Here is a 57,671-nt window from a genome sequence, read left to right as displayed (position 1 = left end):
ACGCCATCAACTTGATGATGCTGAAAATTATATTATAAAAGCGATACAATTAGATGACAAGAACGCACATGCTCATTTTGTGTTTGCCGATATTGCTGCTAAGCAAGCGGACGCCGCGAGTGTTTTCAGTATAATGGGTTACCTTGAAAAGGTTAAACAAGGATTAACACTGGCGGTAGAATTTTCTCCTAATAATGTAGAATATCGAGAGTCGTTGATCCAATATCATATGCATGTGCCGACCATATTAGGAGGAGATTTAAAGGTAGGGTTAAAACATGCCCACGCACTGAAAAAAGTGAGTCCTTTGCTGGGCGCAACGGCATTAATCCAGGTGTATGGTAAAATGGGAGATGAAGAAAAGCTCAGTCAAATATCAAAATTAGGTATGCGAGATTTTGGTGATGAACCTCAGTTTCATTATCAACTGGGAATATACCATCAAACCCAAGGACGTTATGCAGACGCGTTAGTACGCTTTCGCAAGGCGACAGAATTAGATACTAACACACCCGAACAATCTCGAGCGAAATACAGAGCATTATTTCAAATTGGTCGAACAAGTGTACTCAGTGAACGCGATTTAGATGAGGGAGAAAAAGCATTGAAACAGTATCTAAATGAAGCGGTAATTTCTAATAAAATGCCAACAAAGGAATGGACAAAATTTAGGCTAGCAAATATTTTAGAGGCAAAAGGTCTAAAACTCAAAGCGAAGCGTTTGTATCAGGACTTAGCGAATTATGTTGTAGACGACGAGTTGAAAAAACAGCTAACGAACAGAATAAAAAAGTTAAAATCACTTTAGTAACTCAGCGGATGGTATTGGGAAGATATTTTACTTCAATAGGAAAGAGGAGCTAATGTTTAGCTCCTTATTTTTATCTAAAAACGACGAGTAATCGATTGATATTGCAATCCGGTGTACTCGAGTCAAAGTTAATCGTCACTTTTTGATTTGCTGTGGTAGCGGTCAAGGCCACACTGTAAATATTCTGTAAGCCAGAAGCTGTTACGCCATTTTTTTGGCAGATAAGTAGTAGTATTTGGGTATAGAATCATTTGTGCATTTAGCATGATCTTGTGTGAAAGTAAGTACAACATCTCCATTAGACTGAGGGTAAACTTTGTTGATTGTAGATGCATGCCATGTCGGTTCTGCACTTGCGAAACCAGATATGCTGTGCAGGGCTGTGATAGCACATACGTTGCTTATTTTATTCATATTGACTCTCGTTTAAATTCAACTTCATTTTAGAGATGTCTGGGATGAGAATAAAACTTGCAAAAGCTATATATACGTATCGATCTTCAGGTATGACGTAGCGCTGTAAAGGTTATCAGAATTCCTATTTGCAGGTCTCATGCTCAAGGGGATTTTACATTTCCACCCTTAATTATATTGTATACAATTTACATTATACCTTTATTTGTGTTACAAATACGAACGTTGTGTTTAAAACGAGTCACGGCTTTGGCTAGGGAACATCTGCATGGCCCAGAATAATTGACATCGTGTTTATTAAAAAGACTGGGCTTATATTTGTTAATTTACCCTGTATTACAGCTTTTAAATTTTATGTAATACATTGTATTTAATAGCAATTAATGGAAATAAATGATGTGTGTAATCAAATAAAGCATAAATATAAAACACGCTCAGTTTAAAGTGTTCATGCTAGAGAGGTTAGGTGCTGTTACTTGATTTTTACCGAGTCCCCCTAGGCTTTTAATATCAAGTGACGACTTAGCCTCTCTTAGACCGAAACATCAGCCCCTCTGAGCTATCGAAGATATTGAGTATTAAAATAACAATTAGAAGGAAAACCAAATGCTTTTTAGAACATTGACCTTATCAAGCGCAGTGCTGCTTGCATTATCCGGCTGTGGTGGGAGTAGTTCATCAACTGAAACAGTGATAGCCCCAGTAGCTGAAACACCCGTAGTAGAGCCTCCGGTAGAAGATCCCCCGACTACACCAGAAGTTGATTTCTCTAGCGCGGATGAGCCTGCACTGAAACTGGATGTGGTGAAACTAAATATTAGTACTACAGAAGGACAAGGTCGATCGTATTATGTAGACGTGCCTGAAGATAGTGAAACGTTAGTGGTGAGTTTATTTTCGGGCACTGCTAATAACGGTTTAGGTGATCCTGATTTGTATGTGAAATATGAAGAAGAAGCAAGTGCAGGTGCAGAAGGTGTGTTTGACTGTGTTTCATATTTTGGTACTAACGAAAATGAAGGGTGTATTATTGACAAGCCAAAAGCGGGTAGATACCACATATTCATTGATGCGTATGAAGGTGGGGACGCCGTTGATGCCTCCATGTTTGCAACAACAGAGCTGTTCAGCGGCAATGTAATGTGTGATGAACCTGTACGGATCCGCGCACAGTCAATGTCTGAAGCGGAACTCCATGATGCATGTGATATTGTTAAACGCACTAAAAGGGTGTTTGATGAAGTGTTACATTCAGGAATTACTCCCGAATTCCAACAGGCTGTTGCAAATGATTTAAATGAAATCACCAATATTCATATTTTCGAAAGCTTATCAAATCATGCTGCTTGGGCTGAGCATTTGAGAAACACTAGCAATACCAGTGGTATTTATTTTGAAACATCGCCTACAAAGTGGTGGCATAGTTCTGATATTTGGACTTTTGATGCTCTTGAGTGGAGTGGCGGACGATCGGTACTTCGATCATTTGCGCACGAATATATTCACGCATTAGATGGGCGATACAACAAAGAAGGCGGCTATAAAGGCAGTTTAGGTTGGTGGAGTGAAGGCCTCGCTGAATATTTGAGTACTTTCTATAATAGGTACTATTCACGTGTCTCAACTGCGAATAGTGAGGAGTCTTATACGTTAGCTGAAATCTTCGCTGGTGATGCAAATATATACACTTGGGGACAGCTTGCGGTTGCTTTTTTAATTGAACAACGTTCTGACCTTGTGTCTCAAATGCTTGTTCATATGCGTGCTGGGCAGTGGGAAGAGTTTGACACCCTAATGGCAAGTATTGCTGCTGATAATCAACCAGCGTTCGAAAACTGGTTAAAGATGACACTGACCGAGCAATATAAAGCAAGTGTCGAAGTTGTTGCACTTGGCGATTACCAACAGATTAATGGTCGTGGTGGTTGGTTATTTTCTGTGGATGTACCAGCTGGCTTACCTTCTGTAACATTTGCTACCTCAGGCGGCTCGGGGAATGTTGATTTTTGGGTTAAGAAAGGCGTTGAAGTTCATCCTTCTATCGATACTGAATTTACTTGTAAGTCAGTTACAGACAACACAAATGAGGAAAAGTGTGTACTGGCTACGCCTGAGTCAGGCAAGTATTACATTGCAATTTCTTCAGACTTTATAGGGTCAGATATTATCGACCTTAATTTCACAGCATGTGCAGGTGATGAGTGTAGTGTTACGACTCCAGAGCCAATCCCACTTGTTTCAGCCACAGAACCTTACTTACCACATTGGCCAGAAAAAGGGACTATTGGTACCTGTAGCTTAGCAGAAACCTACTATGATTCTGACAAAACAGCGCAAGATTTAACGATCACTAACCCAACTGAAAAGTTGGTGAAAGTGTATTGGTTAAATAGAAAAACAGGTGATAAGTCCGGTGACTCTTATGCCACTTTAGCTAAAGGCGAAAGTTATACCGCGGATGATTGGGACGTGGGCCATAGGATCATGCTTACCGATGGTGCTGACAACTGTTTAGGTGTCGCACTATTGAATGAGGAAAATAATGCATTTGAAGTAACACAAGAGATGGTTAAAAATGCCTTAGATGTTGCACCTCCACCGGTGATCCCAGATGCAACAGCCGAGATGGGGAGCTGCGATTTAGCAGTACCTTATTCAAGAACGTCAGACGCAGCGCCTGACTTACAAGTTGTGAACACCATGACTTCAGCAGTTAAACTATATTGGATCAACAACAACACAGGAGAGCCGTTATTGACAACGACTTATGCAACATTAGCGCAAGGTGAAATCTATACAGAAACATTTTGGTCTGCGGGTGATCGCATGATGGTTGCAGATGAAAGTAATAACTGTATTGGTGTATTGGATCTCAATAATACCAGTAATATTTTTGTACTTAAATGAGTTTCAGCCTAAATTGATGTTGCTTTAGTATTTATCAGTAAGTGAATCAGATGGGCTTGGAGTCTTACGGCATGGCGCTATAAATTTAGCGCCATGTTTTATATGAATTGTCGTGTATTAGAAATGCCTGTTTAGCACACTGCTGAATATGAACGGCTATTTATTCATCTCTCTATGGTTTTATAGGAAGGGTGTTTTTACAAAATAGGGAGTTTAATTATAAACATGGCGCCACCAGAGGAAGATCTGGCTACACTAACTTCTCCGCCCAATTGATTAATAGCACCTTTTACAATAGCTAACCCCATGCCGAGCCCCCCGGTTTTTCTAGTACGACTGCTGTCTAATCGAGCATAGGGAACAAAAATAGTGTCATGGTCATGCTTTGATATGCCTTTGCCATCATCTTCAATCGTTATTTTGAGCACACCTTTTGTACTTATGACTGTTATATCAACTTGTTGTTTAGCATGTTGCGCCGCATTTTTTAGCAGGTTATCAATAATTAACCGCAAGTGCGTTGAATTACAGTAAACGGTGATATTTTTGCAACAAAGGGTGTTAATACTTATCACTGAGCGCAGTGTAAGTTGTTCGACTCGGTATGCGATAAAACGGTTTAAATTAAACGTTTTGTTACAGTCTTCTTTTACTTGCATGTTGAGTTTGGAGAATTGAATTACTTGTGTACAAAGCTCATCAATGTCGCAGATATATTGATCAATATTGTCAATTAAGGCGAGTTGTTCAGAGGTGAGACTGTGTTTTCTGAGGATACCTGAGGCCAATTGTATTCTACTAAGCGGTGTTCTGAGCTCATGTGGAACGGCTTGTGCAAAAATTTGGCTTTCATTCATTTTATTAGATAATGCAGTCGCCATACTATTGAAACTTGTTGCGAGAACAGTTAGAGGCTCCGAAAGGGGCTTAACCCGAGCGGCTAAATCGCCTTTACCAAATTGATAGCTCATTTGGTTTAAGTGATTGATTTCTTTTTGAAGCTTTCTTATCGGCAGGTATAAAACAACACCGATCACTACGACAATAACAATCAAGACAATAAAAGGGGCATATACTTCTATATCGAAAGAGGAAGTAGGCAGAGCGTATTCTTGAAGCGAAAATTCTTGTTGTTTGTCTTTGATAATGAGTTTATCTGAGCTGCCCTCGACTGAATGAATAGATAATAAAGCTTCGTCTTTTAATTGATATACATCGGCGTTGTTATAACGTGCTATAAAAGTGCAATGTGGACACGATAGACTGATATTGTCAGAACCTAACCAGATAAAATCAAAAGGGTACAGTGAGTTATCAATATATAGATAGAAAATATCCGCAGGTGTTTTGGTCATTTTCCTTTGGTTTTCCAATACATGCTTTACAAATAAAGTATCTGTTACAAAGTCAGCTATTTCATCCCGTTCATTCCACTTATCTAAAATAAAAATCGTCACTAAAACACTGCAAAAAATAGCCAAAAATAGTAAGCCATATAAGCGGGTAAAAAACGGCATGATCAGCTTATTCATTGATGAGTAGATACCCTTTATTTCGAATTGTTTTGATCCGTTTATACGGTTGTTGGTCATCATTGAGCTTTTTTCTAAGTCCAGAGATACGCATGTCTATGGAGCGGTCTGAGATCTCATAATGAATGCCTCTGAGTGCGTGAATACAATCCTCTCGTGATACTGTATGGCCTGCATTTTTGTGCAGCAGTGCGAGCAAATCAAACTCAGAGGTCGTTAAATTAACTAATGTGTTGTTTAATGTTACTGAGAATGTATCATAATTGATTTGAAGTGTATGAGATGGCTCACTATCGGTCTCTATGACGTCAACGTATGTTCTTCTCAGTAGTGCTTCTATTCTGGCGGACATGATATGTGGTTTTACTGGTTTTCTTAGGTAATCATCTGCGCCGCATTTTAATAAGCTGACTTCACTAATATCATCCTCTCGGGCGGTTAATACGATTATCGGTCCAGTATAAAATGCCCGAGCCTGTTTACACACCTCAAATCCATCGACACTTGGCAACATTAAATCAAGCAAAATTAGGTCGGGAGATAAATGACGAATTGTGGTTATGGCTGTGTTGCCATCCGCAACCACGGTGGTTTGGTAGCCATCACTTTGCAAATACATCTCGGTTAATCGAGCAATTTCATGGTCATCTTCAATTATGAGTATGTGCACTGCGGCTCCGTATGTTGTGACAAATCGTGCATTATAGTGTATTGATTTTAGCAAAAGTTTCGATGCTTCTTACAAACGCTTACAAAGCAATTTATGGCTTACATAGGCTTACGCATTCATGAGCTCTTTTCTTATATGATTTTTGCTAAGTAACCTCAGGTTTGGATAAGGGTTTTGGAATAGGAAATGTTTTGAAAACAAACTTACGTACAATCCAATGATGATATTTTGTTCAATATCAAGGCGCTTTTATGCAGTAACAGCGGGCTATTATAAATGAAAGCAACGCCGAGAGTGAGAAAAATAGCTGTATTGGGCAAATTCGCTTATCCAGAGCTGGGGTTAAGTATTAATCAAGAGGAATACCCATGAAGATAACCTATCTAAATTGCTTTTTAATACCATTTGCTGCGTCACTGTTATTCGGTTGCAATTCCAAATCAACGCCTAAAGGGACTGTGGTCTCGATTGAGCCAACGCCACCGATAAACCAAGCGGGCAATACTGCAGGCCTTTCAATACAAACATTGGCACTTGGGATCAGTGAGATCCCGAGCTCGCTTGCAAGTACTTACACTAAAACGCTGAAATTTAATCGTTATACTCAGGTATCAACGCCCAATAGCAAAGCAATTCATATTGTTGCTCAAGATCAGATCACTGATAATCAAATAGTACGAGCACGTTCTATTTTAGAGCACTTTTTAGCACCGCTGCCTGATTCAGAGTATGGCTCAGATAAAACGGCGGTGGCGAATAAAATGTCTGAAAATGGGGCAATATTATTGCTATTAAATGGGGTTGATGACGGTACAAATAAAGCGGCAGAACTTGATGGACAACCACTTTATTTTGGTGAGATGCAAGTAGAAGGGCATCAGTGGTACATCACACAAGATTATGCTCATCGAGACGCTTCATATGAAGAAATACTTCATTTGGTACACGATTATGGTATTGGTGTTGATCAAAATACGGCATTTAATGGCGCATTACCGAGCTTTCAAGCCGAAATTCGCTCGGCGCAAATAGAAGCGCAGTCACAGAACCTCTGGGGGATGGGAGCTGTGGATTGGATAACTGAATTAACCGCAGAGAATAGCTTATCGCAAGAATATTTAGCCGCCGTTGTAGATGTATATTACGGTTTATGGGGAGCAAATATGGAATTTCCTACAACTGGAATGCATGATTTATATGTTGCTAAGACACGCGAAGATATTGTGACAAAAGATCCACTGGGTGCAACATTAATGGATAATAAGTTTTTCGCTTCTTATTTAACGTATAACGCCAGAATAGATGAAAGTTTTACCGGAGACTTCAGCTTACTGTTTAACGCGAATTTGCCTTATACCCATCATGCACAATATTTAAAAGATGTGACGCTCACTGGCACCAACAAAAGCAATGTAATAGTGAATCAACTCGACAATCACATCACGGGAAACATAGCTGAGAACACGGTGATATTTTCAGGATCGTCAGTCGAATATCAAATTACCCATGCTAATACTTATGTAACGGTGGAAGATATGCGAGATAACCGAGATGGGAGCAATACACTCATAGCGGTCGAAAAAATCCGATTTTCAGATATAACATTGGATGTGTTGAGTAATTAACCTCAGCTCTGGATAAGCGAATTTGCCCAATAAAGGTCTTTTTCTCACTCTCGGCGTTGCTTTCATTTGTAATAGCCCGCTATTACTGCATAAAAGCGCCTTGATATTAAAAAGTATCATCATTGGATTGGACGTAAGTTTGTTTTCAAAACATTTTCTATTCCAAAACCCTTATCCAAACCTGCGGTTAATTAACCATGCGGTTTGAATGAGCACAATACGTGAAGGTTTTTGTTGAGAATAAGTCAAGGTGAACGCACTAATACGGCATAAATACCGAGAAATTAAAGCAGTAAAAAAGGCGCATAAGCGCCTTTTTCAAATTATGTATTAGCTATCTATGTGATCTTCAACACCGACGATTAACCAAGGTGCATCTCCTGCCGTTTTGCGTTCCAAGTGCCATACTTCATGAATTGGCTCTTCTTGCATATCGCCTAAATCACGGTATTTACCTTTGAACATGATACTGATTTCCCATACGTCAGGTTGTGTATCTGCACGAACCATTTCGGCATCGATAAACATCACTTCTGTTGCTACATCACCTTGCTGTTCGCGTTCTTGTTTGAACTGAGTTACTAATTCAGCGCTTAAATACTCAGCCATTGTGGTGTAGTCTTTGCTATTCCATGCGTTTTGTAATGTATGGTAATGTTGACGTGCACCTTGCAAGAAGCCATTTACATCAAAATCACGGGGCAGATTGAACGGCACATCCTGTTGTTGAGCAAAACCACCGGACGTTGATTGTTGTGCTTGAAACTGTTGAGGTTGGTTAAACGCTTGTTGCTGGTTAAATTGCGGTGCACCAGCCATTTGTGGCTGTTGACGCTTTGCCATAAAGCTTTTGATGAGCTTGAAAATCACAAATGCCGCAATAGCAAGCATAAGCATTTCCATAAACTGAAAGCCTTCGAAGTCGTCACCTAGCATTGATGCAATCAAACCGCCGGCAAGTAAACCACCAAGTACGCCCGCCATGATGCCTTTTTTACTTGATTTTGGCTTCGCTGTTTTATTTGCAGCCAAAGATTTAGTATCCACTTGCTTTTTTTGTGCGGTGGTACTGGTTTGGTGGGTTTTACCTGATTTCTTACTACCAAATTTTTTGCGGGCTTCAACCTCAAAGCTCGTGGCAAATAATAGTGAGATTAGCGAAAACAATACTATAAAGTTTCTCATAACAATCCTATAAATCTTAAGTCGTTAGGATTTTAAAGAAACTTGTCCAGAAGATAAATATAAAGCGATGAAATTAGGTCGAAAAGAAAAGGCGCAAAGCGCCTTTTTGTAAACCTTTATAACCAGCGCAACGCGCCACTGACTTCATTGTGATAGTCTTCAATAGGTGTACCGATATCAGCCACTAATATGGTGTCGGCCTTCTGGCCATTGCCTATCATGCCAGCAAATCTTTCATCGTTGAAATGGCTGTCATTATGTTTATATTCATTACTCTGGGCTGGCACTATAAACACTGTCATCGGGCCATGTTCAGATTGAAAAACTAAATGAAGGCTTTTCTGACCTTTAAAATTACAGAAAGTGGCATAGGTTACCTTGCCTGGTAAGCTATCAAATTGACCACCCAGCATAGCCAATTTTTCATTGACAACTTGCAAAGCCACTTCTTGACTACGCTCTAGCGCATTGACTTCATAATAAACATGTTCTAGTGCGTGCTCACCAGCTTGCAAAGGGGCGCTCGTAGCACTCATAAAGTAAATGCCTACCGCTAAAACCATACTTGCAGCCGTAGCGAATGGTTTGTCATATTTTCGATACCATGCAAGTGGGATCACATTGCTTGCTTGGTCTTCTTGTTGCTGTACCAATATACGATCAGCAAGACCAGCAGGTACTTCTACTTGTAATGCACTTTTTAACTGTGCATCAAAGTCTTGCAACTCATCCACCAAGCTTTGTTGCTCTGGATTATCAATCGCATGATCAATGACTTCCGTGTCATTGGGATCTGCAAAAAGTCGACGACGAAATTCTAATTCATCCATCAGTTTGACGCCCCTTTAATAGGTTCATGATTTTCAGTTAAAGCCTCTTTCAGCTGGTTACGAGCTCGGTACAACCGTGTCATCACCGTATTTTTGTTTAACTCTAATATTTCAGCTATCTCTTCACCTGAGCACCCCATCACAACTTGCAATAACAGTGGCTCTCGATATTCAGCAGATAACTTACCAATTTGCCTTTGTATGACGGTTTGTTCCATCTCTTCGTCAAGTGTGACACTTCTATTATCCACTAAGGTGTCATTTTCTACATCAGCGTAATCAAATTGCTTTCGTTCAAAACGCCGAGCATTCTCGCGTCTTAAAATCGTTAATAACCAAGGCTTTGCGGCATTGTCATCTTGTAATGATTCTAATGACCGCCATGCCCGTAAAAATGTTTCTTGTACTAAGTCTTCAGCGACAGTGGGATCATGGCACAACCAATAGGCGAAGCGGTATAGCTCGCTGTGATATACCTGAACCAAAGATTCGTAACGTTTTTGTTTTGTGGTCATGCTAATAAGACCTTGTAGTTGTCAATTTTATTGCAACATTTTTCAATTATTTTCACTTAACTCAGTATAGCTGAGTTAAGTGATTGTCTGCTTTCGCAGTTTTCTTTTTTATGGCTTGATTTAGCATCTGAAAGAGCGCAGATAAATCTACCGAATGTTCACCCGCACTATAAAGTGAAGCTTGTAATTTTGCAATTTCGATATTTAAGTCAGGGTTTGCTAACTGATTAATCCAAGCATCTAAGGTGAGATTATTGGCTTGTGCACTGGCATAATGCCTCAGAGCATTATAAAAAGCCGCATTATCTTTGTGCCGAGCTGCATTTTGCAATGTTTTCAGCGTTGGAATTGAGGTGTTATCTTCACTTGGAACAGGCGATTTAACCTGCTTAGGTTTACGAATGATCCAAACAATGATCGTTAATAGCCATATTATGTAACCAGAGAGCATTATTAGCCAGTTGTAGTCATTTCTCGGCTGGGCAATTTGCTCAGCAGTCAGCGTAGACACTGCATCTTGTGTTTTAGCCGGTGTAGTGAGTACAGGGGCAGTCACTGTTGGAGTCGCGATTTGATTTACATCAGCAATGACGGAAATAGTTCTGGCAGGCAAAGTAGCATATTCAACACGTTTAATAACGGTATTGAACCAAGGAACTTTCATCTCAGGTAACGTATACGTGCCTGGAGTCTGCGGCACGAGAGCAAAGGACGTAATGAGTTGTGAAATAACCCTTCCATCACGAGCCAGTTGATTTCGATCGCTTTCATCTGGGTAACTACGAATCCCTGATATTTGCGCCATACTAATATCGGGCAATTGCTCTTTAGTGATGCCAACAGCGGTCAGGGTTAATGTTCTCGTTATGGGCGTACCGACGGTTACTTCATTGCTACTAGGTTGCCACTCTTCACTTAAATTGACAAGTTCGCTTGGCAACCAAGCACCTTGATAATTTTCAGGAACAGGTTTTACTTCAATTGTGAGTGGTTTAGCAACTGCAGACACAGCCATACGTCGATAATTTTCGCGTATCTGGCCATTGAACATAGGCGGTTCTAACGTGTAATCACCGCTTTTTTGCGGTTGAATGAGATATTCTCGTGTTATCACCATATAGCGACGGCCATCAAGTACTTCGTAATCTTCACTTTGCTTACCCATTAAGGTAATTTGCGCATCGTTCATTACAGGAGCCGTTAATTGGCCATCCAATAAATCTTTTCCGATATAAAGTTTTACGGTGTATAAGCCAGCTTGCTGCACATATAGGGTTTCTGGACTCAATGTAGTTTTAATGAAAATGTCTTCTTGTGCTGTGCCATCTTGACTACGCGCAATCACTTTTAGACTAATGGGCTGAGAGCTTTTCCCATTGACAGTAAAGCTTGGAATGGTAAACGTGCCTGCTGTGCGGGCTAATAACTGCATTTGCCATGTAGTTTGACTGCTCATACTCCCGTTTATAATGTTTGTACGTGAACCTACGCTCATAGGACTAACGACAAACTTTTGTGCTAGCGCACTGGCGTCAGGCTGGCTGCCAGAGACTTTGCCATCCGCTTCGATAGTGAGGGTGAAATACTCGCCAACGAGTACGGGGTTCTTATCAACACTGGCACTGAGCCTTTCAAAAGCGGCTACACTGTAGCTACTCATTATTAGAAATAGGGGGATCAGTAAACGCATTACCATGATTTTTCAACTCCTCTACGGCGCTGCTGCTGAGCACGCTGTTGTGCTTCTAACTGCATTTTGTTACGTAATAAAATAGCGGGATCATCAGGCACTTTTCTCAGTAACTGACTCAGCTGCTGCGCTTTTTCTTTTTCTTCAGGGGTAAGTGGTTTTGCACTCACGTCTCCTATTGGAGAGCTTTCTTGTTGCTCCGGTGCTTGGCCTTCCTGTTGGGACTCGGTAGGTTGTGTATTTTCTTCAGGTGCTTGATTGTCTTCAGGTTGCTCTGTATCACCTTGCTGAGCAGCTTCGGAGTTATCTTGAGCGTCTTGTTTTTCGCTGTCACTTTGCATTTGCGGGTCGTTATTTTGTTCGCCATTTTGCTCAGATTCGCTACTTTGCTCTTGTTGATCAGATTCATTTTGGTCAGCGCTTTGCTGTTCTTCAGAATTACTCTCATCGGAACCTTCGCCTGATTGATCTTGAGATTGCTGTTCTTGATCTTGATCTTGATCTTTATTTTTAGATTCGTCTTCAGATTTATCTTGTTGTTCTTGTTGCTGCTGCAACAATTGCTCTACGAGTTTTTTATTATCAAGTGCTTGCTGTAATTGTGGGTCGTAACTCAGTGCACGCTCATAGGCAGTAATTGCTTCTTCAAGCTTTCCTGATTTAGCGAGTGCATTACCATAGTTATACTGCCCAAACGCAGTTTTTGTGGGCTCTAATACACGTGCAGCGTCTGCAAATTGCTCTTGCTTGTACAATGCAGCGCCTTTTAATTCAAGGTTATCAGCGGAACTAGCGTCAGAAAAGTTATCTTGGTTATAAGCCGCTAGGGCATTTTGGTCGGTGTTTTTGAACCAAGATTGCCACTCTGCCGCGTAGACCGTATCATATGGCAGTAACGTAACCATTATAATTGCCAATGTTATTCCCGCTTGTCTGATAAGTAATAATGCCAAAGGTAATAAAATGAGTAATCCATATTGCCCAGCATCTATTCGCCATAGCATTTCGGTTTGTTGTGTTTCATCCAATTGTGTATGGCTGTTTTGTGGCTTGAATAAGCTAAGGTCTTGCACCCCAGGGCTATATGCTGCAAATTGACCTCGTTGTGATTGTGCTAAATTAGATAATCGAGATACATTTAGCTTCGGTACGACGATTTGTCCGGAATTGTCTTTTAAAAAACCACCTTCAGGTAAAGCAATTGGGGCACCTTGCTCAGTACCGACAGCATAAATATGTAATCTGTATGCATGATTTCTTAGTTCAGCATGAATATCATCAACATCTTCTTGGTCTAGGCCGTCTGTGATTAGTACTATTTCACCTTGTACATAGCCTGCTTGTTGAAGTAGTTCTATTGCTTTATCAACCCCAGCAAGGACATTTGAACCCTTACTTGGCATAATCGCAGGACTTAAGCTAGGAATTAAATTACTCAGTGTTTGTGCATCGCTTGTTAAAGGTGAAACGGTAAAAGCATCCCCTGCATAGGCGACTAATGCAGTATCACCTTCTTTAAATAACTCAACCATATCGAGGGTTTTAAAACGCGCTTGGGTTAAACGATTCGGTGCTATATCAGTTGAATACATAGAATATGACATATCCATCAACACCACACGCGCTTGCTTTGTTTGAAATACGGGTACTTGTTGTTTCGAAAAACTAGGTCCTGCAACACATATAATTGCCGCGAACATGAATACACTGATCAGTATGGGGCTATGAGTTTTTCGTTGTTGCGTACTATCACTGAGCATAACGCTTGCTAAATGCGGTGCAATAAGCGGGCTATGTTTATGCTTTGCACGTTTAACAAAGGCAATGGTGGTCAGCAACGCCCATGGAATGAGTAACCACAGCAATTCAGGTCTAATAAATATAAACTCCATACTAGGCCTCCTGTTTTAAGCCGCGTAAGGCTTTGATGAGAATTGAGAGCATTAATAATGTTAAGACAGCCAATAACGGCCAGTAGAATAAAGCGACTTGCGGTCTAAACGTTTGCGCTTCATCACTAATCGGTTCAAGTTGGTCAAGCTCTTGATAAATTTGTTGCAATCCACTGACATCTTTGGCTCTAAAATAGCTACCGCCAGTTTCTGTCGCAATATGCTTGAGGGTTGCCTCATCAATGCTACTTCCCGCAGAGCCACCCATGCCAAATAGGCTAAATCCACCACGGCCATCTGAGCCAACGCCAACGGTATACACTTTGATACCTTCTTCTCTGGCTAAAATAAGCGCTTCTTCTGGTTTCAAATTCCCAGCGGTGTTTTGCCCATCGGTTAGCAGTATTAAAATGCGGTTGCTGTCTTGTTTTTGACTGAATCGTTTTACAGCGAGTCCCAAAGCATCACCAATCGCGGTCGCACGCCCAACTAAGCCGATTTGTGCTTCTGTTAGCATTTGGCTTACTGTGCTTAAATCTCTCGTAAGTGGGGTTTGTAAGAAGGCTGTGTCGCCAAATAGAATTAATCCTAATCGATCTCCCTGACGTTGCTTGATAAAATCACTTAATACCGCTTTTACGACCGAAAGCCTGTCTACGTAACGGCCTTGATATTCCATGTCTTGTTCATTCATCGAGCCAGATAAGTCGACAGCAAGCATAATATCTCGTCCTTCATTGGGTAAGGCGACAGGGTCATCTAACCATTGCGGATTTGCCGCTGAAACCACTAAAAGTAACCATATAAGTGCTTCTAGCCATGAGACTTTACGTTGATGCTGAGTGATTTTTGGAGCCAATGAAGACAAGCTAGCAAAACTTGGCATTCTTAAACGTTGTGGGGTGGCTTGTTGTGTAGGCTTGAATTTTACCATTATCCAAGGGAGCGGTAATAGTAAAAAAAACCAGGGCCAACTAAACTCAAACATTCACTTTCTCCTTGAGTTTAAATGTACGAATGGCAACACTCAGCTTTTTGGCGAGGTGTTCATTTGGTACTGGAGCATATAGGCTATTAAGCTCCTGCTCATTGAAGGTTTGCCCTGATAATTGGCTCAAGATAGAGGCCCATTTATTTTGTGATTGCGTAGTGGCCAACGTACCATAATAGTGTTTAGCCAACCGCTTTAGCAGAATATGCAATGCCTGCGGATCATTTTGATGTAATTGACTTTGGTTAATCGCCTGCTTTTTCGCTTGTTTATGACAATGGGCGGTGTACAGTAGTCGGCATATTAACCCTATCAATAATAGTGTACTGATAAGAGCGGCCCAAGCGACTGGCGATAAGGGCCACCAAGAAACTTCACTCGGGGGCAGTACGTCGTGTAAGGCGTCAAGTGGTGATGCTTGCATTTAAATTAATACCTCAAAATTTGCGATTCAAGCGCGGTTGCTGCACTAAACCCTTGCATGGTCATGCCTGCACGTTTTAATTGTGCGAGGCGAGCGGAAAATGCATGTTGAGCTTGTTCGGCAAATTTTTCTCTAAACCCTTTGTCCATCAATGGTAATGTCCAACTTTGTTCTCCCGCAGATACAGTCAGTGCCTCTTGATGCGCTGGAAGCTGGAGCTCGAAAGGGTCAGTGATATGGCAACCGATTAGTTCACAATGACGAGCTAAACGCTCTAATTGTTTAAAACTGGCATCATCAAGATGAGTGAAATCAGAGATCAAATAAATTAAACTTCCCGGCTTCGCTAAATGAGCCATGCGCTTTAAATTAGCTTCAAAACTGCTCTGGGCGCTTAATTCTCTATTTTCAAGAGATTGCTTATGTATGTCGACCAATTGATGACAAAGCGCTAACACGCCTCTATCACGGGCTGTTGGTTTTAGCTCATGATGTCCATATTCGCTAAATACAATCCCGCCTAATCGGTCACCGCGTTGGCATGCGGACCATGCCACAAGCGCACTTAAATGTGCAGCTTGGACTGACTTTAATAAGAGTTGTGAGCCGAAAAGCATATTGTTAGAAAGATCGGTGAAGACAAATACCGGTCGTTCTTTTTCTTCTTGGTATAGCTTAGTGTGTACTTCGCCGGTGCGTGCGGTAACGCGCCAGTCAATCGCTCTTATATCATCGCCGTATTGATATTGTCTTACTTCGGCAAACTCCATGCCTCGACCTTTATGTGGAGCCAGATATTGTCCAGCTTGCGCACTTTTCACTCTGCTTTTTGGGCGCAACGAGAGCAAGTTGGCTTTGGGCTTATAATAAAGCAGTTCTTTGAGGCCTAATTCAGCACCATTGCTATGGCACTGGTTTAAAAAAGCCTGCGGAGATAGTTGAGATTGGCCCATGATTACGGTACTGGAACCAATTCTAAGATCCGACGAATAACTTGATCTTTGGTGATACCGTCAGCTTGTGCTTCGTAGCTTAAAATAATGCGATGGCGTAACACATTGTATAAAACACCTTGAATATCTTCAGGGGTTACGAAGTCACGGTTTTGTAACCAAGCGTTGGCACGCGCGCATTTGTCTAGCGCAATTGTAGCACGAGGGCTTGCCCCAAATTCAATCCATGAACCCAGTTGCGGATCAAGTTCCCCCGCTTCGCGAGTGGCAACAATCAATTGAACTAAATACTGTTCCAATGGCTCAGCTAAATGCATAGATAACACATTTTTTCTTGCCGCAAAAAGAGTGTCTTGGCTAATAGGAGAAAACGTCACCGGTTGCTCCGACAGCGCTTCGCCTCGGGTTAGTCGTAGTATTGCCAATTCATTTTCTGCACCTGGGTAGTCAATATTCAGATGGAGTAAAAAACGGTCTAATTGGGCTTCAGGTAATGGATATGTCCCTTCTTGCTCTAATGGGTTTTGGGTCGCCATTACCATAAACAAATCAGAAAGAGGGTAGGTGTTTTTGCCAACCGTTATCTGTCGCTCCGCCATGGCTTCTAGCAAAGCAGATTGTACTTTAGCGGGCGCACGGTTAATTTCATCAGCTAAAATTAGGTTATGAAATAGTGGGCCCTTCTCAAAAACAAACTCATTGGTTTGTTGGCGATAAATATCTGTACCTGTGACATCCGCAGGTAATAAATCAGGGGTAAATTGAACGCGTTGAAAGCTGCCTTCTATGCCTTGTGCTAGCGCGTTTACAGCGCGTGTTTTTGCTAGCCCTGGAGGTCCTTCAACAAGTAGATGACCATCAGCTAATACAGCAATTAACAGCGCTTGGGTCAATTCTGGTTGACCTATAATTTGGGTATCAAGATAGTTTTTTAGTTCAGAAAATTCATTTACAGCCATTGCTTTGTCCTTGTACTGACAAATTTTTCCTAAGTTATAAGGATTTCACTCCAAGAACTCAAGTCTTTCAAATTAATTTTTTTGGTTATTTTGCGTTTACTTAGACCGTGTGTTTCTATTTAGTTCCCTTGTTTTTTCAATAACTTTTGCAGCTGTATAAAAAACAAACTAGGGTAGAGGGAGTTTGCTTCTTTTGTCATCAATATTGAATTTTCTATTGGCATTATGAAAGGGGTTGTTTAGAATCAGGATAAATAAAACAGGTCAGACCTGTCAGCGGGAGAGCAAAATCAATGTCTGAACAAAATATTCTAAAAACAACAAAAGGCGATAGAATCGCGATTGTGAGTGGTTTACGTACGCCATTTGCGAAACAAGCGACGGCGTTTCATCATGTGCCCGCATTAGATTTGGGTAAATTGGTCGTCAATGAAATGCTTGAGCGTCTGAACTTTGATAAGAGTGAAATTGACCAGCTGGTTTTTGGACAGGTAGTGCAAATGCCAGAAGCTCCAAATATTGCGCGTGAAATCGTATTAGGGACGGGTATGCCAGTATCGGTTGATGCCTACTCAGTATCTCGAGCATGTGCAACGAGCTTTCAAGCGATTGCTAATGTTGCAGAGTCAATCATTGCAGGTTCAGCGACAGTGGGTATAGCGGGCGGAGCGGATTCATCTTCTGTGTTACCGATTGGTGTCAGTAAAAAGCTTGCAGGCAGCTTAGTCGATTTAACCAAAGCGCGTACATTAGGTCAGAGATTACAAATATTTTCTAAACTACGTTTGAAAGATTTAATGCCCGTTCCGCCAGCCGTGGCTGAGTATTCTACGGGTCTTTCTATGGGCCAAACCGCAGAACAAATGGCAAAAACACATGGGATCAGCCGTGCAGATCAAGATGCAATGGCGCATCGTTCACATTCATTGGCAGCTAAAGCATGGGCGGACGGTTTGCTTAATGAAGAGGTGATGACAGCACATGTTCCTCCTTATAAGTCGTTTATAGAGCAAGATAACAATATTCGTGGTAATTCAACACTTGAAGGTTACGCAAAACTTAAACCTGTGTTTGATAGACAGCATGGTTCAGTGACCGCGGCGAATGCAACACCGTTAACGGATGGCGCAGCTGCGGTCCTAATGATGAGTGAAAGCAAAGCTAAAGCACTGGGTTATGACATACTAGGTTATGTACGCAGTTTTGCATTTTCAGCGATTGGTGTACAAGAAGATATGTTGATGGGGCCGGCTCACTCGACGCCAATAGCGCTTGATAGAGCGGGGATCAGCTTACAAGATTTAGATCTTATTGAAATGCATGAAGCATTTGCTGCACAGGCATTGGCAAATATGAAAATGTTTGGATGTGATAAGTTTGCAAAAGAAAAGCTCGGGCGCGCAAAAGCACTGGGTGAAATTGATATGGATAAATTTAACGTCAATGGTGGTTCACTTGCTTATGGACATCCGTTTGCTGCAACGGGTGCTCGTTTAATTACGCAAAGCTTACATGAACTAAAACGCCGTGGCGGCGGTTTGGCATTAACCACAGCATGTGCGGCTGGTGGATTAGGTGCGGCCTTTGTATTGGAGAGTGCATAATGTCAGTATTTACTTATGAGTTAAATGAAAAGCGCGTTGCGATTGTCACTATTGATGTGCCAGGCGAAAAAATGAATACATTGCGGGACAGTTTCGCAGATGATCTATTGGTTACCTTAAAGCAAGGGCAAGACGACAATATTACAGGAATGGTGTTCATCAGTGGTAAAGCCGATAACTTTATCGCTGGCGCCGACATTAAAATGTTGGATAGCGCTGAACAACGTGAAGATGCTTTGGCATTGTCTGAAATGTGCCAACAAGCATTTTTTAGTATGAAAAAGCAGCCCTATCCAACGGTCGCAGCCATTCATGGTGCGGCATTAGGCGGCGGGTTAGAGTTTGCTTTAGCCTGTGATTACCGTATTTGTACCGATAGTGATTTAACCAAACTTGGTTTGCCGGAAGTGCAACTTGGTTTGTTACCTGGCGGTGGGGGCACACAGCGTTTACCTAAGCTGGTTGGTATTCAAAAAGCATTGGAATGGATGTTAACTGGTAAACAAATTCGCGCTAAACAAGCAAGAAAAGCAGGTTTAGTAAATGACAGCGTCCCTCAAAGTATATTACTGGACGTTGCCGCAAAATATGCGATGAAAGGCAAAGCAAAAGAGGTGCAGCCTAAACTTGATAAAATAAGTAAGTTATTAGAATCTAATCCGTTTGGTCGCAATATTATTTTCAAAAAAGCACATGATAATGTGATGAAAAAAACAGGGGGGCATTACCCGGCTCCGTTGAATATTATTAAAGCAGTGCGTGCGTCTGTTGAGCTAGGAGAACTAAAAGCGTATAAGACTGAAGCCGAAGGGTTTGCAGATCTTGTAATGACAGATGTATCTAAATCATTGCGTGGGATCTTTTTTGCCACCACTGAAATGAAAAAAGAATATAAAAGTGACGATGTGGCACCTGTTAAACGTACCGCGGTATTAGGTGGCGGTTTGATGGGAGCTGGGATTGCGCATGTGAGTGCAGTGAAAGCGGGTGCGTTGGTGCGAATTAAAGATGTCGCGCAACAAGGCGTAAGTAATGCGATGAATTATAGCTATAAAATTCTCTCAAAACGTCAAAAACGTCGCATTATGTCTCACTCAGAGCTGCAACTAACAATGAACCGGATCACAGGCGGCACCGACTATACAGCATTTAAGCATGTCGATATGGTAATCGAAGCTGTATTTGAAGATTTGAACTTAAAACAAAGCATGGTTGCTGATATTGAGCGGGAAAGTCGGGAAGATACTATTTTCGCTAGTAACACATCATCTTTGCCAATCTCACAAATAGCAGAGCAAGCTCAACGTCCTGAAAACGTCATTGGGCTTCATTATTTCTCTCCTGTGGAGAAAATGCCATTGGTAGAGATTATTCCTCATGAAGGCACGTCACAAGAGACGATTTCTCGTACAGTAAACTTTGCCCGCAAACAAGGTAAAACACCTATTGTTGTAAAAGATAAAGCGGGCTTCTACGTCAATCGTATTCTCGCACCTTATGTGAATGAAGCGGCAAATTTACTTTTGGCGGGTGAACCAATAGAAAAGATAGACCAAGCGTTAGTCGAATTTGGCTTCCCAGTTGGACCGCTTGCGTTGCTGGATGAAGTAGGTATTGATATTGGGTCGAAGATAGCGCCTATCCTTGAAAAAGAGCTCGGAGAGCGTTTTAAAGCGCCGAATGCGTTTGAACGTTTAATAGATTCTAAACGCTTAGGTAGGAAAACCGGTCGTGGATTTTATACCTATGAGAAAAAGGGTAAAAAAGTTGACGAGTCGGTGTATGAGTTATTGGGGATCACCCAAAGCCCCCGTTTAAACAAGCAAGAAATAGCTAGCCGATGCGTTGCGCAGATGCTAAATGAGGCGGCTCGATGCTTAGATGAAGGTATTATTGCTAGCGCCAGAGATGGAGATATCGGTGCAATATTCGGTATTGGTTTCCCCCCATTCTTAGGCGGACCATTTAGCTATATGGATAAGCGTGGGATCAATAAAGTGTGCTCTGAACTGTCGACTTATGCATCAGAAAATATGGTGTTTACGCCAGCTGAAAGCTTAATGAAATTGGCTGATTCTGGAGCGCGTTTTTATGCAACTGATAAAGTTCAAACGGTATTGGTAGAAGTGCCAACTGAACAAGCTAAAGACTCAGTACAAGCTGAATCTGATAATGTGGTTGCGGGGCCAAGTAGTGAAGAAAAGCCCGCATGATCTGAGGCGACTTACTTTATTTAGAAAAAGGCTGTGCATTGCATAGCTTTTTTTTTGTAAAATAGCTGTTTTTACACTGCATAATTGTGCATTTTAAATAAATTGAGTTAGTGGTAGTTTTCGGTATTAATGCATTATCAGGTAACTGACCTTCCATATTTTCGGTGTGTTGTATCGTCTTGGTTTAATGCACTAAAGCCAGACACTAACTCTTGTAATACCTATCTTTGCTGTGCTGGTTTATTACTTGGCGGTAAAATTTATATTAAAATACAAGGCTTTTTAGGAAATTGAAAAAGATATTCTCTCCGTTGAGAAATAAAGATTATGGAACGACTTTTATCTACCTTAATTTAGATTTAACCCCTTTCTAGCGAGTGGTGAAATAGGGACATGATCGTTCCGTTTTTGGGGCTGATAGTTTATGAATTAACACAGATTAGTTATGCAAATAGCCAATCAAATGGGGTGTGTTAGTCCCTGTTTTATTTGTTTTGAATTAGGCCTTGTTTTTTACATTAGCAGCAAAAAATCGTACAATACGACGATTGTCTCACCCCCCTAACTTGGAACTATTACGACTTTGACACACCAGATCCACGATCTAATTCGTATATTCGACGAGAGCTTTTATCAAACGTATAACAGTAAGCTCATAAAAGGTCAGCATGAACCCGTTTATATCCCCGCAAGTATTGAAACCCCGTTTCATCAGATTGTGTTTGCACATGGTTTTTATGCCAGTGCATTACATGAAATTGCGCATTGGTTAGTTGCAGGAGAGCATCGCCGGTTGTTAGAAGATTATGGCTATTGGTATTGCCCTGATGGTCGAAATAAAGCGCAGCAGTTAGAGTTTGAAAGTGTCGAAGTGAAGCCTCAGGCAATTGAATGGGCATTAAGTATTGCTGCCGGTTTTACGTTTAATGTATCGATTGATAACTTAAATGGGGCACAAACATGCCGTTTTAGTTTTCAAACACGCGTACACAAGCAAGTTCTGCGCTTGGTTGAAGATGGTTTTAGTGAACGAACTGAGATATTACTAAAATCCCTAAGTGAATTTTACAGTACACCTTGGCCACTTACGGCCGAACAGTTTGAGTGGCAGTGTCCGGAGGAGTTCTTAGATGCAGTTTAAACTTGGTTTGATTATTAACCCAGTAGCAGGTTTAGGCGGCAGTGTTGCGCTCAAAGGTAGTGATGGTGCAGATACAGCTGAACATGCACTGGCGTTGGGCGCTGAGCCGAAAGCCAATTTGCGTACACGTCAAGCATTGGAATTGTTAGTTCCATATATTGCGGAGCTAAAAATTTACACGGTCAATGGCGACATGGGTGAGTTATGTGCAAAAGCATTAGGTTTTGAAACACAGGTCGTGTTTTCTACAGGCGCTAAGACCTGCCCACAAGATACTGAAGCTGCAGCTAAAGAAATGCTAGCGCAAGGTGTTGATATGATTTTATTTGCTGGCGGAGACGGAACAGCAAGAAATATTTGTGCTGCTGTCGGTGAGCACCTACCAGTCTTGGGGGTTCCCGCTGGATGTAAGATACATTCGGGGGTTTATGCCATTACCCCAAAAGCAGCCGGTCGAGTCGTGGAGATGTTGATTAATGGTGATTTGGTTACATTAGGTGAAGCGAATGTGATGGACATTGATGAGGTTGCCTTTCGACAAGGAACAGTGAAAGCAAAGCGTTATGGAGAAATGCAGGTACCTTCAGAGGTTCGTTACGTGCAAAGTGTGAAGAATGGCGGTAAAGAAACTGACGAGTTAGTACTTGCAGATTTATCTGCTTATGTGATCAGTGAAATGGACGAAGACGAGCAATATATAATGGGTTCAGGGTCGACTGTTGCGGCTATTATGGAAGAATTAGGGCTAGATAATACATTGCTTGGCGTTGATTTGATCAAAGATCATACCCTGTTAGGGCAAGATATGACGGCAGCTCAACTTTATGATAGTGCCGGTTTGTGCCCGACTAAATTAGTGATTACGTTGATTGGCGGTCAAGGTCATATTTTTGGACGAGGTAATCAACAGTTGAGCCCAGATTTAATACGCAAAGTAGGGCGTGAGAATATAATCATTGTGGCAACAAAGACTAAGTTACAAGCGCTGAACGGGCGTCCATTAATTGCAGACACAGGTGATCAAGCGTTAGACAACGAATTAAGTGGTTATATTAAAGTGATCACAGGGTACAATGATCACGTGATGTATGCTGTAGGCCACCAAGATTTAAATTAGGAGAAGTCATGTCATTTCAAGATTATGTAGAAGCTGCCCAACAATTTTTTGATGATTTAGTTGATAAAGCCAGTGATGATGAATTATTTGCGGGCGGTTATTTACGTGGTCATTTTGATCTTGCGGTTGGATATGCTCAGGTAGAGGGCGAAGCACTTAGCTCGACAGAGTTAAATGATAACGTTGAGAAAAGTTTAGTTAAAGCTTATCGCAATGGAGAGTTGACCGACGAAGATAAGGCCCATGTTGTGTCCATATGGGAGCAAGTTAAAGCGTTAAGCTAGTTAAAATACGCTATACTTAAACCGTGCTCAGCACGGTTTTTTTATGCCTGAAGATTATGATATTAATAATCAGGTAATTATAAAATTATATATGGATATAATATGAACTATATAAAACATGGAACTCTCGCGACATTATTGTTACTTAGCGCTAATATTCACGCTAGTGCAGATACACAGAAAGAATTTAAACAAGTCTACCAAGCCTATCAGCAAGCCGTCGCGCACAAAGATGATACTCAGAAGCAATTACTTGCTGAACAAGCCTATCAACTGGGGCAAGAAATATATGGCGCTGGGCATCAAAATACACTGAATTTAGCCGCGAATTATGCCGAGGCCATGCCTAGTAAAATGGCAGAAGAAAGAGTCGCTCTTTATAAGAAAATAGTTACAGGGACACAGAAGTTATATGGTGAAGCCAGCCAACAGTTAATTGACCCGTTGATATCACTCACCGAAGCTACGGTGCAGTTAGGACGCCGAAGCTCCGGCTCTGAATTTATTGATAGTGCCATTGCAATAGCGCAAAAAAAGCAAGATTTATTACTTGAGTCGAAGATTAATTTTGAAGCAGCGAAAATATTCTTTGAAGAGCAAAAACATTATCGAAAAGCTAAGCGATACTTAGAACGCACTGATGAACTTAACAGTGCGCACTTGCCTGCTAACGCTTTACATCGGCTTGAAGTAGATATGTGGGTAGCAGCCTATGAAACTGGACGCAAGCGTCATAATGAAGCGATAGAGCGGTTGAATAATATTGTTAATGTGTTTGATGAAAATCTAGATTTTGAACACCCAATGGAGCTCTTTGCACACTCTAGGCTCGTGGCAGCTTATGAGCGCGTTGGAAATAGTGAAGCGGCAACCAAGCATTGTGTGGCCATCGCAAAAATGCGGCCTTGGAACAATAACATTGAGCAGACCCCACTTTACAGGCAAGCACCTATTTACCCACGAAGAGCAGCTGAATTTGCTCGGGAAGGGTTCGTACAATTGGAGTTTACAGTGACGCCAAGTGGATTTGTTGAGGATATTTTAGTTTTGAATCCAGATGAGAGTATTGGATTTCAAAAGCCGTCAATAAAGGCATTGAAACAGTGGCGATATGCCCCTAAATTTGTTGACGGCAAAGCTGTGCCGGCAAAATCTACCGTACAAATCGACTTTCGTTTAAACGATTAGCAGTAAAAGTTAAGTGGTATGAGTAACACAGTGCACGTGTATGTTACTCATACCTATGCTTAAAAGCGCCAGTATACAAATAAGAGAGCAAACCCAAATAAATAAGCTAGACCTACCCATGTGAGCACTTTTAACATACCAGTTGGCGGCTTTTTGATGCTCGTTACCAGGCGGTAATTAAACCATGCAAATAATGGGGTGGTAACAAATGCCAAAGTCATTGCAAACGTGAGCATTTCTTTGAGGTTCGCTTTGAAAAATAACACAACCGCCATCCCTAAACTTGCCTGTAATAATATCAGTGCTGTAAGACTATTTTTTGGGGGATCTTTACGAATTAATGACAATGCGTCATTTAATGTTCTGGCGTACCCATCAAGTACGGTAAGTGTTGTGCCAAACATACATAGGAATGCAATAGCAGACACTAAACTTCGTGCCCACTCACCGATAGTGAGTGTGTACATATCTATTAACTGTTTGCTAAAAGCGACACCCGCTAGTTCTATTTTACTGGTACTACCAAATTGCACGAGTACACCCAGCGCGAAAAAAACAATTGCCAAAAAGGCGGTAAGCCCATAGCCTAAATTGAAGTCGAACATGCCTTGGCGGTAGCTCAACTGCATATTTCTACATTTTGCTTTGATCCAAAGTGAGTTAATCGCTGATATTTCTATAGGTGCGGGCATCCACCCCATTAGCACAACTAAAAAACCTAACATGGCTAATTGGTACGGTTCAGGCATTACCTCAGGAGCCGGATGGGCACTCCCTTGCAATATGGCAATTGCCAATGCCGATAAAGTCGCGAGTGTTAACACACTCATGATCCATTTACTGGCTTTATCTAGTACCTTGTAATGGCCAAAGAGTAAGATAATTAGGCACATAGTCAGTATTGCAAAACATAAAGTAGTGACACTAGCCTGAATGGGGAGGGCGTAATGAAGTAAGCTTGCTGTTAGTAACAACACACCCGCGGTATTTACGATCGCGGCAATCACATTGAGTCCAGTAAATGCAATAAATATGGCAATACCTTGTTGTTTATAGCCGTGAATAACACTGTTTTGAGTATGCAGCGTATATTCAACACCAAAGCGAAAAAACGGGTATTTTAATAAGTTCACAGCAACAATAAGCCACAATAATTGCCAACCAAATAATGCACCAGCTTGCGTTGCTGCGACAAGATGCGAGCCACCGATTGCGGCGGTGGCCATGAGTATTCCTGGTCCAAGAGAGTTAAACTTGTTTTGGATATTTGCAAGCACGAATACATCCTTTTTATATGATATAAAAATTATAATGGTTATGTTTTTGGTTACTGCGATATTCAAGATAATAGTACGAACAGTATCTACCCAATAGGTGAGACTGACATCTATTTGAGTATATTAACCTGTGTAAACCTTTATATAAACAGTAATTTTACATAAGGTAGGACTGCAAGTGAGGTGAAGTGAGGGAGTAAATGTATCCATTACGCGGTGACTGTGTCCATTTGCGTTTGGTAAAAGTGGTCAGTGATACCACTTAAGTGTATACATTCTTCTAAACGAGATTTAATTTCATTGCTATTAACTCCAGCGTTGAGCGCATGGCCATAAATTTTAACGGCATTTTTGTATTCACCTGAAGCATAAACGCGTTGTCCTAGTTTTTCATAAGCACGGGCGCGCGAGGAACTATCGTGATACATGTGTTCAAATATGATCTTATGCATTAACCCTGCTAATACGTGTTGGCAATTTTTAAGTTGTCGGTTGATCAGTTGATGTGCAGTGTAAATACACTCAAATGCATCTTGGTGTTCACCTAAGTGGTGATACAAGTATGCTTGTAAAATGATTTGAATAGGATCATCACTACTGTGTTGTGCCAATTGATACAATTTTCCCTTTGCGACAGAATTGTTGCCATCAAGGGTCATCAGCGCCACCATAAGCGTACTAAATTCTGTGGGTTGGGTGGCTTGCATTGTTTTTTGTACACCAATAAGACTTTGTTTAGCATTACTGATATGGATATCTGTTTGCTCAAAAAGCGCCGATAAAATCATCGTCCTTGCGCGTAGGCAAGCTATGAAGTTTTGATAGTCAATATTATCGCTACGTATTGTTTGTGTTCGATTAAATAGGTTTTCAAGCGCATTGGTCTCATGGTTTGCATGCAATGTCATGAGGCTCAAACGTAACATCATAGGCGACATTTTATCCAGCTCAAATGCTAGAACCTGTTCCGTTGCGATGTCACGCTTACCAGTTTGCCACGACAAATAAATCTGCCAATAAAATACGCGAACGGGATACACCTTTTGAATGAGTGGTGAAGCTAAGAACTGCTTACATTTATCAAGCTCTTTGAGTTCATAATTTACATGAAATAAGCTCCAACTGGCCCAATGGATGTGTTTTTTTGCAAGTGGCACTAAAAGTTTTTTAGCGATGCTATATTGCCCTAGTTGTTGTAGCAAATTAACAAGCAGTTGATTTCTAGATTTTTTTAAATAGTTTGGATAATTTCGATTTCTTAAGTTTTTTAAATGCAATAGTGCGCGTTTATAGTGTTTTTGGCTAATAAAGTGATAGGCAGTTTTAAATTCAGTGATTTGTAAAACATGTAGCTTCAATTGCTCTGAAATTTGAGCCGTGTTGAAAGGGCGTATGAGCATTTGTGTACTATGAAAGGGGTATTCACACGTATAATCAAACGATGTATTTTCTGGAGCTAAGTATATAAGTCGAGTCGTTGGTAGTAATTTGTCAGCAAAAATAAGATCACTGATCATGTCATAGTGGTTATGTAATTGGTCGATATTATGGTCAAGAAATAGCATGTCGAATTGCTGAGTTTCTACCTCATCGACAAATTGTTGCGGATGATTGAAGGTAAATACATTGAATACCCCTAAGCTTTGAAGCATTTTTGAGAGAATTTCAACGTTTGTTTTATTTTCATCAATAATCGCAATATTTAAATTGACCAGTTGCAATTTGAAACTCTCTCTGTCGTATTTTTAGGGGTTAGAAAACATTCAATATGTTTATGCTGCATTGTATTTTTAATTATATAAATCATAGATTTGAATTATTAATTCACAGTTTGAAGCGCACAGGGAATGATTAATCCAAAGCAAATGCCATCTAGAACCGTCATTATTAATTTGGAACGATTTATATGCTATTAATGGCTAAATATCAAGAGGGTATTTTCATTTGTTTACATTTAATTAAAATTATAGACGTTGAGAGTGCTAGAAAATTTAGTGCTTATAATAAAATCATAAAACTCGTACACAACACGGTATCGATGGCGCTGGTAGCTTTGGCTAACGAGACTATTCAATAAAGTAATCTTGTACATCATCTCTAATATCTTGGTAATCATCTTCTTCAAGATCGAGCACTTTTAAAACAGAAGCTTTCACATGATGCCAATCCGGATCAGGCACGAATCGTTTATTGACATGCACTAAGTCTTCAGCCATTTTGAGTGCAGCCATACACAGTTTCTCATCATTTGGATGCTTTTCTGAAAAATAGTGTACATCGTGGTGACGTAAGATTAGCTGGCAGATATTTTTTGGTAAGTTCCAACTGTTTGCTAAATAATAACCAATAACGGCGTGGTTAGTATGAAAAAAGGATTCTTCATGGAAGACGAGGTTTTGATCATAATTTTCATTTGCTGTTGCTAATACATCCACATAATTTGAGTATTTCATTGCCATAGCAGGTATACCCGCGTCGTGAAATAGGCCCAGCATATGTAAGTTTTCGACAGGCACTTTTGATTTTATTTTTTTACCAATCAGGGTCGCAACGTCCGCAATTTCAGTTGCAGTGTCCCAAAATCGCTCAAGTTTAATACAGCACTTGTTTTGATCAAAGGCTTGCTTTATCAAGAATCCGGTAACCAATTGGGTAATGCTATCCAGCCCTAAAAACATCACCGCTTGTCGAATATCAGTAATGGTTCTAGACATCCCATAACTACTCGAATTGATAACTTTTAACACAGCAGCAGAGGTCGCTATGTCGGTTGCGATCAAGCTAGCTATTTGGCATAAATCAGGTTCATCTTCTTTTAGACTGTCTTGTAGCTGGCTGAGTAATTCGGGCTTAGGTGGTAAGTTAAACCCGCTTTTAATATCTTTAAGAACTGAATCATCAATGTCAATCATGGGTATATCCTTACGAGGCTTAAATACAAGAATAGTTCAAAGTGAAAGAATTGAAGACGATTAGACTAAAAAAACATCTCAAAGGTGCTATCTGGCGGTATATTACATTATTAGTCCCAATTTAGGGCGCAAATTATTGCGAGTTAATAGTAAATTGCGTTAAGGTTAATCAATTTTGCTATTTAGAGATGAAAGATGACGCAACAAACAAGTGCAGCGGCACCTTCAGGGGTGATCACGCGGTTTTTGAACTCAATAGAACGAGTCGGCAATAAGTTACCTGATCCAGCGATTATATTTTTAATTGCGATGATATTAATTTGGTTTTTATCTTGGTTATTTTCAGGCACAAGCTTTGATGCGATAGACCCAAGAACAGGACAAGCGATTGTTGTAAATAACTTACTTAGTGGGGATGCATTAGCTGGCTTTTTGTCTTCTATGGTTAAAACATTCACTGGGTTTGCACCATTAGGTGTTGTACTTGTTGCGATGTTAGGGGTTGGTGTTGCTGAGCACTCGGGTTATATCAATGCGGGCTTAAAGTTGATGTTAAAAAGAACGCCTCAGGCGTTATTAACGCCATCCATTATATTAATTGCAATCGTTAGTCATACAGCTACTGATGCAGGTTATGTTTTGGTGATCCCTATCGCAGGGGTTATCTATTATGCAATGGGTCGACACCCGCTGGCTGGTATTGCAGCAGCTTTTGCTGGGGTTAGCGGTGGCTTTAGCGCAAACTTTATTCCTTCTGGTATTGATCCATTACTGCAAAGCTTTACGCAAAGCGCCGCACATATTATTGATCCAACTATGTCGATTAACCCATTAAACAATTGGTTCTTCACGTCGGCATCAAGTCTTTTTATTATTTTACTGGGTTGGTATATCACCGATAAAATTATTGAGCCGCGTCTAAAAGACACTCAGATAGACGGCGATACTGAAAACTTACCAGCCTTTGATGAAGTGACAGGAAAGGAACGTACAGCCTTTTATGTGGCATCTTCAGTGATGATTGCGGGACTTGCGCTACTCGCATATGCATCAAGTGGCGAAGAATCAGCATTACGCAGCCCTAATGGTTCATTAACTGATTTTAGTGCCCCTCTTATGCAGTCTATCGTCCCGCTGATCTTTTTACTGTTTTGGATCCCTGGTGCCATATTCGGTTTCATGGTTGGGACATTTAAAAGCTCGAAAGATATGATAGATGCAATGAGCAAAGCAATGGGTAGTATGGCCTATTATATTGTAATGGCATTTTTCTGTGCTTTGTTTATCGCTGCATTTAGTCAATCAAACTTGGGCGCATTATTGGCAATTGAAGGTGCTCAAGTATTAAAAGCAATGGCATTGCCAAGCTCAGTGACCGTGGTAGGCATTATCTTCTTAACCGCTTTTGTTAACCTTTTCGTTGGTTCAAGCTCAGCTAAATGGGCCTTGTTAGGGCCCATTTTTGTGCCAATGTTAATGCAATTAGGTATTTCTCCTGATTTAACACAAGCGGCCTATCGCGTCGGTGATTCTAGTTCGAATATTATTACGCCTTTGATGCCATACTTTCCGTTAGTTGTGGTGTATTGTCAGAAGTATGTTAAAGGGACCGGAATTGGAACGCTGATTGCGATGATGTTACCGTACTCAATCGCATTTTTAATCGGTTGGAGTTTATTTTTGCTTGCATATTGGGGACTGGGTTTTCCACTTGGTTTGCAGTCAAGCTATACATACCCATAGTCGATAAACGCAACATCGCGTACACTTTACTTACAGTGTGGCATTTAAAAAAACGCCTTAATTAGGCGTTTTTTTATGTGTGTACTCATATCAATATTCTTGACTATAAGCGTTATTTTATAAGCTGAAATCTGTACGTATTGCGTCAATTAATTTTATAGAAAAAAGCCAACCCCAATACTTCCCTTTTGGCTGTGTGTTTTTTGTGTAAAAATAGATCTTATATTTAGTGGCATGGATTCAATAGACCAGTTTTGCGTATTCAGGTCGGTGGAAGCGATAAAACAGGAAGTGCAATAGTAAATGTACTTCCATGATTTACTTTACTTTTAACATGTATTTCTCCTTGGTGTTTTTTCACAATAGCATGTGAAATAGAGAGTCCTAAGCCGGTACCTTGACCAACTTCTTTGGTGGTATAAAAAGGGTCAAAGATTTGGTTAATTTTAGAGGGCGCAATACCCATACCGTTGTCTTGCACTTCTATAAAAATGGTATTGTTTTTAGCGTAACTACGAATGATTATTTCGCCGTGACCATGCATACTTTGTACAGCATTAAGTAACAAATTTAAGTACACTTGATTTAGCTCACTGTTGATGCAGTAACTGTCGGGAATATCAGCGTGATACTCTGAAATGACACAATTATATTTTAATTGATTTTCAAGCATTTTTAGAGTGAGGCTAAATCCTTCGCAAACATTATTTAACTGCCAGTTACTGTCATTGGCTTGGCAGTAGGTTTTTAATGACTTCACAATGTGACTCACCCGTTCGACACCTTCCCTACAATCATTAAAGAGTTCATTGAAATCACTTTCAAGAAAGTCACATGGATAGGTTTCTGCCATTAATGTAAAGAGACGCTGATTGCTAGGTGCAAGCTGTTTACTGAGATTCTGATGGAATAAATACAAGTTTTTGACTTGCGTTTGCATGAGTTGCAAGTTACTGCCAATGAAGCTAATAGGGTTATTGATCTCGTGTGCTATTCCTGCGGCTAACTGCCCCAAAGAAGCCATTTTTTCTTGACGTAGTAGATTGCCTTGTACGCGTTCAGACTCGACACGTAACTGTTGTGCTTCTAGTTCTATAAAGCGCTTTTCTACTTGATCTAGTGTTTGCTCTATAAGCCCGGTGATCCGGTTGATTGCTTGGGCATCTTTTCGTAAATAAGCACCTTTATTTATATCAAAAAGCATCAATAAGCAGACCGAGCTTTTATAGCTGAATGATGCAATGAGTGCGCTGTGATGGTGGGGCGCTGTCAGTGTTGGCAACCAGTCAGGATTGAGTAGTTGTATATCAATGATGGCTTTTGCAGGCCCCGTCAACACTGATTTTAAGAGGGGGTCGACAATAATGTTTTGCTGCATAGTTACATTGTTGCTTGTGGCTGCTACATTAAGTGTACCCGGCATGGCTGGTGTGAGTAACAGGGCTGTGTCGAAAGGCGTTTGTTTTTTAAGTGTAGAGAACACGGATTGATATATTTGCTCAACTGTAGATGCTTGTAAAGAGGCGCTCATGCCCTCTAATAACACGAGAGACTCTGCTTGTTGTGCGTGTGAAACTTCGACTGCTCGCTCTAATCTTGCTACTTTTTCAAGTAATCGTTCATTGTCTTCGATAAGTTGCTGATGTTCGCTGTTAATCATGTGTGACACCAAATACGAGAGCAGAAATCATTAAATTTCCATGTCGAGATTGGCCGTCTAAAAAGCAACCTTGTTCACCAAAGGTATAGACTCCTGCGACAGGTACATTGTTAAAATCTTGGCAAATGTTCTTAGTAACTTGTTCAAATTGAGACTTGACGCTGAGCATGCAGCCAGCACAATAAATAAGCATGCAACCTGACAGAGCGGGGTTATCAAGTGTGTGCTGCGCATTATGAATCACTTGGTGTGCTCTGCGGAGCAAACTGTCGGTTGAGCCATGCATAATATGGAGAATATCGCCTTCATCTAAGCTGGAGAATAACGATAGAGTGCCATTTGAGTGGACATTTTCTGGGTGACTCAGTAAATACTCATCTTTACTAACTTCTCGGCCTATTGGATGAAAGGAAGTCAGACCTAGAATGTTACCTCCCTTAAGACTTTGCGAAATGGTACCATTTGTTAATTGATTATACCGTATTGCCGCGGGCGTATTATCGAGTGTAGCAACATTTCTACCAGAAGCTTGTGTGACTTTGGTTGTGAGACCTGATGGAGCATAACCAGAAGAGAATGAAAATGAAACGGCCACCGAAGGCGTTAGACTCGCGATGGCCATGCTACAGGGAGTTGCTGTGTGATGTGTGTAGACTTGCCATTGACCAGACACATCGTTATCTGATGCTGATCCTCCGATAATAGGGACTCGTTGCCCGATAGCTGCTTGTATTCCAGCTATGGCCTGCTCTTCATCTCCTGGCGAGAGGGTGATCCAAAGTAACTCAGGTGATTCGCTGAAGGTGTTTTTGAGTAGTTGATTAGTGGCACTTTGCGCTGTGTCAAATGTAGATAAGTTATTTCGTTTACCTGGGCTGACAAAATAACAGCCTGATGGGTCGTTGATGCTAATTAGTGTGAGCGTAGCAAAAGCGTGATTATAGTATTTATTGTGGCAAAAGCTCCCTTGGCATGAGCTGCTTAGAATGAATTGTGTATTCTCAAACTGCGCTGATAGCCATTGCCAAATTACTCCAGCGTTTAATTGCACATCAAAATAAACAATTAAAAATGTGGCGTTATGTGTGTGATTAAGCTGTGCCTCAATCTCATTGAGCGCATGTGGTGTATCAGTGCTATTTGAGGAGTAACAATTAAATTTAAACAAAGGCATTCCCCAGTAATTTAAACCTGTATTATTTAGCTGCTTATTTAATATAGATTAGGGGCTGTTGATCTTTGCTGTTCTATTTTTTGTTCTCTTTGAGCATGCTTTATCGCGGCGCTTAATATGTGGCCTAGTAATCTAAGCGAATATTAAGCAACAAAGAGAAAGGGGTGCTCAAAAGAACCGGTAGGCAGCGTTTGATTGGCTTTTCTACTATGTTATCGGCTGACTCACATGGAATAACCATGCTACGCAGCCTCTGCCTTGTATAAAAGCCAATCAAACTGCTGCAAAAATGAACCTAAAAGATCAACAGCCCCTAGTCAATTAGAGTATCAATTACCTCTTTCAGCATACTCACTTATGCAAAGATACCAGTTGTCATACAAACGTCAAATTAAGCGATATATTGTGATGGTATTAATATCGCGTAGATATTTAGTTAGTCAACTCGCCGTATAGTCAGTCATATGAAAAATAAATACTTTTTTATGGGTTTTTGGTTTGGCTATTACGGTTAACTCAACTAATTTTATAAGACACTTAAGGAATATTTTATGTTTTTAAAGGTGAGGTAGTAGTGTGCGTATAAAAACAAAAATTGTTATGAATGTAGCGATTATCATAGCTGTTGGCGTACTTGCAACATCCATAGTACTGACAACCATTGCGGAATCGATGACGTCAAAGGCGCTGGAAGAGCAACTCAAAAACAGGTTAGTGGGATTAAGAGATGCTAAAGCTGAACAAATTGTCAGCTACATAGAAAATATAGAGCAACACATTACCACGTTAGCTAGCTCAACAATGACAGTGGATGCAACGACAAAATTTAGCCGAGCGTTCGAACAGTATGGATTGTCAGATACTGGTACTGCATCTAATCAAATAGATAATAAGTTATCGCAGTTCTATCAGCAACAATTCTTAACGACCTATACATCGCTCAATGATGGGAAAGCGATAGATGTACAACGGCTGAAAAATGCGCTGTCAGACAATGGTCGAGCTTTACAATATACTTATATTGCGAATAACTCGCATCCATTGGGCAGTAAAAGTGAACTTATTAACCCCAGCGATGGCAGTGCCTATCAAGATGCACATATTCAATACCATACGGCGTATAAAAAAATCTTAGAGGCCTTTGGCTACTATGATATTTTTATCGCAGACGCGAATACGGGGAATGTGGTTTATTCGGTATTTAAAGAGCTAGACTTTGCCACGTCATTAAAAAGTGGGGCGTATGCTAATTCAGGCCTGGGGAAAGCTTTTCAGGCCGGAATGAACTTATCCGATGGTGAAGTGAAAATCATTGATTTTCAGCCATATACACCATCATATGAAGCGCCAGCCGCGTTTTTCTCATCACCTATATATAAACATGGCAACATCATAGGTGTGTTGATTTTACAAGCGCCCGTCGATCGAATTAATGACATTATGACGTATCAACAACAGTGGCAATCTCGAGGTTTAGGGTTGTCGGGTGAAACGTATTTGGTTGGCCAAGACCGACTTATGCGCTCACAAAGCCGGTTTTTATTGGAAGATAAATCAGCATACTTAGCGGCATTGAGTCAATCGGGTATTGCTAGTGACATTATAAAACAAATTGATACGCGGGACTCGTCTTTGGGCATTGCACCAGTAGATACAAAGGCGGTGCGCTCAGCGTTGCGAGGCGAGCAAAACTTTGAGCTCGTTGAGGATTATAGAGGAGTCAAAGTTGCGTCGGCATATGGCATGATACAAGTAGGTGGTGCTCAGTGGGCAATTCTAAGTGAAATAGATGAATCTGAAGGGTTTGCTGCCTTGGATGGTATCCACAATACGCTGGTAACTACCGTTGCTATTAGTACCTTGATAATTATTACTTTAGGCTTAACTGCTGCTTGGGTATTAGGAAGTTATTTATCTAAGCCAATATTACAACTGAACGATTTTGTAATGACGGTAGCGAATAGCCTCGACTTGTCTTTGAGAGCCGATTTGCGAACAGGAAAATCGGACAAAGATGAAATTGGCCAAGTTGAGCGCTCGTTTAATTTAATGATGCAAAGTATCAACGAAGCCATGCAAGAGGTATCAGAGTCCTCGATTAATTTAAGTCGTTCAGTGACGGCATTGAGAGATAACTTTAATATTGTAACAACACAGTCAGAAGAGCAGTCAGAAATGACATTGAGGTTGTCTGCTGCAATAGAAGAGATGGCTCAGACGTCAGATTCATTAGCGCAATCAGCAAAAAGCTCCAATCATGCAACGCATGCAGCGGTGGATCAAGTTAATGTTGGAAAGCGCAATGTAGAAGCAAATATGCATCACAATGAGACGTTGAAAGAAACGATCTCAACGACATCTAATAGCGTTGATAGAGTTGCAAAAGACAGTAATGATATAGGTTCTGTTTTGGAAGTGATCAGAGGCATAGCTGAACAAACTAATCTGTTGGCATTGAATGCGGCAATTGAAGCAGCTCGTGCGGGTGAGCAAGGGCGGGGGTTTGCTGTGGTTGCGGATGAAGTGCGTTCTTTGGCACAAAAAACCCAAGACTCTACAAAAGAAATTCAAACTATTATTGAAACGCTGCAACATGGAACACAACAAACTGTGAGCACCATGAAAATTGCGTTAGGTAGCGTAGAAGATACCTTAGATACCACAAACAAGGTGACCGGCTCGTTTGAAGAAATAAACCAAGAGGTGGCGCAAATTGAAGGTTATAATTCACAAGTTGCCACTGCCACTGCGGAGCAAAGTGCGGTTGCTCGTGATATGGCACAGCAGGTCTCTTCTATAAGTGAACTCGCATCGAATAACAATCAATCAATCGATAGCGCATCAGGTTGTTGTAATGAACTGGAAGGGGAGTATATGCGTTTGAAAGAATTGGTTTCACGCTTTAAGTTGTAGCGCCCACCTGCTTAAAGCATATTTTAAGATTGAAGCGGCGATTAGCCGCTGTCATTATTGAGGCTATCGGGTTTACATCTGGTTTAGTAGGTACGCAGCCCACTTTGTATTTCATTGACGAATTCACTCAGCACTTGCTCTATAGGCTGAGGCTTTGAGTATAAATAGCCTTGAAACTCTTGCATACCTAGGCTTGCGAGTGCGTCACGTTGTATAGGTGTTTCAACGCCTTCAGCGAGTGCCGCAATCCCCATTTCAGCACATATTTTTACCATTCCACTGAGTAATGCGTGTTGGTTTCTGTCGCTATCAATTCGATCGAGTAAGCTGCGATCAAATTTAAGGCGAGTGATAGGGTATTCAATTAAGCGGGCGATATTTGAGTATCCTGTGCCGAAGTCATCGATCGCAATTTTTACGCCATGCTGACTTAACGACTTTAATTGCATTAAAGTATGTGCTCTGTCATTTGCAATACTGTATTCGGTTAATTCAAGTTCAATTGCGCTAGGACTGAGTCGGTGATCCGATAAGTGAGTTTTTATTTGAGTGGCAAAGTCGTCTTGTTCTAAGTCTTGTGCACTGACATTCACTGCAACGGGAATTGGTAGCTCAGGATAACGAGATAGAGTTTGGCATAATTTTCTTATAATATGCTGGGTCAGCATCTCAATTAAGCCAAACTCTTCGGCGATAGCAATAAATTCGCCTGCAGGTACAAAACCAAGCAATTTACAATTCCAGCGTGCTAGCGCCTCAAAACCAATAAGGCGACTGCAAGAGAAATGCTTACCTTGTAAGTATATTTCAAGTTCATCTTGTTCAAGTGCCTTTTCAAGTAAAAGTGCCATTTCGTGGCGAGCGAGTCGTTGTTTTTTGATACTAAAGTCAAAAATAGAGCATAAAGAGTTTGACTGGCGCAGCTCACATGCTTGCACTGCGTTTTTGATTAGACGTTCAGCGCTATATCCATGCTGAGGGTAGGCAGCGAGAGAAATGGCATATTTTGCATGGTATTGTAGCTCTCCAAGCTTCACCCAAAAGTCCAAATTATTCTGCCAATGTTTGGCAACTGTTAGTAATGACTCACTGTGCTGAGCAATAAAACCAATTCTACCCGAGCCTAAATAAGCAACAGAACTGCCAGCTTGAGGGTAGTGCTCAAACAGCTTATTAATATGTTTATATAGCAACTTCCTTTGTTCAGCGGTGATACCGTGTTCCAACATTTGTAAGTTTTGATTATCTGCAATGGCTATCGCAAAGGGTTCTCCTCCTTGAATGGCTGTGTCAATTTGTTCTGTTAACCATGTCGTATTTGGCAAATTGACGTGGGTATTGAAATATTTTGTTTGATGGTGTTGGGCTCCGAGCGCTTTGAATTGCTGTTGTAAGTAGAATTGTTCTGATGCGTCACTTAAATACCATGCTGATAGTGATTTCTCATGATGCTCTTGCGCGTCAATTTGTACAATAGCATTGTTGACCTTATAGAGTTTTGTGGTGTGATCAAGTGCCGCATTTAAGACATGGCTAATAGGGCAAGGTAACGGGTGATGATATAAGTTTAATAGCTGTTTAGCTTTTTGGTTTGCTTCAACTATTTGCTGTTCTTCGTTGACTAATATGATCGCAGAATAGGCTTTTTGAAAGAATTTCCGATATAAGTTCTTTTGTTTCTCTAAAAGCTTTGTGTGTTTTTGAAACTGTTTATGTAGGCGGTTTGCTGCCAAGCTTGTTCTCCACACCGCTAAAGGAATACAAATGTTGAAAAAGAAAAACACTAAGCAATGAACGTAATAATTGGCGTTATTGAGCACTTCATTTTGGGCATTGAGCACTGAGGTGCTGAGATCTTGAAAAATAAAATACAGAGGGACTAGGTTAAGGATTGCGTAGCAAGAGGCCGTTTTTTGTCCGATTAATAATAACGCAATGATGGGGGTAACGTAGGTAAAAATCGAACCTATTTGTGCTACTTGCAATGCAGGAGTAAACAGGTTTATTGAGATTGCTGCTGCAATAATGACTAATAATAAAGCATGCGCACAGAGCTGGTAGAATTTTTGGCTTAAGCATAACAGAGCGGCCAAAATGGTCGTTAAGCTCAGTGCAACTTGTAAGTTCTGAGTATTTTTTGTGTCATTTAAGGCGTGAAGGTTATGGAGTAATATGACAACGCAGATACTCAACATGGTTACTAAAATGATGCGAAGAGCACTGATCCGCCAAATGACCGTTTTTTGCGGTAGTTGAGCGTTGTCGTCTAGATAAAAAAAATGTCGCAAGTTATACAAGATAATTCATTTAAATCATTTGGTTTGCAACAATAGTAACGATAACTTCCCAGTGCTGCAATTGTTATAAGTTTATAAATTTAATCTTATTTATGATAGCGCTGTCATTTCGTTTTGTTGTGCTTTTTGTATCCTACCTGAATGTTTATGTTAACAAAGTAACAATATAAAAAATTACTGAAAGCTCTGTCTTTGAAACAATTTTGCCATTTCAGTGCAGGTGATCATGCGCGCTAATATATCTATTGAGGGGAGTTGCCTGTTAAGCGTCTCAAACTCTGAGAATAGCGCTAACATGGGCTGACTATTTCTGCGTGTGATTAAAATGATTAATAATGCTTCATCCATATAGTCATGATTGCGGATCTCATTTGTTAGGTCTGTGAGGTGACCTTTAAATTGTGCATGGGATAATAACTGACTTTCGTGTACGCCAATAAAAGTTAAAGGGATACAGGCTGTATCGTTTTTATATTCACCATGCAATATAAAAGGTGTGTTGTTGAGCAAGTGTATGAAATTTGGTGGATTTAAGCTCTCATTAATTCGCGTAATGCATAACTTAGCTGTATCCATAAAACTTTCTTGCGGTGCTGTTGCTATGATGCTCAAGTTAGTCCCTCCTTACTTTTACCATTCATACATTCTTTCATAGCCAAATATGAAAAAATTAATAAACGATAGGATTGGGGAAAAATGTGCTTTTTAGGATAGTCATAGTGATGTGCTTTATGTGATGAGGTTATGCCTAAATTGGCAATTGTCCGACTATTCCATGACGTGTGTTTGTAATATAACTCATTAAAGATGTTATGTTTTGTAACTATGCTCTCTTTATATGGTTATTTATTTTTATAGTCGTTATCCTCTGTGCTATTAACATTAGTTTTACCGCATGGATTGACCCTATAGGAAGCTATATATGAATAAAATAAAAGAATTAGTCGTAGCAACAGCACTTTGTGCTTGCTTTAATACGTCTGCAACGATTGTTGAGTTTCAAACGACCCAAGGGTCTTTTCAGGTCAATTTATATGATCAAATAACGCCAGAGACGGTCGATAACTTTTTACGCTATGTCAATCAACAGCGATATGTTGACTCTACAGTGCATCGCAGTGTACCAAGCTTTGTTATTCAAGGTGGAGGGTATAAATATGATGGGAGTATTCCACTTACTGCGATAGAAACAAATACACCCGTTGTAAATGAGCCTAAGTTGTCTAATGTTCGTGGCACCATTGCGATGGCTAAATTGCAAAACCAGCCAAATAGCGCAACCAGTCAGTGGTATATAAATTTGAAGGATAATAGTACAAGCTTAGACTCTGATAATGGGGGTTATACTGTATTTGGGGAAGTGATTGGCACTCAGGGGATGGCGATTGTTGATAAAATTTCGAACTTAAATCGATGCGGTGAGGTGCCTGTAGTGAATTATACATCGGCTCAATGTGTGGATACCGATACAAACCCAGATGGAGGTAACCTCGTATCCGTGACGAGCGTTGCTATCATTGATTCAGATCCAACAACGGCGAATGATTTGTCTCCACCAGTTAATGTTTTAGTAAATAAAGTGCCTACACCAACACCTGAACCACAACCGACAGGGTCTTCATCAAGTGGCTCGTTATTTTTTAGTATCGTGCTGATGATGGGCGTGTTAAGACGTCGGTTTGTTGGCGTACGTTAGTTCGTAGAAGTTTATAAAAGAAACTCAGTTTTAACCACTGAGTCTCTTTTATATCAGGTATTATCCAAGCATATTAAACAGTAATGCCGACACAGACAGTAAGCCGACAGCTAAAACAAAGTACGTGCCTAGTTTTCCTTTGTATTGTTGCAATGCAGGTACTTTATAGACAGCAATCGTTGGCATGATAAATAAAATCATGGCAATAATAGGTCCGGAAATAGCGCCCATCATATCGAGAATACTAGGATTAAGTAAGGCACAGACCCAAATAGCGATAAACATCAGTGCGACACCCAGTTTGTCTATCGTGGCGATTGTGAGTGATGTTTGCTTACTCATTAAGCCATTAAAGCTTTCTCGTGCACCTAAAAAATGGCCTAAAAATGATGACATAATAGCAATAAAAGCCACCAGAGGGCCCAGCATCGCAATATAGGGGTTGTCATAAACATTGGCCAAGTAAGACAGCACCGAGACGTTCGCCTGTTTTGCTTGCGTCATTTGCTCGGGTGATAAAGACAATACACAAGAGAATACAAATAGCAGCACAAATACTATCAACATGATTGATGTACATTGCAGAATTTTTTCTGATTTGCTAACTGCACGTTCTTTATAATGACGGCGTTGTACATTCACAAAGCTTGAGATAGCCGCGGCATGACTAAAAGAAAACACCACAATTGGTACTGATAACCATAGGGTTTGGGTAAGACTTACCGCATCGGGTGTATTGATAACTGGGATTTGCCAATTGGGGACTAAATATAATGATAAGAATAAAAGTACTGCGACTAATGGATATACAAGTGCTGAAAAAGTGCGCATCAGTAGCTTTTCACCACCCATCATAATTGCAATCATGCCAGCAACTAATATACCGGAAAGAACCACTCTTGGTGGTGACTCTAATGCTAACTGGTTAACGATAAAGCTATCGACCGTATTGGTCAATCCGACACCATAGATAAGTAAAATAGGAAAAATTGAAAAAAAGTATAGTAGCGAAATTAACCGCCCGGCTCCCGCACCAAAATGCTCCTCAACAACATCTGTAAAGTCTGCATCAGCTTGCTTCGAAGACAGTACAAAACGGGCCAACCCTCGATGTGCTAAATACGTCATTGGGAATGCCAATATGGTCATGATCAGTAATGGCCAGAAACCACCGATCCCAATATTAATGGGTAAAAATAAAATACCAGCACCGACGGCGGTACCAAATAAGCTTAGCACCCACTGTGTATCATGCTGATTCCAGCGTCCTCTACTGTCTGAAGGTATATCGTGTGATATCGCTTCTGAGGCGTTACTCATACTTTTTATCCTATTCATTAGAATTATATTTGGGCGGCATCATATAGAAAATGAAGAGGTGATGCATGTATTTGGCGCCAGTTAAGCATTGCTATGCAGTAAACATCTATTGACGCATAAAAATTGTTCAAGCTAACCAGTAATATTTCATAATAAAAGTATGGAGTTACTTTAATATTCCACACATCTAACAATGAAGTCACTTGGTATCTACTTAGTGAGCAAATTCATCATTGTGGTGTGACCAGTCGTACAATTGTCATCTCTCATCATTATTATGCTGGTTCTTCAATTAAAGTAGTGATGTAAGGAACAATAATGGGCACGTTATCACGTCGTGATTTTATGAAAAGCGCTTTGCTTGGTATGGGGGCTACAACCGTCGCTCTATCATTGGTCGGCTGTGGCAGCAGTCATGATAAAGCCTCACTCGCGAGTAACGAAGTTGAAATTAATTTTAAACACGGGGTTGCCAGCGGGGATCCGCTAGCAGATAGTGTAATCTTGTGGACAAGAGTGACACCAGAGGGTGACCCTAATCATATAAACTTAACACTTCAAGTGTCTGAGGAAGATGAATTTACGGTTGCTGCTATGAGCCAGAGCGTGGTTGCATTGAAGAACAGTGATTATACCGTCAAAGTTGATTTAGCAGGTTTAAAAGCCAATACTCGATACTATTACCGATTTGTTACTGATGGCACGGTTTCCCCCATAGGGCAATGTAAAACGCTTCCGCAAAGTGACGTATCTCAGGTTAAGTTTGCGGTGCTGTCCTGTGCTAATTACCCAGCAGGTTATTTTCACGCATACGCACACGCGGCTACAATGAATGACCTTGATGCGGTATTACACCTAGGCGATTACATTTACGAGTACGGCATGGGTGAATATGCAACCGAACGCGCCGAAGCCTTAGGTCGAGCGCTTGATGATGATAATAGTGATGAAGTTATTACGCTTGAAGAGTATCGAAAACGCTACGCCAAATATCGAACAGACGATGGGTTGCAGGCATTGCATCAAAAAGCGCCTTTTATTGCTGTATGGGATGACCATGAAATATGTAATGATACCTACACAACAGGTGCTGAAAATCATAATGCAGGAGAGGGAGAGTTTAGTGAGAGAAAACTTGCGGCACTGCAAGCGTATTATGAATGGATGCCCGTTCGTCCATATGTAATAGACCAGACAGAGGCGCTATACAGGAAGTTCGAATTTGGTGATTTGGTGTCGCTTTATATGCTCGATACGCGCAATGAAGCTCGAGCAAAACCACTAGAGTATCAGGATTACCTAGATACAACTTCTGGAGCGATGGACTTTACAGGTTTTCAGGCTGATTTAGTTACACCTAAGCAACAATTGCTGGGCACAAAACAGCTCACCTGGTTGACAGATAGTATGAAAACGTCGAATGCTAAATGGCAAGTGTTGGGGCAACAAGTGTTGATGACTAAAATGATGATGCCTGCTGAGTTATTGACTGCATTGGCGAATCCATCAACGTCAATGGCGGAGCAATTGTTAGCGTTAGCACAAATTAAAGGGCGCGCAAAGGAGGGGGATCCATCTCTAACGGAACAAGAGTTGACGAGAGTCAATTTTGTGGCACCTTACAATTTAGACGCCTGGGATGGTTACCCTGTTGAACGTGAAGTAGTGTTACAGACGGCAAAAGTGGCAAACAAAAACTTAGTGGTGCTTGCTGGTGATACTCATAATGCGTGGTCGGGTAGATTATGTAATGCACAAGGAGATGTGTGCGGCTATGAGTTTGCAACACCAGGTGTGAGTTCTCCAGGATTAGAGTACTACCTTAAATTGCCAGATGAGCAAGCTAAGCAATTTGCGAACGCGCTACAACTGTTAATTGACGATCTGGACTTTGCTAATATTCATCAGCGTGGTTTTATGACCGTCACATTTACTGCTGATTCAGTGGACAGTGAATGGCACTTTGTCAGCTCGGTACATGAAAAAGCCTTTACGATACGTAACAGTAGCTTGCAACAACGTGCGGTGGGGTAGGTTGCCGTACAGATTGTATAAATAATTGATAATAGTTAGAGAGTAAATATCAACTTTGAATTTATTAAGCCACCTTCGCCAAGCAACAGGGTGCTACTGACGGCACAGGTGGTTAACTTGCATTTTATTCAGCATATTGGCTAATTTTCTTAATCAGGAATAGGCGAAGCCAAATTAGAGCTGTCGGCTAAAAACTGTGCTTGGGCATGGGCATCGAGTTGTTGTTCGACTTTTTTCGACTGCGCTTTTTCTACATCAATAATAATAATGACTTCACCTGAGTCGAGTCGCTCATTAATGACTGATTTAAAGTATCCATCGAATGATCCACCCGTAATGAGCAATATAAAGTTTATCACTACATAAGCACATATCGCGGCAAATATGGCCCAAAGTAATTGACTATTAAGCGTGTTAGTTGACAGTGCAATGATTGCAACGATAATGGCTGATAACCCGAAAGACATTATTTTTGCACGTTTTTTAGCGGCAATAATATCCGTTTTATCAATGTTAGATGAGCCGTGCAAATGATGAGATTTGATGCCACTATCGTCGCGACTGAGCACATAAAAGTGATGATCGTCTATGCCTAACTTATGTACCTCATCGGAAATAGACTCTGCATCATCTAGGTTGTTGGTCGCATAAAACAGTCTTTTCATTGTGCCCCCAATAAATACTTGATTGATATGACCTTAAATTAGTGTAGTTGCCATACGTCAAAAGATAAAAAAAATCTTTGATCTACATCAAGTAAGGGGTTGAGTTTCTGTCTAACAACATTTAAGATCGCAACGAAAATGCAAATGGTAATTATTATCATATAAATTAAAATATTCTAAACTGTGATTATGCTTTGAATACGAAGGGTAAATATCGGCGTAGAATGGAAATCAGATAGGTTTCGTATGCTTAAAAAGTTGTTGCTGAGCTTCGTTATTATTATGCTCATGCTGTCTCTGAGTGGTTGTGAACTGGCACTGTTTGACCCGAAAGGACCGATTGGTGAACAGGCAAAAGACCTTATTTTAATCTCTACTGGCTTGCTCTTAATCGTCATTATTCCTGTTTTGTTTATGTCGATATATTTTCCTTACAAATTTAGAAAGGGTAATACCAAGGCTGAATATAAGCCTCATTGGGAGCATTCAACCAAAATCGAAGTCATTGTTTGGTTAGTTCCTTGCTTAATTGTTGCGGCATTGGCGTATGTGACGTATGTCACGTCACACTCACTCGACCCAAGAAAACCTCTGGGGAAAGATGAAGATACGCTCACTATTCAGGTTGTGGCATTAGATTGGAAATGGCTATTTATTTATCCTGAGCAACAAATTGCTACGGTGAATGAAATTGCTATTCCGGTCAATAAACCCATCGAATTTTTGATCACCTCAGATACGGTGATGAATTCATTCTTTATACCTCGTTTGGGAAGTCAAATTTATGCCATGGCAGGTATGGAAAACCGTTTGAACCTGATGGCATCGGAAGAAGGGGTGTTTAGAGGTTTATCGGCAAACTACAGTGGGTTTGGTTTTTCGGGTATGAAGTTTAAAACGCATTCTGTATCAGATGAAGCATTTGAGCAGTGGGTTGATAAAGTTAAAACCTCTCCGAAAGTACTGGATGAAACGACTTATCAAGCATTGACCGTAAAGTCTAAAGACAATGAGGTTGAACATTTCGCCGATGTTGATCCATTGCATTTCAAGAAAACCATAGAAAAATATACTGGGGTACAAAATGGGCAGTAAAGCCACCATTATTACAGATCCAGATCCGCTTACGGGTAAGTTGACATGGGATTCTATCCCAGTCCATGACCCGGTTATTTTGCCGGTAATGATTGCCGTTGCGTTGGGTGGTATCTTCTTATTCGCATTAATAACCAAAATGGGTAAGTGGCGTTACCTATGGGACGAATGGATCACGTCGGTTGACCATAAAAAAATAGGCATAATGTATATTATTGCCGCGATCATCATGTTAGTGCGTGGTTTTGCTGATGCCCTGATGATGCGAGCGCAGCAAGCTCTTGCCACCGCCGACAGTGTTGGCGCGGGCTATTTACCTCCTGAACATTACGACCAAATATTTACTGCCCATGGCGTGATCATGATCTTCTTCGTCGCCATGCCATTGGTCGTGGGGTTAATGAACATTGTGGTGCCACTGCAAATTGGCGCAAGAGATGTGGCATTTCCTTTCTTAAACTCATTGAGCTTTTGGCTATTTGTGGTCGGTGCAGTATTAGTTAACGTGTCGCTGTTTGTAGGTGAATTCGCCGCAACCGGTTGGTTGGCATATCCTCCCTTATCTGGGTTGGAGTACAGTCCCTGGGTCGGGGTTGATTATTGGCTCTGGGCGTTACAGATCTCAGGGATAGGGACCTTGCTTACGGGTGTTAATTTCTTCGTAACGATTCTTAGAATGCGTGCGCCTGGCATGAAGTTAATGCAAATGCCTGTATTCACGTGGACTTCGTTGTGTGCGAACGTATTGATCATTATCTCGTTCCCTATTTTAACGGTGACCATTACCTTACTGACCCTTGATAGATATATCGGTACTAATTTCTTTACCAATGATCTTGGTGGTAACCAGATGATGTATGTGAACCTCATTTGGGCATGGGGTCACCCAGAAGTTTATATCTTAATTTTACCTGCTTTTGGTATTTTCTCTGAAATAACGGCGACCTTCTCTCGCAAACGCTTATTTGGTTATACGTCACTGGTGTGGGCGACGGCGGTGATCATGGTGCTGTCTATGGTCGTTTGGTTACACCACTTCTTTACTATGGGGGCTGGGGCGAGTGTGAATGCCTTCTTCGGCATTGCCACCATGATCATATCCGTCCCCACCGGGGTGAAGATATTTAATTGGCTATTTACCATGTATAAAGGTCGCGTCGAATTTTCAGCGGCAATGTGGTGGACATGTAGCTTCTTATTTACCTTTACAATCGGTGGGATGACAGGGGTCATGTTGGCGGTGCCAGCAGCCGATTTTGTATTACACAACAGTTTGTTCCTTATCGCTCACTTTCATAATGTGATCATTGGCGGCGCCGTATTTGGCTATTTTGCGGGTATGACTTATTGGTTCCCGAAAGCAACAGGTTTTATGCTCGATGAAAAGCTTGGAAAAATAGCCTGTGCGTTGTGGACTATCGGCTTCTTCGCAGCCTTTATGCCACTGTATATTTTGGGCTTTAACGGTATGACACGTCGTCTGAACTATTACGATAACCCAGAGTGGACACCGTTATTGTGGATTGCTGCTGGTGGTGCATTGATTGTGTTGGCTGGGATTATGACGCAGTTCTATCAAATTTTTGTCAGTATTCGTGACCGCCATAAAAACAAAGATGTGACGGGCGATCCTTGGAATGCACGGACGCTTGAATGGGCAACGTCTTCACCTCCGCCATTTTACAACTTTGCAGAGCTGCCGAAAATTCACGACAGAGATGAACATTATTATAAGAAAGAGCACGGATTAGCATACCAAGCACCGGATAAATATAAAAAAATCCATATGCCTAAAAATACTTGGGCAGGTGTGGTGATCAGTGCTTTCTCATTAATGATGGGTTTCGCATTTATTTGGCATATTTGGTGGATGGCTGCATTTGGTTTCCTTGGCATGATTGCATCTTGGATCATGTACTCATTTGAACGTAATAAAGACTATTACGTGCCAGTTGAGCAGGTAGAAGAAATTGAAGCAAAACATCTAGATGCTGTTAGGCAGCACGCTCAAACTAACAGTTAAAAGAGGATTAGAGTTAACTATGTCTCAAAGTCACGCAACTGGTCATGATGAAATAGATCATCATGACCACGATCATCATGACTCAGGTGGTGATACGGTATTTGGTTTTTGGATTTACATCATGAGCGACTGCATTTTGTTTGCAACTTTGTTTGCAACGTATGCGGTACTCAGTGGTGGGTATGCGGGAGGATTAACCCCAAAAGACTTGTTTGATTTGAACTTTGTCGCTGTAGAAACAGCGCTGTTGTTGTTTAGTAGCTTTACCTTTGGTATGGCAATGCTTCATGCCAATAAACGGCATATGAAGGGCATGATCTCATGGTTGGTGTTCACATTGGCACTGGGGTTAGGCTTTCTCGGGATGGAACTTTATGAGTTTTATCATTTTAGTAGCGAAGGCGCGACGCCACAAAGCAGTGCGTATTGGTCTGCGTTTTATGCCTTAGTTGCCACGCACGGGTTACACGTACTCGGTGGCTGTATTTGGATGTTGGTGTTGTTTGCACATTTTAAAAGAGACGGCTTTACCGAAGATAACTTAGTACGTTTGTCTTGTTTAAGTTTGTTCTGGCATTTCCTTGATATTATTTGGATTTGTGTGTTTAGCGTAGTGTATTTATTAGGAGTGATGTAATGAGCACTGCAACTGCAACTGATCACAGTCACGGCGGCGCGGCGCATGGTAGCGTCAAAGAGTATGTAATTGGTTTAATGCTTTCAATTGTATTAACGGCAATACCTTTTAGCGTGTTGATGTATGACTTACTGACACCGGTGTTGACATTAACGGTGATTTTAGTCTGTGCAATTGCACAAATATTTGTGCAATTGATTTTCTTTTTGCATATGAATTCATCATCAGAACAAATTTGGAACACTACTTCAGCGGTGTTTGTGGTGCTTATTGTTGCGATTGTGGTTATTGGTTCTATTTGGATCATGGAGCATTTGAATCACAATATGCTGATGGGCCACTAGCATGTTCAAAGAGTTTTTAGTGCTAACTAAACCTGGGATCATCATGGGCAATTTAATTGCCACTGTCGCAGGTTATTTTCTTGCTGCACAAGGTGATTTTCAATTAGTGACCTTGTTGGCAGTGTGTATTGGTACCTCTGCCGTCATAGCGTCGGGTTGTGTATTTAACAATGTGATCGACCAAGACATTGATAAGCTCATGCAGCGCACGCAGAACCGAGCTTTGGTAAAAAAGGTCATTACGTCTAATGGTGCTTTGCTATATGCCACGTTACTGGGTGCGATTGGGTTTGGTACTTTAGGGTACTTTACTACGGGGATGGCTGTGCTATTTGCTGTGATCGGTTTTGCGGTTTATGTTGGGCTGTATAGCCTGCATTATAAGCGCAAATCGGTGTACGGTACTTTAATTGGTAGTATTTCAGGCGCATGCCCACCGGTTATTGGTTACTGCGCGGTGACAGCACAGTTTGATGTGGGGGCGTTGGTTATTTTACTGACATTTTGTTTATGGCAAATTCCACATTCGTATGCCATTGCTATTTACCGTTTTGAGGACTATAAAGCGGCCAATATACCGGTATTACCCCTGGTTAACGGTATAGAGTCAGCGCGCAAGCACATGGTGGCTTATATTGTCGCGTTTACGTTGATGGCATTGGCATTGTTTGTGTTTAATTATGTAGGGACTTTATACGCTGTTTCAACGTTACTGATTGGTGTGGTGTGGTTAGCCATTACCATTGTTGACTTTGGTCGCTATGAACAACACATATGGGCAAAGCGTGTATTTTTGGTGTCAATATTGGCGATCACATCATTGAGTGTGTTTATGTCGCTGGACTTTGTCAGTCTTGCACCACAAACATTGCTCACGGTGAGGTAACACAAATGCAAGGGAATAATTTACGGAGATTGTTTTTACTCAGTTGTGTACTGGGGGTTGTTGGCTTAGTGATTTTCTATTTAGCCACAACCAGTAAAGACTTTAATCAACCGAAAAAGACCTTTGCAGAGCTTGGCGGGGACTTCACCTTACAAAGTAGTGAAGGCCCCGTATCATTGTATGATTTTAAAGGGCAAGTGGTAGTGATGTACTTTGGCTATTTATCATGTGCCGAAGTGTGTCCTAATTCACTTGCTGTTTTAACTGGTGCAATGATGCGGCTCGAAAAGAGTCACCCAAACGCCATTCAAGGGTTATTCGTGACGGTTGACCCAAGCCGTGATACGCCTGCCGAATTAAAAGAATACACAGCCTACTTTCATGACGATATTTTGGGACTTACTGGTACGGTAGAGCAAGTTAAATCGGTCAGTGGTCAGTATGGCGTGTTTTACGATAATAATAACCTAAGTGACTCATTTATGGAGTATTCCGTATCGCATGCGTCACGGTTTTATATTTTAGATAAATCTAGCAAGTTGATCACGGCCATGAGTCATACCACAACCCCTAATGAATTAGCGGCGCAAATTAGGGAGTTATTATGAACCGTTTGATTTTATGGTTAAGCGCATGCTTATTGGCGATGCTGAGCATCTCATGTCTTGCAAAAACCTCTATGGAAAAAGTGTTAGCGGCGAAGGCTAACCCAGTGTGTGCTGCGCAGCTGATAGAGCTTGCGACAAACACCATTGGGCTAAATAAGCACCGGTTACTTGAATTAAACAGTCAAAGCAAACAACTGCTTAGTAGCTTTGTTTCTGGGGTGATCGAATACAAAGACAGACAGAGCCATGTGGTTTATGCGGCCACTAAAGATACGCAAGGCCAGTGCGCGGTGACATTTCAAGAAACGTTTACTGTAAAGTCTCCGTGTATTTTGGTGCGCGAGGAAGTATTTAAAAAATGGCAATATCAAGGCAAATTAAACAGTAATACGATGGTGTTTAAAAACCAAAGAGATACCAGTATGAGTGGCATGTTGAGTGATGCTTCAGACGGGTCATATTGTTTAGTAAGTCGCCATAAAAATGGGGCCTAGCTTGGCCCCTACGGATGACGAGTTTCGTTAATAACTGAGATGAGGGATTTATGAGTACGCGATTGGTGTTAGAAATCGATGCATACAAAAAAGAGTTTGATCATGCTAATTCAGAGCTCAGTGTTAAATCTATGATTTTAAAACACACACCAACAGAGTATGCCCATTTATCCGCATTTCTTGATGCTTGCCATAAAGTAAAGCAAGTATGTATTCGTTATGGTGATGTTCAAAGTGTTGCTGACTTACAGCTGTGGTTGAGAAATAGTATTGTATTGCAATATAACCGCTGTGAAAATTGTCAAAAGCAGCAAGGGAAATGCATTGCCGAACTCACCAAGTTAGATAAGCAAATTAGCCATGTGTTTCTAAAATTAGGAGGCAATGTGGTACCACTTAAACAACCTTTACGCCTAAAATCTTAGCGTAAAGGTTGCTTCCCGTTCTTAATAAACGTCCCGCACATAGCGTTTTTGTTTTTTCAAATTGGCCATGTATTCTTGCGTTTGACTTTCATCATATTGACCGTACTTTTGGACAATAGTATGCAGCGTTGCATCAACATCTTTCGCCATTTTATAGGCATCGCCACAGACATACAGATACGCCCCGTTTTCAAGCCAGTTAAATAGAGTTTCGCCTTGCGCTAACATTTTATCTTGTACATAGATTTTTTCTGCTTGATCACGAGAAAAGGCCAAGTCTAATCGCGTTAATAGACCATCTTGTTGCATCTGGGTTAACTCATGCTCATACAAGTAATCGGTTTTTGCATTTCGGTCACCAAAAAACAACCAATTATCTCCTGTGGCGTGTGTGGCCTCTCGCTCTTCTAGGAATGCTCTAAATGGTGCAATACCGGTACCTGGGCCAATCATAATAATGGGGGCGGCTAAGTCATTGGGTACAGAGAAGTGTTTGTTGGCCGAAAAGTAGCAAGTTACTGGCTCTCCTATTTTTACCAGGTCGGCTAAGTAAGTTGAACACACTCCATTGTGTTGACGTTCATCTTGCGTGTATCTCACACTGGCAATGGTTATATGTACTTGATCTGGGTGCTTTTTGAGACTTGATGAAATGGAATAGGCTCTGGGTGCCATTGGCTTTGCAAACTGAATAAACTGTGCCGGTGAAAGAGCGCTATTTGGGTAACGCTTAAGTAGCTGAACCGTGTCAACACCCCATAAATAATCACTCATGGCTTGATTATCGCCCAGTCTGGAGAGTAGCTCAGGGCAGCTACTCTGACGTGCTATTTCATGAATGAGATCTTTACTGGGTTGGCGAATTTCGAGTAATTCAGTGAATATGTATTCTAGCTGATCGGTTTTACCATTGTACGTTTCATGTTGCTCTGCTCTGGCATTCAGTGCGCTGAGTAAGTCATTAACGAGCGCTGCACTGTTGTGAGCAATAATATTAAGGGCATCGCCAGCATCATAGTGTTCTCCTGAGCCCATTAAAGAGAGTTCATAATGAATGGTTTCTTTACTTGAGCAATCATCGGTTAACCGCGTTTTGCTTAATAGCTGAGCCTTCAGTGGTGACTCTTTATTAAATTTGGCTTTGTGTTTTTTAGGCTTTTGTTCAGAGCTTTGGGCCGACGGTTGCTCTGAACAGCTACCTTTTTGCGCGATTGTGGGCAGTGCTTCAGCCATCCATTGTTCAGCTGGGGCTTCATAGGCCACATCACAATCTATACGTTGTGCGACTCGGGTAGCACCCAGTTGCTCTAAGCGTTCATCCCATTGAATGCCGGCAATACAAAAATCATCATAATTGGTGTCACCCAATGCTAAAACGGAAAAGTAGGTTGATGCAAATGACGGTGCCGACTCGGCATTTATTTCATCCCACAATAATTGTGCGTTGTCGGGCATTTCACCATCACCGTAGGTACTTGAGATCACTAATAGTCGCTCTGCTTCACTTAACTGTGCTACAGAGATATCATCCATATCGAATACCGAAGCCAACAATCCATGGTTTTTGGCCATTTGTGCGGCTTCTTCAGCTAGGTTTTCAGCATTACCGGTTTGCGATCCATAAATGATGGTGAGTGGTTTAATTTGCATGGCTGGCTGAACTGATTGCGCAACCGTTTCTTCTTTTATTAATAAGCGACTATGTAAACCCGCTAAGAAGCCACCGAGCCATTGCTTTTGGTCATCATTGAATGGCATATTTTCTGGTAAATAGGGGACTAATTGGGTGTTATTTGAGTGTGTCATAATACTTTTCCTTACTTATGCTGTTGCGCGGATTGCTTCAACTAGCACATGGCAAAAATGGGTCGCGAGCAGTTGTTCAAATGGTCGATGTTGACGCAGTGCCTCTTGGACACAGTTATCGCGATGTAATATCCAAACGCTGGTACCAAACGCATTACTATCCCAAACCTCGCGGCGTTCTAACGCGTCTTTGTAGTCTTGCACGCGCTTTTGTGCGAGTAAGCAGCTGAGCGCATCGCTTTCGTAGCTGGCTAATGCCTCTTTGGTATCTTTCACCAGTGTTTCTTGTAACTTTCGATCAAGGGTCGTGACCAAGTATTTGGCGCTGTCTTCGCTAGCATGCGCGGTGGACTGTGAAGCTGACTTTTTTGCAGCTTCATGGGCGCGATGAAATACACCCGCTGAGATCACATATTGATAAATGAGACTCGTGTCTCGGTCTCCGTAATCAGGTAATTGGCCATCAAATAGGTATTTACCGTCGTTTTCGTTTTGTTGATATGCAATTTGAGCTTCTTTTAATAGGCGGTTTGCCCAAGCTTGTGAGAGCTCTTCAAGCATGGTTCTGCGCTCATGAGAGTCCACAATATTATTTGGGCAATGATAGCTATAGAGTGTTTTTGGGATCAGGACATAAAAATGCGTCTTGTGCTCAGCCCAGTTATTAATCAGTGATTGGGCGAGCGTAGAGCCGGTAGCATCAATATGGCATTCTAAATGATACAAAAGCGCGGCTTCATGGCCTAAACACAAGGGCGTTTGTTCATCTAAGCGCAAAGCAACGACACTGTCTTGGCTGCACTGCGTGACAATATTGCCGCTTGGATCGTATTGGTATGCGGTACCGCCACTCATCCCATTACCTAAATTCTTTCCGTAATGAGATAAGTTAACCACTGAACCATTGGTCATATATTCGCAGCAAAAATCACCAACCCCTTCCACCACGGCAACGGCACCTGAGTTACGCACACCAAAGCGGTCGCCTGCTTGGCCTACAATAAACAACTCACCACCGGTTGCGCCAAACAATGCAAAGTTACCGATCAGTACATTGTTGGTCAGTGGTTGTTTTGCATGTGACACAGGACTTGTGATCTGTATGCGACCGCCGCTTATGCCTTTACCTACACCATCATTGCAAGTACCGGTATGTTGAAGTTGCATACCAGTGTTCAAAAATGCCCCGTAACTTTGGCCTGCTGAGCCATACGTATGCAACGAGAGCGTATTACCTTTTAACACGACTCTGCCATTACTCAATCTATACATTGCAGGATGAGCGGCAATGGTTGCATCGCTTAGCTGATAATTTAGGGTTCGCTCGATATCAATCGCCAGTTGCCCTGCAATTGTTTTGTTGCAGTTATTCAGTGCGGTGGGAGGCAGAGATAAGTATTCAGTCTGGTTATCAAACAAGTTGTGTTTCAGCTGCGTGAGCCACTGCGTGTCATGATCAAAGTTTGCTTCAAGGTACACTGGAGCAGTAATTTTTATGGGCTCTACTGGCGCGAGCATGGCCGTCATATCTAGTTGTCCGACCATCATAGGATGCGCAACGAGGTGTAATAAATTACTTTTTCCACGTATCTCACGTAAAGATGTATAGCCAAGGTGCGCCAATATTTCACGGGTTTCGTGCGCAACATTCATAAAATATTGTGCCAATGCTCTGGGGTCGCCTTGATAAACCTCAGGGTTGGTTGTCAGCCCCGCAGGACATTTTTGATGGCAGTTTTTAGCCATCACGCACTTGAGCATCATCAGAGCCGTAGTGCCAAATTCAAATGAGTCACCGCCTAGCATGGCCGATTTAACCACATCGAGCCCTGTTTGGTGGGCATTAGAACAGCGTAGGGTTATTTTATCTCGTAAGCCGTTTTCAGCGAGCGCTTGATGGACTTCAGCAATACCAATATCGGCGGCCCGACCAGTGTGTTTTAAACTGGTCACTTGGGCAGCCCCAGTACCGCCTGTATTGCCTGCGACATTGATAACATCAGCGCCTGCTTTGGCAACGCCAACCGCAATGGTGCCAATCCCTTCAGATGAAACGAGTTTAACGACGACCTTGACACGGGCGGCTTTGGCATCGTGGATGAGCTGCCCTAAATCTTCAATCGAATAGGTATCATGATGCGGTGGTGGCGAGACGAGTTCAACCCCTGGTGTGCCACCTCGTGCTGCGGCTATTTGTACATTGACTTTATGTGCGGGAAGTTGGCCACCTTCACCGGGCTTTGCGCCTTGGCCTATTTTAATTTCGATTTCTTGTAATGCAGGGTCGGCGAGGTAGCCTGTCCAGACTCCAAATCTGCCAGAGGCAAATTGCTTAATTTTACTGGCTTTTACAGTGTTGTACCTCGAAGCACTTTCGCCACCTTCACCAGAGTTACTCATTGCGCCCGCAATATTGGTGCCTTGCGCTACCGCTTGGTGAGCCTTTTCGACTAAAGCACCATGGCTCATAGCGCCAGAAGCAAAAGCAGCGGTGATTTGGTGTGCTGGTTGAATCGTTGTCACAGGTATTGCCGTGCGAGCCGGGATGACTTTCGCTAATAGCCTATCGAGTACACTATCTTGTACCACGGCAATCGTCAGGTGTGAGCTTGCTATGCTGTGGGTGAAAATATCTTTGGAAAATACGTCAATGAGCGCAGCCTCTAAACTCTGGAGGTTACCAGCATGATTGAATGCGACATGCCAATGTTGTGCGATGTCATTGGAGCGCTCACGGTGCACCGTGAGCCCCGTTATGGCAAGTGCAAATGATCCTGACACTGATATGTTTTTAAAGGACTCTTTAAGAGTTTGTTCTGATGCATCTGCTTTGATTTGAATCGGTAGGCTTAATATATCTCGCAGTGCTGCGGGGCGGTGTTGGCGTTCAAGGTAAAGGTTTTGACTAAATTCACGATACGCATCGGTGATGGTAAAGTCATCTATTTGTTGGGGGCTGCGTGCGTCGTAGCCTAAATCTCGATACCCTTCATCTTGCGGCAATATGACTTGTTGGTCTTGTGACTCAAGTTGCGATTCGTCGACATATTGAATCGATTCTTCAGTCATATTGATGTATTCACGAACCGCAGTTATACCAAAGCTATGACCTGCTCCTTGAGCGCGTTCTTTGAATAACCCGAGTACAGGGATCTGGTTTTCAGATTGAACATGCGGGACTTTTTTATGCCAGTACTCAACGCTTTGCACCAAATCTTTAAATTGGGCTCCTCCCACGGGGGAGTGAATATTGGGGAAAATAGCCTTTAAAGCTGGGTCATGGGTATCTATAAAGTTGGCTTCGAAAAATTCACCGCCAATATAGCTTTCTACTGTACATAAGCCAAATTTACCCATGGTTTTCATTAAGGCTTTTTCGCCGGCCTTTTTAAATTTCAGTAGGGCTGACTGGACATCGGTTGGGCTATCGAATAACTCTGTGGCACGATTTAATACCGTGAGTGGGCATACCGCAGAGGCTCCAAAGCCAAGCAGACATGCGATGTCGTGTGTACTCACTGCTTGTCCGGTATGACAAACAAGGCTGGTGGTAAAGCGCAGTCCTCGACTTATCAGCCGCTGATTAATTTTAGCAACAGCTAGCAATGCGGGAATAGCGGCTTGGCTATGTGAAATGTGCTCGTCGCTTAAAACGATAATATCGACTTGTTTGCGGGCTTGTTGCTCAGCGAGATCCGTGAGGGTTTCTAGGGCATCAAGCAGTCTCTGCTCATTGCTGTTGTGTAAGTCGATGTTGAACAATAGAGGTAAGGTTTTAATACGTAATGCACTTTGCTTTTCAAGGGCGAGCAGGTGTTGTGGCATTAAAATAGGAGAGTCTAATACAATTTGTTTATGGCTATTTGGGCTAATATTGGGTTTTGGACCCAGTGCCACACGCAGTGTCATGCCATCAGTTTCACGAATGCTGTCGAGCGGCGGGTTGGTTACTTGCGCAAACCGCTGGCTAAAGTATCGAGATAGGCCGCCTTCATCTTTGTTGAGGGCATTCGGAGCTAAGCCATAGCCCATGGCAGAGATTTTTTCTGCCCCATTTAATAACATGGGATCGAGCATAAATTTAAAGCTTTCTTGATTTAAACTAAATGCCACATGTTGTGCGCTGGTACTCAGTGAAGAACGTTGCTTTACAGCTTGTAATTGCGGTATCGGCAAGTCGGATAAGTTAACCCTTGCTTGGTTCAGTAGCGCGGCGTAATCTTGCTGTTTAGCTAAGTGTTCTAAAATTTGCTGGGTTTCTTTAATTTCCCCGGTGCTATGGTCAAATACAATCATGCCCCCAGCTTCAATGCGGCCGCGGCGTATGATGTCGCTAGGGTCAAAATCTATTTGACCAGCCTCACTCATAACCACCAAATAGTCAGATGTTTCGACACTTCGTAGAGGCCGCAGTCCGAGTCTATCGAGTCGCGCACCGACCTTAACCCCATCGCCAAAAATGAGTGCGGCAGGGCCATCATTTTTCTCTTCGTATAAAGAAAAGTACTCAAGCATGTTTTTAACGGAAGGAGACACGTCGCTGTCATTCTCCCAAGCGGGGGGCATCATGGCGAGTGCTGCCGCATCTATTTCTAAATTATCTTCGATTACTCGCCGTTCCAACGTTTGATCTAAGCGTGCAGAGTCTGATTGTCCATTGGGGGTAATGATTTGCTTATTTTGCGACTTGGCGATAGCGTCTTCACTTAAGCGGTTT

The 57,671-nt window shown here is 41.5% G+C and carries 44 protein-coding genes (2 of these 44 cut by a window edge); 21 read left to right on the top strand and 23 right to left on the bottom strand.

Translation table 11 applies throughout. The features are described from left to right. Positions 1-808, top strand: the 3' portion of a protein-coding gene (locus tag J8L98_RS12820; RefSeq protein WP_210996740.1) for a hypothetical protein. It extends 191 nt beyond the left edge of the window; the window shows 808 of its 999 coding nt (coding positions 192-999); the start codon falls outside the window, past its left edge; its stop codon occupies positions 806-808. Positions 809-1,012: 204 nt separating this feature from the next. Here the strand turns inward: J8L98_RS12820 and J8L98_RS12815 are convergent, their stop codons facing one another. Next, on the bottom strand, positions 1,013-1,225 hold the full coding sequence (locus J8L98_RS12815; protein WP_210996739.1) for a hypothetical protein: 213 nt from the start codon (positions 1,223-1,225) through the stop codon (positions 1,013-1,015). Between the two features lie 606 nt (positions 1,226-1,831). On the opposite strand from J8L98_RS12815, the gene J8L98_RS12810 reads away from it, so the two are divergent. Then, positions 1,832-4,132 carry a collagenase gene (locus tag J8L98_RS12810; protein WP_210996738.1) on the top strand — a complete coding sequence of 767 codons (2,301 nt, stop codon included), beginning with the start codon at positions 1,832-1,834 and terminating at the stop codon, positions 4,130-4,132. Between the two features lie 197 nt (positions 4,133-4,329). On the opposite strand, the gene J8L98_RS12805 is transcribed toward J8L98_RS12810, so the two are convergent. Beyond that, positions 4,330-5,664, bottom strand: coding sequence for a HAMP domain-containing sensor histidine kinase (locus J8L98_RS12805; protein ID WP_210996737.1), 1,335 nt, complete (start codon positions 5,662-5,664; stop codon positions 4,330-4,332). Further along, positions 5,657-6,334 carry a response regulator transcription factor gene (locus J8L98_RS12800; protein ID WP_348771904.1) on the bottom strand — a complete coding sequence of 226 codons (678 nt, stop codon included), beginning with the start codon at positions 6,332-6,334 and terminating at the stop codon, positions 5,657-5,659. The genes J8L98_RS12805 and J8L98_RS12800 overlap by 8 nt, the downstream gene beginning before the upstream one ends. Positions 6,335-6,702: 368 nt before the next feature. On the opposite strand from J8L98_RS12800, the gene J8L98_RS12795 reads away from it, so the two are divergent. Further along, positions 6,703-7,959 (top strand): hypothetical protein, encoded by a 1,257-nt coding sequence (locus J8L98_RS12795; RefSeq protein ID WP_210996736.1) that lies wholly within the window; start codon positions 6,703-6,705, stop codon positions 7,957-7,959. A gap of 330 nt (positions 7,960-8,289) precedes the next feature. On the opposite strand, the gene J8L98_RS12790 is transcribed toward J8L98_RS12795, so the two are convergent. From J8L98_RS12790 to J8L98_RS12750, 9 genes are all read right to left on the bottom strand, one after another. Then, entirely contained in the window at positions 8,290-9,144 is an 855-nt protein-coding gene (locus J8L98_RS12790) for a TIM44-like domain-containing protein (RefSeq protein ID WP_210996735.1), read from the bottom strand. A gap of 116 nt (positions 9,145-9,260) precedes the next feature. Further along, positions 9,261-9,974 (bottom strand): DUF3379 family protein, encoded by a 714-nt coding sequence (locus tag J8L98_RS12785; protein WP_210996734.1) that lies wholly within the window; start codon positions 9,972-9,974, stop codon positions 9,261-9,263. Continuing rightward, positions 9,974-10,489 carry a sigma-70 family RNA polymerase sigma factor gene (locus J8L98_RS12780; protein ID WP_192508053.1) on the bottom strand — a complete coding sequence of 172 codons (516 nt, stop codon included), beginning with the start codon at positions 10,487-10,489 and terminating at the stop codon, positions 9,974-9,976. The genes J8L98_RS12785 and J8L98_RS12780 overlap by 1 nt, the downstream gene beginning before the upstream one ends. 61 nt (positions 10,490-10,550) lie before the next feature. Beyond that, entirely contained in the window at positions 10,551-12,185 is a 1,635-nt protein-coding gene (locus J8L98_RS12775) for a BatD family protein (protein ID WP_210996733.1), read from the bottom strand. Then, entirely contained in the window at positions 12,179-14,071 is a 1,893-nt protein-coding gene (locus J8L98_RS12770) for a VWA domain-containing protein (protein ID WP_210996732.1), read from the bottom strand. The genes J8L98_RS12775 and J8L98_RS12770 overlap by 7 nt, the downstream gene beginning before the upstream one ends. A gap of 1 nt (position 14,072) precedes the next feature. After that, the gene (locus J8L98_RS12765; RefSeq protein ID WP_210996731.1) at positions 14,073-15,059 is read right to left on the bottom strand and encodes a VWA domain-containing protein; all 987 of its coding nucleotides are present in this window, start codon (positions 15,057-15,059) and stop codon (positions 14,073-14,075) included. Then, positions 15,052-15,486, bottom strand: coding sequence for a DUF4381 domain-containing protein (locus J8L98_RS12760; protein WP_192508049.1), 435 nt, complete (start codon positions 15,484-15,486; stop codon positions 15,052-15,054). Before J8L98_RS12760 ends, J8L98_RS12765 begins: the two co-directional genes overlap by 8 nt. A gap of 5 nt (positions 15,487-15,491) precedes the next feature. Next, positions 15,492-16,439, bottom strand: coding sequence for a DUF58 domain-containing protein (locus J8L98_RS12755; protein ID WP_210996730.1), 948 nt, complete (start codon positions 16,437-16,439; stop codon positions 15,492-15,494). Between the two features lie 2 nt (positions 16,440-16,441). Next, a complete protein-coding gene (locus J8L98_RS12750; RefSeq protein WP_192508047.1) occupies positions 16,442-17,398 on the bottom strand; it encodes a MoxR family ATPase in 957 nt (318 codons plus the stop codon). Positions 17,399-17,691: 293 nt separating this feature from the next. Between J8L98_RS12750 and fadI the strand changes: the two genes are divergently transcribed. The 6 genes from fadI (at position 17,692) to J8L98_RS12720 (ending at position 24,945) form a co-directional block, all read left to right on the top strand. After that, the gene (gene fadI / locus J8L98_RS12745; RefSeq protein ID WP_192508046.1) at positions 17,692-19,002 is read left to right on the top strand and encodes an acetyl-CoA C-acyltransferase FadI; all 1,311 of its coding nucleotides are present in this window, start codon (positions 17,692-17,694) and stop codon (positions 19,000-19,002) included. Next, positions 19,002-21,215, top strand: a complete 2,214-nt coding sequence (gene fadJ, locus J8L98_RS12740; protein WP_210996729.1) for a fatty acid oxidation complex subunit alpha FadJ — start codon at positions 19,002-19,004, stop codon at positions 21,213-21,215. Before fadI ends, fadJ begins: the two co-directional genes overlap by 1 nt. A 583-nt stretch (positions 21,216-21,798) precedes the next feature. Beyond that, a complete protein-coding gene (locus J8L98_RS12735) occupies positions 21,799-22,356 on the top strand; it encodes an elongation factor P hydroxylase (RefSeq protein WP_210996728.1) in 558 nt (185 codons plus the stop codon). Further along, positions 22,346-23,473 (top strand): ATP-NAD kinase family protein, encoded by a 1,128-nt coding sequence (locus J8L98_RS12730; protein WP_210996727.1) that lies wholly within the window; start codon positions 22,346-22,348, stop codon positions 23,471-23,473. The genes J8L98_RS12735 and J8L98_RS12730 overlap by 11 nt, the downstream gene beginning before the upstream one ends. Positions 23,474-23,481: 8 nt before the next feature. After that, positions 23,482-23,757, top strand: a complete 276-nt coding sequence (locus J8L98_RS12725; RefSeq protein WP_210996726.1) for a YfcL family protein — start codon at positions 23,482-23,484, stop codon at positions 23,755-23,757. A 102-nt stretch (positions 23,758-23,859) separates the two neighbouring features. Further along, positions 23,860-24,945, top strand: coding sequence for an energy transducer TonB (locus J8L98_RS12720; RefSeq protein WP_210996725.1), 1,086 nt, complete (start codon positions 23,860-23,862; stop codon positions 24,943-24,945). A gap of 59 nt (positions 24,946-25,004) precedes the next feature. Here J8L98_RS12720 and J8L98_RS12715 read toward each other — a convergent pair whose 3' ends face one another. From J8L98_RS12715 to J8L98_RS12705, 3 genes are all read right to left on the bottom strand, one after another. Further along, positions 25,005-26,171, bottom strand: a complete 1,167-nt coding sequence (locus J8L98_RS12715) for a divalent metal cation transporter (protein ID WP_210996768.1) — start codon at positions 26,169-26,171, stop codon at positions 25,005-25,007. Positions 26,172-26,431: 260 nt separating this feature from the next. Then, positions 26,432-27,943, bottom strand: a complete 1,512-nt coding sequence (locus J8L98_RS12710; RefSeq protein WP_210996724.1) for a response regulator — start codon at positions 27,941-27,943, stop codon at positions 26,432-26,434. A gap of 345 nt (positions 27,944-28,288) precedes the next feature. Then, positions 28,289-29,134 (bottom strand): HDOD domain-containing protein, encoded by an 846-nt coding sequence (locus J8L98_RS12705; RefSeq protein WP_192508039.1) that lies wholly within the window; start codon positions 29,132-29,134, stop codon positions 28,289-28,291. Between the two features lie 195 nt (positions 29,135-29,329). Between J8L98_RS12705 and J8L98_RS12700 the strand changes: the two genes are divergently transcribed. Then, positions 29,330-30,877, top strand: coding sequence for an AbgT family transporter (locus tag J8L98_RS12700; RefSeq protein WP_192508038.1), 1,548 nt, complete (start codon positions 29,330-29,332; stop codon positions 30,875-30,877). A 262-nt stretch (positions 30,878-31,139) separates the two neighbouring features. Here the strand turns inward: J8L98_RS12700 and J8L98_RS12695 are convergent, their stop codons facing one another. Continuing rightward, entirely contained in the window at positions 31,140-32,537 is a 1,398-nt protein-coding gene (locus J8L98_RS12695) for an ATP-binding protein (RefSeq protein WP_210996723.1), read from the bottom strand. Further along, positions 32,530-33,705 (bottom strand): FIST C-terminal domain-containing protein, encoded by a 1,176-nt coding sequence (locus tag J8L98_RS12690; protein ID WP_210996722.1) that lies wholly within the window; start codon positions 33,703-33,705, stop codon positions 32,530-32,532. Before J8L98_RS12690 ends, J8L98_RS12695 begins: the two co-directional genes overlap by 8 nt. 582 nt (positions 33,706-34,287) lie before the next feature. On the opposite strand from J8L98_RS12690, the gene J8L98_RS25180 reads away from it, so the two are divergent. Beyond that, positions 34,288-36,624: a methyl-accepting chemotaxis protein gene (locus tag J8L98_RS25180; protein WP_210996721.1), complete on the top strand. Its 2,337-nt coding sequence runs from the start codon at positions 34,288-34,290 to the stop codon at positions 36,622-36,624. 83 nt (positions 36,625-36,707) lie between these two features. On the opposite strand, the gene J8L98_RS12680 is transcribed toward J8L98_RS25180, so the two are convergent. Together J8L98_RS12680 and J8L98_RS12675 are read right to left on the bottom strand one after the other, a co-directional pair. Beyond that, positions 36,708-38,921, bottom strand: a complete 2,214-nt coding sequence (locus J8L98_RS12680; RefSeq protein ID WP_210996720.1) for an EAL domain-containing protein — start codon at positions 38,919-38,921, stop codon at positions 36,708-36,710. Positions 38,922-39,095: 174 nt separating this feature from the next. Next, the gene (locus tag J8L98_RS12675) at positions 39,096-39,533 is read right to left on the bottom strand and encodes a hypothetical protein (protein ID WP_210996719.1); all 438 of its coding nucleotides are present in this window, start codon (positions 39,531-39,533) and stop codon (positions 39,096-39,098) included. A gap of 310 nt (positions 39,534-39,843) precedes the next feature. Here J8L98_RS12675 and J8L98_RS12670 point away from each other — a divergent pair, with 310 nt between their 5' ends. Next, positions 39,844-40,617 carry a peptidylprolyl isomerase gene (locus J8L98_RS12670; RefSeq protein ID WP_210996718.1) on the top strand — a complete coding sequence of 258 codons (774 nt, stop codon included), beginning with the start codon at positions 39,844-39,846 and terminating at the stop codon, positions 40,615-40,617. A 60-nt stretch (positions 40,618-40,677) separates the two neighbouring features. Here the strand turns inward: J8L98_RS12670 and J8L98_RS12665 are convergent, their stop codons facing one another. Beyond that, positions 40,678-41,937, bottom strand: a complete 1,260-nt coding sequence (locus J8L98_RS12665; protein ID WP_210996717.1) for an aromatic amino acid transport family protein — start codon at positions 41,935-41,937, stop codon at positions 40,678-40,680. Positions 41,938-42,255: 318 nt separating this feature from the next. Between J8L98_RS12665 and J8L98_RS12660 the strand changes: the two genes are divergently transcribed. After that, a complete protein-coding gene (locus J8L98_RS12660) occupies positions 42,256-43,971 on the top strand; it encodes an alkaline phosphatase D family protein (RefSeq protein WP_210996716.1) in 1,716 nt (571 codons plus the stop codon). A 149-nt stretch (positions 43,972-44,120) separates the two neighbouring features. Here J8L98_RS12660 and J8L98_RS12655 read toward each other — a convergent pair whose 3' ends face one another. After that, on the bottom strand, positions 44,121-44,636 hold the full coding sequence (locus tag J8L98_RS12655) for a hypothetical protein (RefSeq protein WP_210996715.1): 516 nt from the start codon (positions 44,634-44,636) through the stop codon (positions 44,121-44,123). A 246-nt stretch (positions 44,637-44,882) separates the two neighbouring features. Here J8L98_RS12655 and cyoA point away from each other — a divergent pair, with 246 nt between their 5' ends. From cyoA to J8L98_RS12615, 8 genes are read left to right on the top strand one after another with little or no spacing between them, the layout of a single operon-like run. Continuing rightward, complete coding sequence (cyoA, locus tag J8L98_RS12650; protein ID WP_210996714.1) at positions 44,883-45,731, top strand: ubiquinol oxidase subunit II; 849 nt, start codon at positions 44,883-44,885, stop codon at positions 45,729-45,731. Continuing rightward, positions 45,721-47,754, top strand: a complete 2,034-nt coding sequence (cyoB, locus tag J8L98_RS12645) for a cytochrome o ubiquinol oxidase subunit I (protein WP_210996713.1) — start codon at positions 45,721-45,723, stop codon at positions 47,752-47,754. The genes cyoA and cyoB overlap by 11 nt, the downstream gene beginning before the upstream one ends. A gap of 19 nt (positions 47,755-47,773) precedes the next feature. After that, the gene (cyoC, locus tag J8L98_RS12640) at positions 47,774-48,391 is read left to right on the top strand and encodes a cytochrome o ubiquinol oxidase subunit III (protein ID WP_210996712.1); all 618 of its coding nucleotides are present in this window, start codon (positions 47,774-47,776) and stop codon (positions 48,389-48,391) included. Then, positions 48,391-48,735 carry a cytochrome o ubiquinol oxidase subunit IV gene (cyoD, locus tag J8L98_RS12635; protein ID WP_010366908.1) on the top strand — a complete coding sequence of 115 codons (345 nt, stop codon included), beginning with the start codon at positions 48,391-48,393 and terminating at the stop codon, positions 48,733-48,735. Before cyoC ends, cyoD begins: the two co-directional genes overlap by 1 nt. 1 nt (position 48,736) lies before the next feature. Next, positions 48,737-49,621 (top strand): heme o synthase, encoded by an 885-nt coding sequence (gene cyoE, locus J8L98_RS12630; RefSeq protein ID WP_210996711.1) that lies wholly within the window; start codon positions 48,737-48,739, stop codon positions 49,619-49,621. Positions 49,622-49,626: 5 nt separating this feature from the next. Beyond that, entirely contained in the window at positions 49,627-50,229 is a 603-nt protein-coding gene (locus J8L98_RS12625; protein WP_210996710.1) for an SCO family protein, read from the top strand. Then, positions 50,226-50,723, top strand: coding sequence for a hypothetical protein (locus J8L98_RS12620; RefSeq protein ID WP_210996709.1), 498 nt, complete (start codon positions 50,226-50,228; stop codon positions 50,721-50,723). Before J8L98_RS12625 ends, J8L98_RS12620 begins: the two co-directional genes overlap by 4 nt. Before the next feature lie 50 nt (positions 50,724-50,773). Beyond that, complete coding sequence (locus J8L98_RS12615; protein WP_210996708.1) at positions 50,774-51,148, top strand: hypothetical protein; 375 nt, start codon at positions 50,774-50,776, stop codon at positions 51,146-51,148. A 21-nt stretch (positions 51,149-51,169) separates the two neighbouring features. Here the strand turns inward: J8L98_RS12615 and J8L98_RS12610 are convergent, their stop codons facing one another. Further along, positions 51,170-52,954: a sulfite reductase flavoprotein subunit alpha gene (locus J8L98_RS12610; RefSeq protein ID WP_210996707.1), complete on the bottom strand. Its 1,785-nt coding sequence runs from the start codon at positions 52,952-52,954 to the stop codon at positions 51,170-51,172. A 15-nt stretch (positions 52,955-52,969) separates the two neighbouring features. Beyond that, positions 52,970-57,671, bottom strand: partial view of a glutamate synthase-related protein gene (locus J8L98_RS12605; RefSeq protein WP_210996706.1) — the 3' portion only. The gene runs 752 nt beyond the window's last position; 4,702 of the gene's 5,454 nt are visible here — the last part of the coding sequence; its start codon lies beyond the right edge, outside the window; it ends in the stop codon at positions 52,970-52,972.

It is taken from the genome of Pseudoalteromonas sp. MMG013 (assembly GCF_018100885.1).
Classification (GTDB): domain Bacteria; phylum Pseudomonadota; class Gammaproteobacteria; order Enterobacterales; family Alteromonadaceae; genus Pseudoalteromonas; species Pseudoalteromonas aurantia.
Note: the sequence above shows the minus strand (reverse complement) of the source record. Positions and strands in the feature narration are given on the sequence as shown.

Coding starts and splice junctions, on each gene's coding strand:
- J8L98_RS12730 (WP_210996727.1), top strand. CDS start 22,346: ATGCAGTTTAAACTTGGTTTGATTATTAACCCAGTAGCAGGTTTAGGC.
- J8L98_RS12615 (WP_210996708.1), top strand. CDS start 50,774: ATGAGTACGCGATTGGTGTTAGAAATCGATGCATACAAAAAAGAGTTT.
- J8L98_RS12795 (WP_210996736.1), top strand. CDS start 6,703: ATGAAGATAACCTATCTAAATTGCTTTTTAATACCATTTGCTGCGTCA.
- J8L98_RS12810 (WP_210996738.1), top strand. CDS start 1,832: ATGCTTTTTAGAACATTGACCTTATCAAGCGCAGTGCTGCTTGCATTA.
- J8L98_RS12705 (WP_192508039.1), bottom strand. CDS start 29,134: ATGATTGACATTGATGATTCAGTTCTTAAAGATATTAAAAGCGGGTTT.
- J8L98_RS12755 (WP_210996730.1), bottom strand. CDS start 16,439: ATGGGCCAATCTCAACTATCTCCGCAGGCTTTTTTAAACCAGTGCCAT.
- cyoC (WP_210996712.1), top strand. CDS start 47,774: ATGTCTCAAAGTCACGCAACTGGTCATGATGAAATAGATCATCATGAC.
- J8L98_RS12700 (WP_192508038.1), top strand. CDS start 29,330: ATGACGCAACAAACAAGTGCAGCGGCACCTTCAGGGGTGATCACGCGG.
- cyoB (WP_210996713.1), top strand. CDS start 45,721: ATGGGCAGTAAAGCCACCATTATTACAGATCCAGATCCGCTTACGGGT.
- J8L98_RS12815 (WP_210996739.1), bottom strand. CDS start 1,225: ATGAATAAAATAAGCAACGTATGTGCTATCACAGCCCTGCACAGCATA.
- J8L98_RS12715 (WP_210996768.1), bottom strand. CDS start 26,171: ATGGCCACCGCCGCAATCGGTGGCTCGCATCTTGTCGCAGCAACGCAA.
- J8L98_RS12775 (WP_210996733.1), bottom strand. CDS start 12,185: ATGGTAATGCGTTTACTGATCCCCCTATTTCTAATAATGAGTAGCTAC.
- J8L98_RS12695 (WP_210996723.1), bottom strand. CDS start 32,537: ATGATTAACAGCGAACATCAGCAACTTATCGAAGACAATGAACGATTA.
- J8L98_RS12610 (WP_210996707.1), bottom strand. CDS start 52,954: ATGACACACTCAAATAACACCCAATTAGTCCCCTATTTACCAGAAAAT.
- J8L98_RS12785 (WP_210996734.1), bottom strand. CDS start 9,974: ATGGATGAATTAGAATTTCGTCGTCGACTTTTTGCAGATCCCAATGAC.
- J8L98_RS12750 (WP_192508047.1), bottom strand. CDS start 17,398: ATGGCTGTAAATGAATTTTCTGAACTAAAAAACTATCTTGATACCCAA.
- J8L98_RS12655 (WP_210996715.1), bottom strand. CDS start 44,636: ATGAAAAGACTGTTTTATGCGACCAACAACCTAGATGATGCAGAGTCT.
- J8L98_RS12760 (WP_192508049.1), bottom strand. CDS start 15,486: ATGCAAGCATCACCACTTGACGCCTTACACGACGTACTGCCCCCGAGT.
- cyoA (WP_210996714.1), top strand. CDS start 44,883: ATGCTTAAAAAGTTGTTGCTGAGCTTCGTTATTATTATGCTCATGCTG.
- J8L98_RS12660 (WP_210996716.1), top strand. CDS start 42,256: ATGGGCACGTTATCACGTCGTGATTTTATGAAAAGCGCTTTGCTTGGT.
- J8L98_RS12790 (WP_210996735.1), bottom strand. CDS start 9,144: ATGAGAAACTTTATAGTATTGTTTTCGCTAATCTCACTATTATTTGCC.
- J8L98_RS12725 (WP_210996726.1), top strand. CDS start 23,482: ATGTCATTTCAAGATTATGTAGAAGCTGCCCAACAATTTTTTGATGAT.
- J8L98_RS12720 (WP_210996725.1), top strand. CDS start 23,860: ATGAACTATATAAAACATGGAACTCTCGCGACATTATTGTTACTTAGC.
- cyoE (WP_210996711.1), top strand. CDS start 48,737: ATGTTCAAAGAGTTTTTAGTGCTAACTAAACCTGGGATCATCATGGGC.
- J8L98_RS12770 (WP_210996732.1), bottom strand. CDS start 14,071: ATGGAGTTTATATTTATTAGACCTGAATTGCTGTGGTTACTCATTCCA.
- fadI (WP_192508046.1), top strand. CDS start 17,692: ATGTCTGAACAAAATATTCTAAAAACAACAAAAGGCGATAGAATCGCG.
- J8L98_RS12765 (WP_210996731.1), bottom strand. CDS start 15,059: ATGTTTGAGTTTAGTTGGCCCTGGTTTTTTTTACTATTACCGCTCCCT.
- J8L98_RS12620 (WP_210996709.1), top strand. CDS start 50,226: ATGAACCGTTTGATTTTATGGTTAAGCGCATGCTTATTGGCGATGCTG.
- cyoD (WP_010366908.1), top strand. CDS start 48,391: ATGAGCACTGCAACTGCAACTGATCACAGTCACGGCGGCGCGGCGCAT.
- J8L98_RS12665 (WP_210996717.1), bottom strand. CDS start 41,937: ATGAGTAACGCCTCAGAAGCGATATCACACGATATACCTTCAGACAGT.
- J8L98_RS12625 (WP_210996710.1), top strand. CDS start 49,627: ATGCAAGGGAATAATTTACGGAGATTGTTTTTACTCAGTTGTGTACTG.
- J8L98_RS12780 (WP_192508053.1), bottom strand. CDS start 10,489: ATGACCACAAAACAAAAACGTTACGAATCTTTGGTTCAGGTATATCAC.
- J8L98_RS12670 (WP_210996718.1), top strand. CDS start 39,844: ATGAATAAAATAAAAGAATTAGTCGTAGCAACAGCACTTTGTGCTTGC.
- fadJ (WP_210996729.1), top strand. CDS start 19,002: ATGTCAGTATTTACTTATGAGTTAAATGAAAAGCGCGTTGCGATTGTC.
- J8L98_RS12805 (WP_210996737.1), bottom strand. CDS start 5,664: ATGAATAAGCTGATCATGCCGTTTTTTACCCGCTTATATGGCTTACTA.